Raw genomic sequence first — 47945 nt, 5'->3', positions numbered from 1 at the left:
ACTATTTATTAAATGCATATTCAGAAGAGCCGTTTTTTACCCAAAATTGCAATACTAAAAAATTCACGACCAGAGATTTGAAAACGCGTTTTTCGTCACGTATAAAGGGGTAAAAAAAGACCTAACTCTCGTTTGTTTAGAGAATTAGGTCGAAAAATAAGGTTTCTCTTGAAGAGACAATCTAGATAAAAAAAGGGGTGTCAGAAGCCCGTTTTAGTGGAAAATGAAGAAGAGAAGCTCGCGCATCAGGTCGTCTTGAGACGTGTTTGGGTTGTCTATACCCTTACTTTTGGCGTCTGTCTCTCTTATTTTAGCCAGAATCTGCAGAGCTTTCATCGCCGTGTAGTTTCGCATACCGGTCAAATAGTCCTTCACACCCCACACGGATTTGAGATCAAGGAACACAGCCAGCGCCTTCTCATTGGTACGATCAGGCGAATAGAACGCCAGCAAGAGGTTCTGGAAATACGAATAGAGAAGAGGCAAGCACGAGAACAATGAACCTGCTTTCGGATTCTTGTCAAAATATTTTACTATCTGATTAGCCTTATAAACGTCGCGTCCCACGATGGCATTCCTCAACTCAAACACGTTGAAGTCCTTGCTCACCCCTATCTGGCTTTCCACTATTTCCGGCGTAATCCTGCGGTTGTCATCCGGCAACGAAATCATCACCTTGTCCAACTCAGATATCAGCCTGGACAAATCCGAACCGATATGCTCCGCTATCATTGAGGCAGACTTCGGGTCGATGGCTGTATTGCGACTCTTAAGATAGCTTTCCACAAACGCTGGCAGCTCATAGTCTCTCTTTTTCTTGCTCTCAAACACCACTCCTATCGCCTCTGCCTTGCCCACCACCTTCTTGCGGCGGTCAATGTTGCCGTTCTTATAACATATCACAAGGATGGTTGAGGTCAGCGGACGCTCGAAATAGCGCTCCAAAGCATCCATCGAGCGCATATTCTGCGCTTCCTTCACAATAACCACACGATGTTGAGCCGGCAATACGGGATAACCCTTAGCCATGTTCACCACCTGTCGATCCGTGACATCAGAGCCGAAAACTACGTCCTGATTGAAGTCGCGGTCTTCGGGTTGTAGAACATTTTCGGCTATGAAGTCGGCTATCTGGTCAATATAGTACGCTTCCTCTCCCATAAGAATATACACAGGAGCATATCTTCCTGCCTTGAGGTCACGCATGACGGATTCGAACGTCATAGTTGATTTTTTTTCTGCCATAATCAAGTATACATATTATATAATGTGAAAATGCGCAAACGACAATGTCGAAACTCGCAATTATCACATATTTTCATTAATTTTGTATGCAAAAATAATAAAATGATTCGATTAAACCTACCGACTTTCGAAATAAAGTTGTCGGGCACCCAGGAACACCCACGGATATACGACATACTGCGACGACGCTACATAGCCCTTACACCAGAAGAATGGGTGCGCCAGCATTTCGTCCATTTCCTGACGGGTCACAAAGGCTACCCAACGGCTCTTATGGCTAACGAGATAAGCCTCAGCATAGGCAACAAGAAACTGAGGGCTGACAGCGTGCTGTACGACCGTCAGATGCAGCCTCGGATGATTATCGAATACAAAGCTCCACATATAGAGATAACGCAGAAGGTGTTCGACCAGATAGCTGCTTACAACCTCCTGCTGCACGTCGACTATCTTGTGGTGAGCAACGGACTGCAGCATTATTGCTGCCGCATGGATTATGAGAATCACAAGTATGAGTTTCTGAGGGAAATCCCTGACTACGACGAGATACCCCCTTGATAATAACAAATAATAACGACAAAATCTTAAAGCAAGTATGACAGAACAAGAAAAATTGCATGATTCTGCTGAATACAAGAAAATGCGCAGCCAACAGCTTTATTGCTTTGAAGCCCCTGAACTGATGGGAAGCATCATCCGTGCCAACCAAATATGCGCCAAACTGTCCACAATGACTTTCAACTCACCGGAATACAGAAAGATCATAGAGGAGCTGATTCCCGGATTGCCCAAGACTTCGGCAATAGTTCCTCCATTCCATTGCGACCACGGACACGGAGTTGTCATTGGCGAGCATACGTTCATCAATTATGACTGCATCATGCTCGACGGAGGAGAGATAAAGATTGGCGCTCATTGCAAGATAGGCCCGCGCTGCCAGTTCTTCACACCTCAGCACCCTATCGACTACGAAGAGCGCATGCAGCCCGTGGAGACCTGTTATCCTATTAAGATAGGCGACAACTGCTGGTTGGGCGGAGGCGTAACTGTCTGCCCCGGCGTCACCATAGGCGACAGATGCATAATAGCCGCGGGTAGCGTAGTCGTACGTGACATTCCGTCAGACTGCATGGCGGCAGGCAATCCGGCTGTGGTGAAGAAGATGCTTAAGTAGAGCCAACAGGATTATCAATACTAAACAATATCAGAAAGAAAAAAATCAGAAAGAAACATAAGATTATGGGAGTAGGAAAATGGATTGGCGGATTCTTCGGATTTATGTCTGGCGGACCGCTTGGAGCACTTGCCGGCTACGCTTTAGGCTGGCTTTTCGATAAAGGAGCAGAAGGTTTAAGTGGCGACTCCGCCTTTAATGCCGATGGCACTTACCGCAACAACTGGGACGAACATAACGGATATGGCAACAATCATCAGAATAACGGCTATTCCGCTCAACAGCAATACGAGGGACAGCGCAACTCGTTCCTCTTCTCTTTGCTTGTACTTGCCTCATACATCATCAAGGCAGACGGAAAGGTGATGCATTCCGAAATGGAGTTTGTACGCTCATTCCTCCGTCGCAACTTCGGCGAGGCTGCTGTCAGCCAAGGCGAGCAGATTCTTATGCGCCTGTTCGATCGCCAAAAGCAGATGGGCACTATGGCTTTCAAGAACACCATACGTGAGGCTTGCGCCGAAATAGCGCAGCACATGGAATATTCGCAACGACTGCAGCTCACCAATTTCCTTGTGATGATTGCCCAAGCCGACGGTAGTGTGCCTCAAAGCGAGATTGACGCCTTGCAGTTCGTAGCTGCCAGCCTTGGTATTTCACCAGAAGACCTCGCCTCTATGCTCAACCTCTCAACGGGCAGCACCAACATTGACGCCGCATATAAAGTGCTCGGCATAACTCCCGACGCCACGGACGACGAAGTAAAGGCTGCATATCGCAAAATGGCTCTCAAGCATCATCCTGACCGTGTGGCTACGCTCGGAGAGGACGTGCGCAAGGCTGCGGAAAAGAAATTCCAAGAGATAAGCGCTGCAAAGGAGACCATCTACAAGGCAAGAGGACTGTAAGCGAAAGAAAAGTTAAGAACTGAGAGTTTTATTTAGCAGATTTTCATATAACATTAATAAGATGAAGATTACCGTATTCTGCTCTGCAAATGAGCATATCGACCCCGAATATTTCCGCCTGACAGAAGAACTTGGCAAATGGATGGCTGAAAACCATCACGACCTTATATTCGGAGGAACCAACCAAGGACTGATGAACTGCGTGGCAAAGGCTGTGCATGAGGGTGGCGGACGCGTCATCGGCGTAGTGCCGTCGCTCGTCGAGAAAGGCGGACGCATGTCTGATTATCTCGACGTGCATATCCCCACAGACAACCTCTCCGACCGCAAGAACCTGCTGATCGACCAATGTGACGTAGTAGTGGCATTGCCTGGTGGCGTGGGTTCGCTGGACGAGATATTCTGCGTGGCAGCATCAAAGTGCATCGGTTACCACTCAAAGAAGGTTATTCTCTATAACATGAAGGGATTCTGGAACGCCCTCATTGCGCTCATGGACGATCTCGACAAAAAGGGAATGATTCGCGGCGACTGGCACAACATGATAGAAGTGGCTAACGATTTCGAAGAACTGAAAAACTTTTTGATATGAAACCATTAAGAAAATTGACTTCCCTCGTCCTCGCCATGTTGGCATTCACGGCCAACGCTCAGGAAGGCGCATGGAACGGCGAACTTGACGTTATGGGCACCAAGCTGCCATTAGTCTTTAATTTCACCACCAATGGATGCACCATGGACTCTCCGTCACAAAACGCAAAGGGCATTCCCGCTGAGAAGACCGTTACAGACGACGGTACGATAAAGGTAAAGGTCGGAATGATTGGGGCTACGTTCGAAGGAAAGATGGCAAACGGCGAGATAAAGGGAACCTTCACTCAGAACGGTTTTCCTCTACCGCTTACCTTAAAACCTGGTAAAATCACAGTAAAGCGTCCGCAGACTCCCGTACCACCATTCCCCTACAAGGAAGAAAGCGTAAGTTTCACCAACGCAGGCTATACATTCAACGGCACACTCACCTTACCAGAGAACTACACGAAGGAAACTCCCGTGGTGCTGATGGTAACAGGTAGCGGACAGCAGAACCGTGATGAGGAAATGTTCGAGCACAAGCCATTTGCCGTAATAGCCGACGCTTTGGCTCGTCAAGGCATCGCATCCTTGCGTTATGACGACCGCGGATGGGGCGATGCAAGAAGCGTCAAGTTCATGAATTTCACTGTAGAAGACTTCTGCGAAGATGCCGCTGCCGCCCTACCGTTGTTGCGCAAACGCTTCAGCAAGGTTGGCGTTCTCGGTCATAGCGAGGGTGGAACCATAGCCTTGATACTTGCTGCTGAAGGCAAAGCCGACTTCATCGTGTCGCTTGCAGGAATGGCTATATCCGGTAAGGAGACGCTCGTTATGCAGAACCGTCAAGCCATGTCTGCCATAGGTCTGCCAAAGGAAACGGTTGACACATACTGCAATAGCATCAGTAAAGCACTCGACGAGATTGCAAGTGGCAAGAAGGCAAGCGAAATAAACATCGATGGTATGCCCGAAGCTCTCAAACCTATCACCATAAAATCATTGCAACAAGCAGACACACCGTACATACGCCACTTCCTTAACATAGACGTAAGCGAACTGTTGTCTAAGATTAAATGTCCTGTACTGGCACTTAACGGCACAAAAGACACACAGGTGGACTGCACAGCCAACACCATACAACTCGAGAGGGGGCTTACAAATTGCAAGCACACCATAAAGAAGGTGGACGGTGTCAATCATCTCTTCCAGCATTGCACGACAGGCAATGTCGTTGAGTATCAGCAGATAGAGGAGACCATAGCCCCGGAGGTGCTTCAGACCATAACTGGATGGATAAACTCCGAACTATAAAAGAGCTTGAAAAATGAGAGTTATGAACGCCTTACATTATTTATTAAGGCCATCATAGCTCTCATTTTTCGTTTCTATTTATCAAACATCTGCTCACAGGGATATAATGCGAGTCCTTTATCTCGCCTATCACAATGATACTGTGCAGACTGCCTATACAGTCTATATTACCAAGCGTGTTAAGCATAAAGTCCTGATAGTCCTTCATGTCATGGGCATAAACCTTTATCAGGAAGTCGTAGTCGCCCGTGGTGTTATAGCACTCGGTTATTTGGTCAATGGTCTGCACAGTATCCATAAACTGCTGAATTAGTTCGTTCGTGTGCTGCTTCAGCCTGATGTTACACAACACTATCACGCTATGCCCCATCTTGTGATGATCCACCACAGCCGAATATCTTTTTATATAGCCCTCGCGCTCCAGACGTTTCTGACGCTCGAAGGTTGGCGACGGTGACAGATGCACACGTGCAGCAAGTTCCTTTACCGTCATGTGCGAGTTCTGCTGCAACAATTTCAGAATCTTGATGTCTATCTCGTCAAGCGTTTCTTGATTTGCCATTATGCTTGGTTGTTTATTGTTTAATTATTTACTAAGTTGTATCCGTTTTGCAGAATAATATTCCGCAAAAAGCTATATATACAATGCAAAGTTAGGAAATATTTCTGAATTACAAAGAATTTTTGGCTGTAATAGTTCTTCTTCATAACTTTGCGCTCAGAAATCAGAAACGAAACAAAAAGAACAAATAAATAACAAAAAGATTATGAGCAATTCAGTAAACAAGCATTTTGATGCTGTGGGCAGTTATCTGCGCCCGGCAGAGTTGAAGGAAGCAAGAGCCAAGTTCGCCAACAACGAAATCTCAGCAGAACAGCTCCGAGCAGTTGAAGACCGCCTTATAGAGGACGTTATAAAGAAGCAGAAGGCCCATGGCCTTCATTACATCACGGACGGAGAGTTTCGCCGTAGCTACTGGCACCTCGACTTTATGTGGGGATTCGGCGGTGTGGAACACATCGAGCTTGATCATGGCTATCAGTTTCATGGCGAGGAGACCACTAAAGGTTCGCTGAAGCTTACCGGTAAGATAACAGGATCCGGCCATCCGTTCATTAAGGATTTTCTGTTTGTGAAACAGTTTGAGGAGGAAGGTGTCGAGGCTAAGCTGACCATCCCAGCCCCAGCACAGTTCCTCGCCGAGCTTTTCCGTGGCGATAACTCGAAGAACACACGTGAGTTCTATCCCAATAACGAAGAACTAATCCATGACATCGCAGAAGCTTACCGCACTTTCTTCCGCGAGATTCACGCCGCCGGATGCAACACCGTACAGCTCGACGACTGCACATGGGGCATGATCGTTGACGACGACTTCTGGAAGTCGATGGCAGGCAAAGGCTTCACTCTTGAGCACGAGGCTCTGCAATATCTCACAGTAAACAACCTTGCCATTGAGGACAAGCCCGAAGGCCTCACCATTAACACTCATGTATGTCGCGGCAACTATCATTCCTGCTACGCCACAAAGGGAGCCTACGACCCTGTCGCACCTTACCTCTTCGCCAAGGAAAACGTCAACACCTACTACCTGGAATACGACGACGAGCGTTCCGGCTCTTTCGAACCGCTGAAATATGTATCAGACAATAAACGTGTAGTACTTGGACTCATCACCACAAAGTCGCCCATACTGGAAGACAAGTCCACCATTATAGCCCGCATACGCGAGGCAGAGAAGTACATTCCTCTGGAACGACTCAGCCTCAGCCCACAATGCGGATTCGCCTCATGCGAGATTGGCAACAAACTCACCGAAGAAGAACAATGGGCAAAGCTCAGTCTTGTAAGAGAAATCACAGAGGAAGTGTGGGGATAAGAAAAGTCCACGCAGTTTTCTCAGAACACTTCAGCCACGTAGTTGTGCTTTATCCCGTCCTTACCACGTTTAAGGAAGAGGATAAGGCGCACGTGGCTGTCTATCACTATTCCGTTTCTAACATCATCCGGCAATGCGGCGGTAGAGGCAAATCCGCCTTTTATGATATTTCCTTCAGGCGTGTATTTTATAGCCGACTCAAGAGAATAGCGTATGTATTTTTCCTTCGGATTAGCATATTCCACCTTTGCCTCGTACACACCGAAAGCATTACGCCCCTCGTATTTGTCCATCAACCCTAAGATGGCAGCCCACTTAAAATGGTCGCCGTTGGCTATTATCGGACAAAAGCGTACGTAGCTGCCTGCTGTTATGTTAAGAGCGGAGTGAACCGACTTAAGCGCAACGAAATGGCGCGACTGCGAATCATACACGTGAATGTGTCCGTGATTCTCATCCACAAAGTCCACATACCCCACTTCCACCGAAAACACCTCGTCCACACGCTTCTGCGACAGCACGATATCGGCAGCACGCTCATTGCCTTGCTTTGAAACTCTTCTCAACACATCAAACATACGTCCGCATATCTCCCACGGACGACACGGAAACTGATGGCTGTCAGCCAAGACCTCCGATCCGTTCCTTGCCACAAGCTTCACGTAACGACGCTTCCTGCCATTGGTCTCCTTCTCTATCACCTTGGCAGCGTACATACTCACAATGGCGTCACACGCTTCTTTGTTCTCCTCCGGATGATGCAGCATATGCGACTGAAGGGCACGCTCCACGCGTTCTTTTAGCGACAGGTATTGCCTACCGTCCTTCCCTGTCTGCCTCCGCAAATCCTGCGGACGCAAGAAGCGGTCATACCCCCACGCCTCAAGAAACTTCGGCAGCTTGAAGTCGCTGTAAGTCTCGCTTACATTTACCGCCATACCGAGCATACACGAGTCGATAAGCGACATGCGCTTCACATGCAGCTTCATGTATGCGGCAAGCAGAGTGCGAGCCATAACGGATCCCATAGTTTTATAGTTGTGCTGTAGGTAACGGAAAATCTTCCAGTTGGTTTCGTCGGGATGGGCAGCACCGGTGGAGATGCTCTCAAGAAGCTCGTCCCATGTTACGTTCTTTGAGGTATCAGGCGTAGTCATAATATAACGAAAGTAAAAGTTATTGGTTGTCAAGTTAGTAGTAAAGAAAAAAGAGAGTTGAAAGTCAGCTTTCAACCCTCTTACTTTCCAGCAACAAAACTCACACCATGAGTTTTGTCGTATGCTTTTTAGCTAAGCTTTGTTTCTGACTCTTCAGACTTCTTAGAAGCAGCAGTCTTGCGTGTTGTGGCACGCTTACGCTTCGGCTTGTCCTCAGTAGCCTCCGGAGTTTCAATCTTCACGTCAGCCAATTCAGGATCAATCATGATGCGACCGCAATACTCGCACACGATCACCTTCTTGTGCATCTTGATGTCAATCTGGCGCTGAGGCGGAATTTTGTTGAAGCAACCGCCGCAGGCATCACGCTGTACGTACACGATGCCGAGACCGTTACGGGCATTCTTGCGGATACGCATGAAGCTTGAGAGCAGACGCGGCTCGATGGTGGCCTCCAGCTCAGTGGCCTTAGCCTTCAGCTTCTCCTCCTCTTCACGAGTCTCCTGCATGATCTCGTCCAGCTCGTTCTTCTTCTCGCTGAGAGCGCTCTGACGGTCAGCGATAAGCTCCTGTGTGTGAGCCATTTCACGCTTCTTGTCCTCTACCTTAGCATTTGCCTCCTTGATTTTCTTGTTGCAAAGCTCAATCTCAAGGCTCTGGAACTCAATCTCCTTTGTAAGAGTGTCGTACTCGCGGTTGTTGCGCACCTCATCGAGCTGTCTCTTGTAGCGCTCCACGCTTTCCTGCGCATCCTGTATCTCGCCCTGCTTCTGTGCCACAGCCTGCTCAAACTCGTTGATATCGTTCTCGATATGCTCCACACGAGTCTTCAGTCCGGCAATCTCGTCCTCAAGGTCCTGCACCTCAAGAGGGAGTTCGCCACGCAGCGCACGCTTCTCGTCAATAGCAGAGAGAGTGGTCTGAAGCTGGTAAAGGTTCTTCAGCTTTTCCTCTACCAAATTTTCTGTTTCCTTTTTTGCCATAGTGATGTATGTTGTTATTCTTTTTATTATTTAAAAGTACATTATAGGATTGGTGCATGTCTCGGCTATGAAGCATCCCACACCAGGACATTCGCGCTCGATGATGTCGCGGAATATCTCGCTCGTATACTGCTCGCTCTGATAATGACCGATGACAGCTATCTGTATCTGCTGTTCACGTCCGAAAAACTCGTGATAATGCATCTCGCCTGTAAGGAACGCATCGGCGCCCGCAGCCACAGCCTCGTCCAGGAGGAACGAGCCCGAACCTCCGCACATTGCCACCGTACGTATAGGACGGCGCAAGAGCTGGTTAGCCTGCACACACTCCACGCCGAATGTCTTCTTGAGCATGATGATGAAGTCGTCAGCAGCCACAGGCTCCTCAAACTCTCCCATCACTCCCGAGCCACATTCCACGCCGTCCACCTGCTTGGGCGACATGAAGCGCACGTTACGCAGCCCCATCTTCTCCGCCATCTTATAGTTCACACCGCCACGGGCATTGTCCATATTGGTATGCATCGAAAGGATTACGATGTTGTTAAGAAGAGCCTTCATAACTGCCTGCTGCACATAGTCTTCACCAGTAAGACGCGCAAGCTTACGGAAAATCAACGGATGGTGCGATACGATAAGGTTGCATCCCTTCTTTATGGCCTCATCCACAATCTGACACGTAACGTCCAGACACAATAATGCCCCTGATACTTCCGCCTCTGTCAGTCCGACTTGCAGGCCAGCATTATCCCAGCTTTCCTGCAAGGGCAGAGGCGCGAAACGTTCAAGGGCTTCAATAACTTCCTTTATTTTCACGCTTTTCAGCCTTTAAGTATATAGATACTATATGTAATATGCTGCAAAGTTACTGCTTTTTATGCAGAAACGGAAGGATGCACACGCTTTATTAGAATATTTTAACGAGGATTTTGTAAGCAAAAACACATTCTTAATGTCTTATTGTCAAAAAACACGTCTTCATGTCCTCCATGCAAATATTGTACAAAGAGTAAAAAGCTGTTACAAAACAATAATTGATTCTAGAGTTCTGATTTGCCGTTTTTAGGGTGTTTTGCTGTGAAAACAGCACACACGCTTAACGATAGCGCCACTTTTACAGTCCAATAGTGCCACTATTAGATTGTAAAAGTGGCGCTATTGCATGATAAAAGTGGCACTATTGTAGTGTAAAAGTGGCGCTATTGCAGCAAAAAACGGCTCTATTGCGAGTCTGATTTCATAACATTTCTCCAGAAAACCGCATAACGCGCTGTGTATTAGCACGTTGTCCTCAAACGCTCAAAACTCAAGAATTTCGCACCAAAGATTTTGTTGTGCGCTCAGCTCATAGTATTGAGCATCAGGAATGCAAATATTGTCATCAGCTAAAACAAAAGGGAAATAGTTTTGCCGGCGGCAATGTAAGAAGAATAAGATGATGAGAGCACATTGCCGTTTATCGTAAACGTACCATATAAGCGATTATGCAAAGCGTTGTCAGCATCTCTGACATGCCCAACGCCAGCCAAATGCCGGTTTCGCCGAACACCATCGGAAGGAAGATGAAGCAGGGTACGAGGAAGAAGAGGCCGCGCAGCAGGGCGAACACCATAGCCGAACGCACGCGCTCTATGCTCTGGAAATAACCTATAAGCGTGAGGTTGACAATGAAAAACACAAACGCCAGAGCCATCAGCGGGAAACCTTTGACGGCAAGAGGGAAGGCTGCCTCACTACGGTCTATGAACAACTCTACAAGCTGTTCAGGAAGGAGCATGAACGCTGCACTCGCCGACGCTCCACATACGACAGCAGCCAGCAGAGCCACACGCAATGTGGAACTGACTCGACGACCGTCACCAGTACCATAATTGAAACTGATGATCGGTTGTGCAGACTGTGCCACCGCATTGCCTATCATATACACAAAGGGAGTGTAATAGCAGGCTATTCCGAATGCGCCGATGCCAGGATCGCCCAGATAAGAACCGAATATGTAGTTGCCGATGAGGGCAAGCACCGCCATCGTACATTCTCCCATAAGGGCAGACAGTCCGATGGTGCATTGATAGCCGATGTTTCGGACGGAATAGAGCAGGGAGCGACGGCTCCATTTCAGTCGGATGGGTCGCAGCTGACGTGCCGCGAAAAGCATATACCACATGGCTATGATGCCGCCAATGGTCATACTCAACGCCGAGGCAACGGCAGCTCCCCAAAGCCCCCACCCCATATATACTATCATAAACCAGTCGAGGAAGATATTGGCTACAGCCGACACCACGTTGCACCACATGGCAAGACGCGGGCTACCGTCAAGGCGGATGACAAACAACAGCAAAGCCGCCCACACGCCGAACAACTCGCCGGGCATAAAGCCAAGCATATACTCGCGCACCAAAGGCAGCAAAGCATCTGACGAACCGAGCATACGTCCTATTGCCGACGGGAACAGCATCACCGGAATTATCATCGCCAAGATCACGATTGTGGCGAATATCCAAGCCTGAGTGACATTGATGCGGGCTGCCTTGAGTTTGTGCTGCGCCATATGGATGGATGCCACTACGGAACAGCCGGCTCCCATCATCAGAGCCAGTCCTGTCACCACCATAAGAATGGGCACACAGATGTTTATGGCAGCAATGCCGTCCGCTCCCACAGCATGACCTACGAAGATGCCGTCAATGGCTGTCATCGCCGATATGCTGAGCATACCGAACAATGTAGGGAGAAAATAGCGTCCGAAAAGACGCGGGATGCTCAGCGTACTGAGATCAATGGAGTCCTTAGTTAGTTTCTCTGACATTTATTATGTTTGCAAATATATTATGCAAAGGTACCACAATAATAAGGAAACACCACAAAAAATGAGTAATAATGAGTACTTTTGCATCGTAAAATAGAAAAGACAATCAGATAATGAAACTCAAAACCATCAGTCAAAAGCTAAAAGGCAATCCCTCAATGACAGAGGGAACCGTCTATTCCATGCTCGTGATATGCGGCATCTCACACTTCCTTAACGACATGATACAGTCTATCATACCGTCAATATATCCCATTCTGAAGGCTAATTTCGACTTCTCTTTCGCACAGATCGGACTCATCACGCTCGTCTTTCAGATGACCTCATCCATCCTGCAACCGTTCACCGGACTGTATGCCGACCGCCATCCGCGCCCCTACGCCCTTTCCGTAGGCATGTGCTTCACGCTGACCGGCCTCCTGCTTCTTGCCTTCGCCAATAATTACCTTGCCATACTCATCGCTGTGAGCATCGTGGGCTTCGGTTCGTCCGTCTTCCACCCCACCGCCTCACGCGTAACCCAAATGGCGTCGGGCGGCAAGAAGAGTCTGGCGCAATCGATATTCCAGGTTGGAGGCAATGGCGGATCTGCACTCGGACCGCTGCTTGCTGCCATAATCATCCTCCCTTACGGACAGCACTCCATTTCGTGGTTTGCCTTAGCAGCTCTACTTGCAGCCCTGATAATGATAAGGCTCGGAGCATGGTATAAGGCAAGGCTGAAGTATATTGTGAAGCATCCGCAGAAAACGCCGGAGCTGAACAACAACATCTCAAAGCGAGCCAAATACGGAGCTTTGGCTATACTCATTCTCCTCGTGTTCTCTAAGTATTTCTACACTTCGTGCATCACGAGCTACTTCACGTTCTTCCTCATTGACAAGTTCGGCGTGTCGGTAAGGGCATCGCAGCTGTTCCTCTTCGTGTTCCTCGCAGCCTTTGCCATCGGAACCGTAGCAGGAGGCATGCTCGGCGACCGATTCGGACGTAAATACGTCATCTGGTTCTCCATCCTCGGAGCAGCCCCATTCGCTCTTGCCATGCCTTACGTGGGTCTGACATGGACTATAGTCTGCTGTTTCCTCTCAGGTCTGATTATCGCCTCAGCATTCTCGTCTATCGTGGTTTACGCCACCGACCTCATGCCTGACAAAGTGGGCATGATAGCCGGCGTATTTTTCGGACTGATGTTCGGACTGGGCGGACTGGGTTCGGCTTTCTTCGGATGGCTGGCTGATAAGACAAGCATAGAGTTCATATTCCAAGTAAGCGCTTTCCTGCCGCTGTTAGGAATCATAGCCGGACTGCTGCCTAATACGCAGAAGACAAAATAGCCATTTTATCACCCCAAATAAAAACAACAAACGGTCAGGCAAAAAGTAACATAACCTTTTCCTGACCGTTTTTTCATATCACTCTTTATTTATAATCCTATCGGCACAACAACCTTGAATGTAAAGTTGCGACCCATATTAAACACTCCCATTCTGCCCGTAGCCTTATTCACGTCAAGATATTTCAGTCGGCTTAGATGACTCTGATAAGCACGGTCGGTGATGTTCTCACACGAAACATACAGCGAAGCAATGCGCTTGCCGTGGCTTTTTATGTCGGTTCCTGCATACATATTTAATAATGTATATGATGGTGTGGCTGTCTCCGTACCGCCGGCTGCATAATAATGGTTCTGACGAAGATTGCAGTCAACGGCAAACTTCACGTACATATTGTCGAACGTGCGTCCGTCACAAACAATCTCGTAACGCACATCTCCTTGCCAACGAGGAGCAGGAGTGAACGGCAGATACTTTGCTTCGTGTGGCTGACCGAGTTGCACGGCATCCACATAAGCGAAACTATTGCCTATGTGCAAGCGCTCAAACGGATGGACATCCACATGCACTTCACCACCCATCAGACGGGCATCTCCCGAGGTGAATCGGTAGGTGTCGGAGCCGTCTGTAACGACCGGCGTGCCATCGGCATCGGTGAGACGCGTGCTGAAGATATAGTTGCTGATGCGATTGGCGAAGAGCGAAAGCTCGGCAGACACAATCTCCGAAGAATAGTCGAGTCCGAGATCGAGCTGCCAACTTTGTTCCGGCTTTAAAGCCGTATTGCCAATCTCATAACGCTGTGTTCCCTCATGCTCACCGTTAGAAGCAAGTTCACTGATGTTTGGCGCACGGAATCCGCACGACGCATTCAGCTTGATATTAAAGTTCGGCAGCAGTTCGTAAGCCATTCCTAAACTGCCCGAGAACCCGTCGAACCCACGGCTGAAAGCCTTGAAACGCTCCACGACGCCGCCATCCTCTTCATCTTCCAAGAGATTATCGCCATGCAGATGACGATGGTCATAACGCACACCACCACTAAGATTCAGCTTATCAACATTGCACGTGGCTGTGGCAAACAAGCCATAGTCGAAGAGGCTATAATCTGGGATGAGAAACTCTGTGCCCTTATTGACAGACCGTTGCCACATACCGTTCAGTCCAGCGGCAATTTTCCACGAACCCAACAATGGCGATGTGTAGTGCAAATCATAGTTGACAGTATGGAGCATTAGGTCGAGCCCGCATTCATCGCGCTTCTCCTCATATTCCTGTCTGCGGTTCTGCTGGTAAGCAGCAAGCAACTTTATGTTGCCTTCACCCACATACCACATATTGTCAAGGACAGCCTTGTAGTGATGGATCTGCTGGAACGGCAGAGAACGACCATAACTCTTAAGATTGAAGCCGTCAGGAATCTCAAGTCTGCCCGTCTCTTCATCACGTTCTCCCTCAATTATTCCTGGTGTAAGATGATAATAGTCGAGCGTAAGATGAGTGTGTCCGACACGATGATTCCAGCCAAGCATCTGCACGAACGACTGCTCACGGAAAGCAGAGCCATACACATAACCATCGTAACGGTTCTTATATGCATGCGCCATCTTGCCACTGTAGCGAGTATTCCACACAAAGCCACGCTTATTGCCAGCAAAATTAAGTGAATAGTCGAAGAGTCCGTTGTTGGTCTGATAACCGCTCATTATGTTGCCGCTCATCTCTCCCATTGGAAGTACCGGTGCGCTATTGAAAACTATCACACCTGCCAAAGCATCCGAGCCATACATCAGACTGGCAGGACCTTTAAGTATTTCGACAGAGTGAACCGACGCTGCGTCTATCTCAACTCCATGCTCATCGCCCCACTGCTGACCTTCCTGACGCACACCGTCGTTTACCACCACTACACGATTATATCCCATACCGCGTATAACGGGCTTTGAGATGCCGCTGCCTGTGGTTATCTGTGACACGCCCGGCTGATGACTGATGGCGTCTATGATATTTGTGGAAGGCTGTGCTTCAAGTTGGCGAGACGATACGATGCTTATAGGAGCTGCCGACGTTCCGAGTTTCTGATGTCCTGTAAGTCCTGTGACCACCACTTCGTTTAGCTTCACATTGGTTTCGGTCATTGGCTGATGGCGAGTGGTGTCTGCTTCTTCGGTTATAGCCATAACGGGGACTGTTGCCGACGAGCATACGCCCATCAGCAATAACGATTTATATATATTGTTCATTTATTTGTTTCCTTATTGTTGTTTGTCTCAAAAAAACACATGGGGTGACCATCAACAATAAGGCGGAGCTCTTGTGCTCCTTACGCCCACAATCAGCAGACATGGCTTTGGACATGACCGCTGCATGGTGAGCCTCCTCATCACAGCAAAGACAGCCAGCACAATCAAAGTAGGCACAAGATAAGACGTGCTATGAAGCTGACATAGCAGACAGTCGTGCGTAAATGAATGTGTGGAGGCAATGTGTCCACTATGATGAACATGATGCAGACAGTCCTGACAATAGGACGCAACGACATCGTCTTCCACCTCCTCATGATGGTGGAAGCTTATCGCCACCAACATTGGCAAATACACCAATATCAGCAGCCAAGCCAAACGTCTATGCCTTCTGTTAACTGTACGCATTCTGAAATCAATCTTGTCATCAGACTGCTAAACATAGCAGCCGATGATACAAATTATCAGTACAAAGGTATATTATTTATACTAAATATCAGATATTATTACTGTTAAATAATCAATAAAACTTAGATTAACTGACATTTTAACACAACAATATGACAAATTTGGCTAAAATGTCAGACTTGACAATATCCTTACCGGATGGCACATAAGTTGCGTTATGGCATGATGAAAGCCGGAAGCAATAAAGGCAGACGGCAAAACAATTAAACATTGGAGGTAATACATTATGTTAGTAGTTCGCAGAAATAACAGTTCAAATTGGTTGAACGATTGGTTAGACAACACATTGTTTAACACAGAGGCAACATCACAGGTAAGAACAACCGCTCCGGCTATCAACGTCAAGGAGACTTGTGAAGAATATATTATGGAAGTAGCTGTTCCTGGTCTGAAGAAGGAATGGGTAAGAATAAACCTTACCAATGAAGGTCTGCTCCACATGGCCATTGAGAACAAGATGGAGCACAAGGAGGAAGAAAAAGAATGTGGTTGCAGAAGAGATAGACACGAGAGCTATCTGCGTCATGAATTCTCATACGGCAACTATGAACAGAGCTACACTCTTCCTGACGACGTGGAGCGCGACCATATCTCAGCAAGCGTTGCCGATGGCATACTTACCATCGTAATTCCGAAGATAACGCCAGAGAAGGAAGCTAAGATTATGAAGAACATTGAAGTGAAATAAAGAATAACGATTTGCAGGATAACAAACGCAAAAAGGTTGGTTGCGATCATTGGGCTTACAACCAACCTTTTTTTGTTTAAGTTTTACTTAAAAAAATCAACATTTCTCTTTGTCATTCCAAACATTTGACATATCTTTGCGATATCAAAATGATATCACTAAACAATCACATGTATAACCATTAAAAAGTAAGATTATGGAGAACAAGGAGTTTCAGTTTAAAGGTATGACCATGAATGGTTTTGCCATGCTTTTCGTCAACATCATGTTGACAGTATTGAGTGCAGCGATTATTGTTACTGGCTTCATACAGAATCTGAATGACATATTGACAGGATTGATTGTAGGCTTCGGCTTTGCCGTATTCGCCGTAACACTCTTCATTTGGGCAGGCTTCGTGATGCTCGAACCGGGCGAGGCACGTGTGATGATGTTCTTCGGAAAATACAAAGGCACGTACACCAAGGTGGGCTACTCATGGGTGCACCCTTTCATCAACACCAAGAAGCTGTCTCTTCGTGCCCGCAACCTTGACGCAGAACCTATCAAGGTTAATGACAAGACGGGCAATCCGATTATGATAGGACTGGTGCTCGTGTGGAAGCTAAAGGATACATACAAGGCTATGTTTGAGATTGACTCGCAGACAATGGCACAGAGCGGAACAGCACAGCAGATCGGAACAAGCGTGTCGAACGTGATGCTCGCCTTCGAGAACTTTGTCAAGACACAGAGCGACGCAGCACTTCGTCAGGTGGCAGGACTCTATGCCTATGACAACAACGAGTCGGGCAAGGCGGAACTTACTCTGCGCGACAGTGCCGACGAGATAAACAAGCAGCTTGAAGAGAAACTTGACGAGCGTCTGAGCATGGCCGGCATAGAAGTGGTAGAGGCACGCATCAACTATCTTGCCTATGCACCGGAGATTGCCGCCGTGATGCTTCGCCGCCAACAGGCTGACGCCATTATCTCTGCACGCGAGAAGATTGTGGAGGGTGCCGTGTCGATGGTGAAAATGGCTCTTGACAAGCTAAGTAGCGAAGAAATCGTAGATCTTGACGACGACAAGAAGGCTGCCATGGTGAGCAACTTGCTCGTTGTGCTTTGCGGTGACGATTCGGCTCAGCCTGTTGTCAACGCCGGAACTCTAAACCATTAAACCGTATGACAAAAAAGGAAACTGGAACTAAGAGTTTCGTTCTGCGCGTGGATGCCGAGACGATGGACGCCATTGAAGCGTGGGCTGCTGACGAATTCCGCAGCATCAACGGACAACTGCAATGGATTATCGCCGAGGCTCTGCGCAAGAGCGGACGAATGCCCAAGAAACGACAAACGAAAAATCCTCCACAACTATGAATACAAACTTTAATCACTTCTGCGATTCGTCCAATGACGAGCAAGAATATCCAAAAATCCGGCTGCAACGCACATTGACCAATACTTTCTTTGAGATAATCATTGGTTTGCTATTACTCATTCTTTGGGGAGGAATAGTTTATAAGTTGGCTATATCGAATGGTGAACCAATCCCCACTCACATTGACTTCTCAGGCAAGGCTGACAGCTTTGAGAGTCCCTACTGGCTGTTACTCGTAGGTGGCTTCTGCACCGCTTTGGCAGTATTCTATATGTATGCCGCTTACCGTCCCAATTATCTGATTGAAATGAGCTTACGAATCACAAACATGCGACAGATAAAGATACTGGTTTACTGGGCATATATCTTCACAATAGAATTGATATCAATAGGCATCGCGCTGACATTTTTCTGTTTTGGAAGCCTTACATTATTCTTTAAGATAATAGCGTTTGTCATGATACTCACGTCCTTGGTAACAATCATAGCTGTAAGAATGGCCAAATAGCCCTATTGAAGAACTATTGAGCCGCTATGATGAAACATAAAGGAAGAACAAAGAAAAAGGTTGGTTGCGAGCAATAGGCTTACAACCAACCTTTTTTCGTATATATCACGTTTTATTTCTTTATCACAAATACGCGTGTCTCGTGCGGCATTACGCGTCCCTTCCACTTTGATGCGTTACGGGCTACGTCCTTATGCTGCCACACGTCGCGTACGGTGTATTTGCCAGCAAAACCGAGAGAAGCAAAGTCAGCAGTAAGAGTGAGCGGCTTTTCGGAAGTGTTGAGCAAAGCAACGGCGTGAGAGCCATCAGCAAGCGGACGAACGAAGATCTGATAGTTGTCGTTCATTACCTTGCGCTCGGCGGCCTTACCAAGCACATCCTGATTGATGGCGATAATCTCCGGATTGAGCAGTATGCGGCGATCGTCCTCAGACACCTTGCGCAAGTCATTGGTCATGGCGAGAGGAGAAGCCATCATACACCACATACTCATCTGTGTCTGATATTCGATCTGGGTGCAGCCCACTCCACCGAGATCGCTCGACGGACCGCCCGTACCGTTAAGTCCTACGACAAGCATGTCCATGTCGGGCCATTGTCCAGGACGCACATACTTGGCAAGCGGAGCTGTGACGTTGACAATATCAATGATGCCCATACCACCTTCCTTCACGACGTCTTTCCACATATCGCGGACGTCATAGGAGGTACGCCAGAGCTGACCGCCTACTTCCTCACACCATTCCTCGCATTGACGCTGTCCCCACTCGCAGATGCCGAGAACGATGTCGCGACCGGAATTCTGCAAGGCATTGGCCATAGTACGATAACGATGACGAGCTGTGGCGCTATCCTCAGGAGCGTTGCAGTAATCATACTTAAGATAATCAATGCCCCATGAAGCAAATGTTCGTGCGTCCTGCTCCTCAAAGCCAAGACTTGCGGTCCAACCGCCACACGTAAGCTGGGCTGCATCAGAATAGATGCCAAGCTTAAGCCCCTTAGAATGAACGTAGTCGGCAAGGGCCTTCATGCCATTAGGGAACTTCTCAGGATCAGGAATGATGTTATTCTGACGATCGCGACCTCCCTGCCAAAGGTCGTCAATAAAGATATATTCGTAGCCGGCATCACGGAAGCCACCTTCCACCATAGCGTCGGCAGTCTCACGAATAAGCTGTTCGTTGATGTTGCCTTGAAAGAGATTCCATGTCATCCAGCCCATTGGAGGCTTTGGAGTAAGTTGATTACGCGGAGTCTGTGCAGAGGCAAAAAGAGAAGACAGCAGTAACGCTGCCGATAAAAATAAAGACTTGTTCATAGATATATAATATTTGTTGTTTTAGTAGATAGCGGTTCTTAATGAATGCAAAGTTACTAATAAATATTCAGAAACATAAGCTTACGGACCATAATACGCTCGAAAAGCGTTATCTTTGCCATATCGGAAACATATATAAAAACATACAACAACATGCATAACATCACATTCTTTGAAGTTACAGAACCGAAGGAGGCATATCGTTCTGCCGTAAACAACTTGCTGACACAACTATCGCAGAATGCCAAACCAATGACCATTGACGAGATGACGTATCTGACAACTTGCAACGAAAGCCACCTGTTCTTTCTTTGCATTGACAATAAAATCATCGGAATGTCCACGCTTGCCGTCTATAGGTCGCCCATAGGCTGCAAGGTATGGATTGAAGATGTAGTGGTGGACAAAGATTATCGCGGCAAAGGACTCGGACGTACGCTTATAGAAAAGACAATAAAGGAGGCAAAGAGATTTGCCCCCTGCTCACTTCTGCTAACGTCACGCCCGTCACGCATCGAAGCAAATGCGCTCTACCAAAGCATTGGGTTCTGGAAAAGAGAAACCAATGTATATAAAATGGAGATAATCTGACGAGCTAAAGCGTATCACGGGTTAAGGATATCCAGTATTTCCGAGAAATGGGAAATACGCCAAAGACGCTCATGCTCAAACTCTTCAGTGGTTTCGTGCGCCCAGTTAGTGTGGAACGGTATATGGGCGGCATAAGCTCCGATGGCAAGTGCCGGAGCAATGTCGCTCTTGAAACTGTTGCCAACCATAAGAAGTTCGTCCGGATTAACGGCAAGCTGAGAACATAATGTATGGTAAGCTTCCGGTGTCTTGTCACTAACGATGCTGACAACATCGAAGAAGCGGAGCAGACCGGAACGGCGCAACTTATTCTCCTGGTCCATCAGCTCACCTTTTGTGAATACGGCAAGACGATAACGACGTGAGCCATCGGCATGCTTAAGGTCATGTAAACGGCTAAGAGTCGGCTCCACACCATCAAGCGGGCAAGCGTCAACATGAAGCAGACGCTTACCCAATTTCACTATTTCGCCAATAACACGGGCCTCTACCATACCTTCGCTAACCTTGACGGCATTCTCGACGAGCGAGATAATAAAAGCCTTGCAGCCATAGCCTAAATCTGTCATATTGGACATCTCCGTCTCAAAAAGGCTTGCGGTGATTTTTTCGCTATCACCGAACGGAGCCAGAAGCTGACAATACTCTCTCTCTACATCAAGGAAATGGTTCTGTAATGCCCACAGCGTATCGTCAGCATCGAAAGCAACGGCACGTATATTATTGGTTTTCATAGCACTAACACTGCCATTCATTACAGATTCCATTCTGATACGTCACACTTCGCCTCCACCTTCTTCTCTATGTCGTCAGAAAGTGATGGGAAGAAATCAATGCCTGTGATGCGCTCCACCTCGTCCACAGAATTGGCATAGTCGCCCTTCGGACGATTGCCGTCAGCATTCTTATAGATAAAGCCTATTGCCTTCGGAGAGGGATTCATACACAACACCACCTTGAAGAAAGCATCAGGAACACCCACCTTATTCTTGCCTATTGTCTTAGAGCTTTTCTTGTAGAATATGGGACCGCATACTATATATATGTCGCCATATTGCTTTGCCCACTTGCGGCATGCCTGCTCCATCTCGTTCCAGTCTCCACGATTGAGCGACGGAGCCTGTGGACACACATTGGTGAAGAGAAAAGAGTCGTCCATTGCTGCGCTGCTCCACTTATTATCACCAGCTGGACACATGTGTCCGCGGTCGTATCCAGAACGCACATAATCGAAATCCACCGCTCTTGGCTCCGGAACATCAAGATCTTCATGGAATTTAGATTCAGCTCGTTTTGTGTTGCCGGTAAGATGGGCTTCAGTAAGATGCCACGCCACCCAATTCGGGACACGACGGTCAGAGTTATACGAAACTGTATAACCAGTACGCTTAAGCACTATCTCAGGCGTTTTCTTCAAAGGAGCGGGCACTTCAATTCCTTCAATAGAAATCTTCGATGACGTTTGCTTATTAACAGTAGCTTCATTGGAGCTATTGCCATTATCCTTCTTTGCTATCTCGCTCTCATAAATCTTACGGCCTTCAGCCAAACCTGCCTTCAAGCCCTTCGCATCGCAGGCACACATTGACAGGCACAGGAATGCTGCCGCCAATACATTAAAAAACTTCTTATTCATCATTATCCTATTAATATATCATTTATTGTTCTGCTGATTCTTGATTGTCCGTGTGATTCACGTCTGGTTTTATGTTTTTTATACGACCATAAACGTCCAATACAAAACGACGTGCCGCTACGAGCGTCACCCAAGCAGCGATAACGCTTGCTGACATCATCGCTGCCACTAACACAGCCTGCATTGCAGCTGCCTGCAACACATCAAAACCGCACATCATCATTGCCAACATTACGAAAGGCACTATGCCTACTGCCATGCCAGCCATCCTTGATATCTCCTTGACAAGAACGGCATGCAGGGAGCGTCGTACAAGATAATACATGGCTTCGGAATGGGTGGCTCCATTGCCTATAAGATAATAGTAGAGATGGTTATGATGGCTTATACCTCCATAGAACAATCTCAAAGCCTTAACCTGCGCTTCTATTATGCCACCAGACATCATTGCGACTACTGGGACAATAAATCGCGAACTTAACTTTATCTCCGGAGCTATGCACAATACAGCCATCCCTCCTGTCACAAATACAACGGACGCAAGTATGCCGACGGCAACGGGGACAATATATTCACGCAGTCCGAGTCGGCTCTTCACCACTGCAGACATGGCTGAATAAGCCACCATGAGAAGCAAGAATACGATGTTAAGAAGCCAATTATCCCAAAGAACAAGATAATATGCCACAACTCCTAAGACACCAAGACGAAGCACCATGCGTGCTAACGCCATAAAGATGTGACGTATCTCTGATATACGGTATGCATACGCCACGTATATGGGCACTGCAAGAAACACAGCGCATAAAGCTAAGGAAAGATATAAAAGCATAAGCGAAATATTCTTATATGATAAAATGATTAAGATTCAGACTCTTGTTACATACAGACAGTAAAGCCTGGTCGGACGTCGCCACAACAAGCGTAACGTCCTTCATCCTTGGCGAACAAAGGTATGACATGACGGACATTATGCCGCGTTCGTCCTGCGAGGACGTAGGATTATCCAGAAGAAAGACCTTTCGTTCTGTCATCCCAGTCAACGCTATAGCGACACGCTGTGCTTCCGCGGCAGACAAGGCAGAAAACTTCCGGTCAATGACATCGTCCTTCAAAGACAACTGACGTAGTTCGTCCTTCAGAATAGACATTGAAATTTCCTTGTTCTTGTTGACGGATAGACAGATGTAATAATCCATAACATCGCGGACCAACTCATCACCAAAGTCTAAGCAACTTGGCAAGTAAGACATCTGCCTACGAAAATAGGCACCAAGATTTCCTTTTACAGCCTCACCATCCACGCTTATCCAGCCTTTTTCAACAGGCTGAACACCGGTCAAGGATTGCAACACCGCAGAGCGAGCCTGCTGGCTGCCTCCTGTTACGGCAAAAATGTCGCCTGGCAAGGCTGAGAAGGATATGTTGCCATATTGTTCTGATTCGCCCACTCGTAGATGGACGTCTTTCATTTCTATTATCATTGATGATTGGCTTTATCTTTTACTTGTTATATGTTAGACTTCAAATAGGAATGCAAATATAACAAAAAGTCCCGGAAGTAGAACACTTCCGGGACACAAATTATAGAATGTTGTTGTTTCTATACTAAAGATGGATTAGAAGAAGAGGTAGCGGTTGTCCACCACCTTAGCCTTGATGTAGAGCTCGTTCATGAAGTTGCCAGCCATCTGCATGTGCTGCTGACGAAGCTTCTGCATCTCTGCCTTCTCGTCATACTTGGCTGCACGCTGTGACTTGTTTACAACCTGGAAGACATATACACCTGCATTGCCCTTTACAGGAGCCTTGCAGAACTTGCCCTTTGCTGTTGCAGCAACCGCACCGCTAAGTGCAGGCTCGCTTGCTCCAGTAGCTGTAACGAAAACAGGAGCTGCGAAAGTAACCTGATTTACAGCAGTAACATTTGCGCCCTTAGCCTTTGCCTCGTTTACAGACTTAACGCCGTTAAGCTTTGCAAGAAGCATCTCAGCCTTCTTGTCCTTCAGAACCTCAGCCTTAACGAACTCCTTAACCTGTGCGTCCTCAAGAGAACGATAGCCAACACTGTTGATATTGTCAAGGATTACCACGAGGAGGTTGTCATTGTCTCCACACTCATAAAGCGGCGAAACATCACCCTTCTTAGCGTCGAAGAGCCAGCGCATTGCCTCACGAGTACTGTGGATACCGGCAAGATTGTGCTCTGCTGTGGTTATGTCCTTACGCTCCTGGATAGTGTAACCAGCCTTAGCTGCGTTCTTAACAATCTCGTCTGCTGTAAGGTTAGCGCTTACGAACGAGCTGAACTTGTTGTAAGCTGCGCTGTATGTGTCCTTTGAGAATGAGATGTTCTTCTTAACGACAGCAGCAACATACTTGTTGACCATTGCCTTGCGGTCTACCACCTGAATAATGAGGTTGCCCTGTGTGAGAGCGATGTTCTTAACCTCGCCTACAGACATTGTGTTGAGGCTTGTGATATAGTTGCGAGTATCCTTGTCGAGTGACGGAGCACCCTGATACTGCTTGGTTGTCAACCAATTCTTCTCGCCTGTCTGACCATACTTCTTAGCGATTGCCTCAAAGTCGGCACCAGCCTTAAGAGCTGTAGAGATAGAGTCAGCACGCTTTGCTGTCTCTGCTGCATTAGCTCCAGCCACCTGAATCTGACGGAACTGAACAGAGTCGGGCAACTGCTGCTTTGACACGAGCTTGATGATATTGAGCGAGTTGTCCTGCTTGCTCTCGAACACCTTACTTGTAGAACCAACGCCCATAGAGTCGAGACGCTGAGCGATATCGTAGGGGAAAGCATCCTTCAAGACGGGAACGCCAGTGTAAGCGACAAGCGAAGTGCTCTTACGAACTATGTCAGAGGGATCGGCTGCAGCAGCAAGTTCTGTATCATAAGCTGCAAATTCCTTCTGAAGAGCTGCACGGTCAGATGCTGAAGCCTTAACCTGAATGTCAACATACTTGATGTCGCGGCTCTCAACGTACTGCTTGAAGCGGGCTTTAATCTCATCATACTTAGCCTTAAGGTCGGCATCAGTAACTGTCACCTTGTTGTCCTCAATGCTTGAGTAAGACAGAGAAGCGAGCTGAATCTGGCTCTCCTCGTTCTGATCCTTAAATGCCTGCTTAGCCTCTACCTTATTAGAAAGGAAGCAATGAGCGAACAGACCCTGATACTTCTGAGCGAGCAACTGCTGACGAAGTGTCTTCTCGATGAAGTTCCAGTACTTGTAGATTGTATCATACTGCTTTGCAAGCTGGGGATTAGTGCTGCCCTGTGCCTTGTATTCAGCGAGGAACTTCTTCAGAGCGTTAACGTCAAAGCGACGTGTCTGCTGATTGAAGAACGGAGTCTGCATAAGCATCGGGTTGGTTCCCTGTGTCAGAACATCCTGCATCTCCTGGTCAGTAACAGTCAGACCAAGCTTCTCGGTCTCGTTAGCGATAAGCTTTGTCTGGACGTAGGTGTTCCACACCATATCCTTCACCTGATTGAGCTGATCTTCATTCAGATTGTCCTGACCTTGCTGCATCTTAATAACTTCAGTGTACTCGTCTACGAGTTTCTGGAACTCAGTGACGCTGATCTTGTCGCCCAACACCTCGCCTACCTGCTGATGCTTCTCAGCGCTCGACGACTCGCATGAGCGGAATGCCTCTTCGGCAATGAACGCAAACAGACCCAAGCTGATGATGCAAATCAGCAGGACTCCTTTGCTTCTGATTTTTCCTAATGCTGCCATTATTGTTTAATTGTTTTTATTTGTTATTTTTATTTTCTGTTAGATTTAGCTTTTTTAAGGCATTATGACGGTCGCCCACCGGCATAAAATATGTGGCACAAATCTCTCTATGCCACAAAATGCGTACAAAAATACTAATTTATTGCCAAACTTGGGCATGTTTGCCTGAAAAATTGCCTTTACGAGTTAACTTTTAGGTTCACAAGCTCTATTTTAGTCATTGTGCTCTTAATTATGCGAAACTCGTATTTTCCGATTGTCACCACCTCGTTGAGCTTCGGGAAGTTCTGATATTCATGAAGGATGAAACCTCCAACCGTCATATACTCATCGCTTTCAGGCATATCAAGATCGAACATTTCATTCACCTTGTCAATCTCGAGACGCGCAGAAAGGATATACTCGTTTGGCGCGGTCTGCTTCGCAACATACTTCGTACTGTCATGCTCGTCCTCGATATCACCGAATATCTCCTCCACGATATCTTCGAGAGAGACAATGCCACTTGTTCCGCCAAACTCATCCACGACAACACCGAGACTCTTCTTCTGCTGCAACAGTATATGCATAAGCTTCTGAGCCGCCATTGTCTCTGGTACGAAAGGCATCTTGCACACGCATTCACGCCAACGATTGCGATTGCGGAACATCTCCGAACTATGGATATAGCCCGTAATATGGTCGATATCATCGTCATAGACGATTATCTTTGAGTTGCCACTCTCGATAAATTTCTGCATAAGCTCCTCGGTGCTGCATTCGTTAATGTCTACAGCATTTATTTCTGTACGTGGGACCATACAGTCGCGAACCTTACAGTCTGAGAAATCGAGTGCATTCTGGAAGATCTTCACTTCCTCATTGATTAGGGTTTCCTTAGGTGCGTTGTCGATGCTCGACTGCACAAGATAGTCAAGATCAACCTTTGAGAAGCCTTCGTCATCACTTTCCGCTTCCATACGTATGCCCACCATACGGAGCAGACATTTAGAAATAAAAGTGGAGAAACGGCTTATCGGCCACAATATAACATAGAATATGTATGCAGGAAGAGAGAACACAGCCAATAGTCTGTTGGCATTGTTCTTAAAAAGAATCTTAGGAAGAAACTCACCCGTAAAAAGGATGATAAGCGTCGAGACAATAGTGTCTGCCGTCACGCGCATTCCGTCGTCAAGCGCACTGAATATTGTGCTGTCAAAAAGCTTGGCGATAAGAATACCATATACGACAAGCACAATGTTGTTGCCTACAAGCATTGTGCTGACGAAACCATTAGGGTGCTTGTAGAAGTTGGAAATGAGTTTTTTGGTAAGGTGATTGCCTTCACGGTCCATCTCTGCGAGCATGCGATTGCTTGACACAAACGCTATTTCCATGCCAGAGAAGAATGCCGACAATATCATTGTTACGGCAATACTGATTAAAAGAGGTATGTCTGTTTCCACTATTTATAAGAATAATCTATCTTTATTTGTGTTTTTATACTACCGTACGGCAGTACGTCTCTGCGGTGTTACCTGCGGTCTGATGGCTGCCTTTACAGTGTCTGGAGCTGATGTTATTGTGTCGCCCTTGCCTGCGATGTCCGTTTTCTCGAAAGAACCACGGCTATTCGATACGAAATAGCGTGTCATACGCTCATCGCTGCGAAAATACGTTCCCTCCAACGTACGGTCCGGTGTGACCAGACGTGAAGGAACGTTCGAATAGAGTTCATGCGATGCCTGATCCCAGAATAACTGTTGGCTCGTAAAACGCAAGCCATCCTTAGTCAATATAGAGACGCGGCTACGCAACTCCCAAAGTTTCTTTTGGTCGTAATAATATGCTGTATCGCACTGAATGTACGACTGGACATGGAATTTCTCATCAAACTGCTCGAAGAACAAACCTTTCTCAAAAATCCAACGTGACGGATTGCGGACTGTATTAACCTCCCAACGCTCTGTAACGATGCGATACTTGATGACGCCCGAATCGGATATGAGGGTGTTAACACCATAGCTGATCATCATCGACGCAGAGTCGCGGTCGTGCACAGCTGGCGCAGTATGCTCCTTCTGCCCCTCGCAAGACGCGAGAAGGAAGAAGCCCACCATTGTAAGGATTATGATTTTAATGTAATTCAATGTCTGATGATATTTGTTTTTTTATTCCATCTTCCACTTAGCGAACCAACGCTCGTTGAACGTCAGACCGATATTGATGCGGAACGAGTTCTCTGTAATGAAAGTCTTCGAGTCCTGACGAACCCACTGTGCAGAGATATTAAGAAGCGAGCGGTTGTTATATCCGTTCATGATAGGTATGCCGAAACCTGCGCTTACTCCATACTCTTTCGGACCATCCTGTCCTGAAATCTTAAGATAATTGGTGGCGTATGACGCTCCCAAGCGATAGTGAACACGCTTGAAGAAACTTCTGCTATTCTCCTGAGGACAGAACTCACCACCAACGGTAATCTTATGACGGTCTGAATACAAGTTCTTCGAAACCACATAATCTGTCTTACCATTGACTGTCAGATATTCCGGGCTTACCACCGACGACCACTTCTGCAAGACGTAATCGGCACCAATCTTCCAACGGTTTGAACGGTTCCACATAAGACCCACTCCGTAAGTTGTCGGAAGCTCCAGACCATCTTTAGCCACAAACAAGGCCGTATCAGCAACTCCTGTCTGCGCATTGGTAGAAATAACCTTACATTCCGGATCTGCGCCAAGCTTATGGCCGAGACCATAGGTAAGGCCGATGGTCAGATTGTCTTTCTTTGAAAGCTTGAGCGTATACTGCAGACCAAAATCAAGCTTATAGCTATTTACGTCAGCTGTATAGTACTTCGAAAGTGTATTTACGTAAGAATCGGAATATGAGTTGATGACCGAGCGCGTGTAATTGCCCCACAAGTAAGAGCCGTTCACACCGATAGCCAACCCCTTAAACGGCATCCAGCCAAATCCCAAATACACCTGATGAAGACCTCCCGTACCATAATAGACATTCTCGTAAGTCGTCGACGATCCGGTTTCACTATTGTTCAGCTTACCTGTATTTGAGTAGCTATAACCGATATTCGAGAACGGAAGCACACCAAAGCTGACGCCAAGATGCTTCGCAAGACGGAAACCTGCCGTCACATACTCGAAATTGGCGTTATTGGCATTCAGCTTCACTCCATTCTCCGAGAAATTCGTTATTTGCCCTGCAATACCAGCGTCAAAGATAAACGACAGCGAGTCGATGCTGGCATACGAAGCCGGGTTGGATGTGTTTATCTGGTTGTGCTCATGAAAGCCAATGCCAAGACCGTTCATTCCACGATTGAATCCCCCCGACTGCTCTCCGAGCACGCCAAGACCATACTGGCTATAAGGCGAGTTTGTGCCGCTCTGGGCCAACACAGCCATGGAAGTCACGGCCATACAAACAGTTATCAGTAATTTCTTCATTTCTCTTTCTTGATATTTATCTGCTTAAAAACGATCAGAACACGAAACAAGCAGAACACTCTCCTGCTTTATCTCTATACCTTATTATATATAAGGCACATGTTCTTTCTCGCATAATTAGGTGCAAATTTATCGAAAAAATTCGAGATAATAGCAGGATAAACAAGAAATAACGACTTTTAAATTTCGTCAAAAGTATAATATAACCGCGTTTACTTGCCAAAAACGCCGCTTTTACGTTTTTTAACAAGCCTTTTAAGCTCATATTAAGCATATTATTAATACCTTTGTAAGATGTAAAGACAAATAACAGACCAATATTTAATTGTGAAACAACTTAAAAGAACAATATTATGCCTGCTGACTGCCATCATGCTTATGTCGCAAACGGCTGCCGCTGATAACGGAAAGCAAGCCGACTCGATACGCATAAGCCTGCTCACATGCATGCCGAGACCATACGTCTACAGCCTATACGGACATACAGCCATCAGATACGAGAACCTGACGCAAGGCATAGACATCGCCATTAATTATGGTATATTCTCGTTCAGCAAGCCATACTTCGTGCTCAGGTTTGTCTTCGGACTGACCGACTATGAGATGGGCATCGAGTATTTCGAGGATTTCAAGGCCCAATACGAGCGTTCGGGATGCGGCGTCATACAGCAGACTCTCAACCTGACGGACAAGGAGAAGGCTGCCATAGCGAAGGCTATAGACAAGAATTACCTGCCGGAAAACCGCGTGTACAGGTATAATTACTTCTACGACAATTGCACAACTCGCGCAAGAGACATCATACTCGACAACATAAACGGAAAAGTGGTATTCGAAAACGAAGCCAACCCCTACCCTTCTTTCCGCGAACTCATCCATCAATATAACGAGCGTCACAGATGGGCACGCTTCGGCAATGACCTTCTGCTCGGAGTCAAGGCGGATCGTCCGACAACGTTCGGCGAACAACAGTTTCTGCCCAAAAACCTCTCAAAGGACATAAGCCATGCCGTAATATACGACAAGGACGGCTCAAAACGCAAGTTTGTCGAGAGCGAGACATGGGTATTGCCAGCCACAAGCGATTCTGGAAGCGACAGTTTCCCCGTCTCCCCAATCGTGTGCCTGGGAGTTTTGGCGGCATTAGTCGTTGCCATAACGACAATAGAGGCAATGCGAAAAGCAAATTATTGGCTTACAGACACGATAATGATGTTCTTAACAGGAGCATGCGGACTGATTCTGTTTGCCATGATTTTCTCGCAACACCCCACCGTAAGCCTAAATCTGCAGATTCTGCTGCTCAATCCGCTGAACCTCGTATTCCTGTGGAGCGCATCCAAGAAGATAAAGAAAGGACAGCCCTGCAGATGGCAAAAAGCATGGACCGTGCTCATAATCCTGTTCCTTTTAGGAGGAATAATACAGTCTTATGCAGAGGGAATCTACTTTGTGGCATTGTCTTTGCTATACAGAAACATAATGAAAATACGCCAGACGGCTAACACAACAAACAAGAGATGAACAAGTATATATCTACAATTATAATGCTCACCGTCCTGACCGGCTCACAGATGCAAGCACAAAGCTTGCAGCCTGCGCCACGTCTGGTCGTAAACATAGCTGTAGACCAGCTACGTACCGACTACATCGAGCACTTCGCACCGCTCTATTGCGAGGACGGATTCAAGAAGTTGCTGCAGAACGGACGCATATATGAGGCCGCCAGCTATCCATTCTCGCCCGTTGACAGAGCATCGGCTATTGCCTCTATTGCCACCGGCACAACCCCACATTATAATAATATAGTCGGAACCCAATGGCTCGACCGCAACACTTTGCGCCCTGTATTATGCACGGACGACGCAACATACGGCGTGTCACCTCAGAAAATCGCCACTTCCACAGTAAGCGACGAGCTTAAGATATCCACTAAAGGAGCAGCACTTGTCTATTCTGTAGCTTCCGATAAGGACGCTGCCGTCATCTCTGCAGGCCATGCCGCAGACGGCGCATTCTGGCTGAACGACAAGAACGGCCAGTGGACAACATCCACATACTACTCAAAAGGCGCACAGGCCCTTGTACGCACTTACAACAACAGCACAAACAAGCTCACTAACGGTAACAACGATGACGTAGCCGATATGTCCGTAGCCTGCATTGACAATATGGCTATGGGACGCGACAACATCACCGATATGCTCTCCGTGACCTTCTCAGCGAAGGGTACGGATGCCACTGTATGGCAGTCGGAGATGGAGATTATCTACGTTAAGCTCGACAAGACATTGGCTTCACTTATCAAGCGAATTGAAGATAAGGTAGGACGCGACAATGTCATGTTTGTGCTTACAAGCACTGGCTACACAAGCGAGCAACAGGTTGACTACCAGCGTTTCCGCATCCCTTCAGGCACATTCTATATCAATCGCACATCCAATCTTCTCAACATGTACCTTGGCGCCATTTACGGTCAGGGCAAGTATGTTGAGACAAGTTTTCACAACCAGATTTATCTGGACCGCAAGCTTATAGAACAGCGCCACATTAGCTTCAACGACATCATCGCCAGATCAAAAGAACTGCTCGTTCAGACAGCCGGCGTGAGAAGCGTATCAGCCAGTCCTTACAATCCGTCCGTCAGCGGCGACCTCGTAATCGAGACCGCTCCAGGATGGCAAATCATAAACGAAGACACCAACGAGAGCTATTTCTCAAGGGCAGCATTTATCCCGTTCCCCATCATTTTCTACGGAGCCGGGGTAAAGCCGGAACGTATAACCACACCTGCTACGGTAGACCGCATTGCGCCTACAGTTGCTAAGGCTATACGCATCAGGGCGCCGAACGCCTGTTCGGCGGCACCACTCCAATAAAATGACGTTTAAAAGACGCCATTTGGGTGCTGTATGGATTTTTTTTTGTAATTTTACACCCACTTATTAACCATCACACGAAATAAAAAAAAATAATATACAATGAATTTAAACAAATTTCTACAGTCATTGTTTGGCAACAAGTCATCAAAGGATATGAAGCTTATCCAGCCTCTTGTGGACAAAGTAAAGGCAGCATATCCCGAAATCAAGGCACTGAGCAATGACGAACTCCGCGCACGCACTAAAGAATTACAGAAGTATGTACAGGACTCAGCTAACGAGCAGAAGGCTAAGATTGCCGAGCTGAAGGCTAAGATTGAGGAGACTCCGATTGATGAGCGCGAGTCAATCTTCAATGCCATCGACAAGCTGGAGAAGGAAGTGCTCGACCTGTACGAGAAGGCTCTCGACGAAATCATGCCTGTGGCTTTCAGCATTGTAAAGGACACAGCCCGTCGTTTCGCTGAGAACGAGGAGACAGTGGTTACCGCCACCGATTTCGACCGTGAGCTCGCAGAGAATCCCAAGAACGACTTCATCACCATCGACGGCGACAAGGCCATTTACCACAACCACTGGACAGCAGGCGGCAACGACCTCAAGTGGGAAATGGTACACTATGATGTTCAGATCTTCGGTGGTATTGTTCTTCACCAGGGCAAGATTGCCGAGATGGCAACGGGTGAGGGTAAGACCCTCGTGGCAACACTCCCCGTATTCCTTAACGCCCTCACAGGCAACGGCGTACACGTCGTAACCGTGAACGACTACCTCGCAAAGCGTGACTCGGAGTGGATGGGACCGCTCTATATGTTCAATGGTCTCTCAGTAGACTGCATTGACAAGCACCGTCCTAACTCACCGGAGCGCCGCAAGGCATACATGGCTGACATCACATTCGGCACCAACAACGAGTTCGGCTTCGACTATCTGCGTGACAACATGGCATTGTCACCTGACGATCTCGTACAGCGCAAGCACAACTACGCCATCGTCGATGAGGTCGACTCAGTGCTTATTGACGACGCACGTACACCGCTTATCATCTCAGGTCCTATCGCTAAGGGCGACGACCAGATGTTCGAGGAATATCAGCCGCTCGTGGAGCGTCTCGTTGACGTTCAGCGCAAGCTCGCCACACAGTACCTCGCAGAGGCCAAGCAGCTCATTACCGAGGGTCAGAAGACTAACGACCAGAAGAAGCTGGAGGAAGGCTTCCTCGCTCTCTATCGTTCACACAAGGCCCTGCCTAAGAACAAGCCGCTCATCAAGTACCTCTCTGAGGAAGGTATCAAGGCTGGCATGCTCAAGACAGAGGAGTACTATATGGAGAACAACAACCGCCGCATGCCCGAGGCAGTTGAGCCGCTCTTCTTCGTTGTAGACGAGAAGCTTAACAGCTGCGACCTTACAGACAAGGGTACTGACTGGCTCGCCAATCAGGTGCAGGACAAGGAGCTCTTCGTATTGCCCGACATCACATCAGAACTGTCAGCATTGGAGAACGAGAAAGACCTTGACGAGCAGCAGCGTCTTGACAAGAAGGACGATCTCCTCAACCACTATGCCGTACAAAGCGAGCGCGTACATACCATCCAGCAGCTCCTCAAGGCTTACACAATGTTCAATAAGGACGACGAGTATGTCGTTATGGACGGCGAGGTGAAGATCGTTGACGAGCAGACAGGACGTATCATGGACGGCCGCCGTTGGAGCGACGGACTCCATCAGGCTGTAGAGGCTAAGGAGCACGTGAAGGTGGAGGCTGCCACACAGACATTCGCAACCATCACACTCCAGAACTACTTCCGTATGTACCACAAGCTTTCCGGTATGACCGGTACTGCATCTACCGAGGCTGGCGAGTTCTGGGATATCTACAAGCTCGACGTTGTGGAGATTCCTACCAACCGCCCCATCCTTCGTAAGGACCTCGACGACCGCGTTTACAAGACAGCACGCGAGAAGTATGCTGCCGTTATCGACGAAATCGTTGAGATGCGTAACAGCGGACGTCCGGTACTCGTAGGTACAACATCAGTTGAAATCTCTGAGCTTATCTCTAAGATGCTCAAGATGCGCAAGATACCTCATCAGGTGCTCAACGCCAAGCTTCACAAGAAGGAGGCTGACATCGTGGCAGAGGCAGGACGCAGCAATATGGGCTTCGTCGAAATCGTTGACGAAGACGGCAACAAGCATAAGGAAGAGCGTCTGCTCGGTGCTGTTACCATCGCCACCAACATGGCAGGTCGTGGTACCGACATCAAGCTTACCAAGGAGGTTAAGGCAGCCGGTGGTCTTGCCATCATCGGTACAGAACGTCACGAGAGCCGCCGTGTAGACCGTCAGCTCCGTGGTCGTGCTGGTCGTCAGGGCGACCCGGGAAGCTCAGTATTCTACGTATCGCTTGAGGACAAGCTCATGCGTCTGTTCGCATCAGAGAAGATTGCAAGCCTTATGGACAAACTCGGATTCCAGGAGGGCGACCGTATCGAGAACCCGATGATCTCACGCAGCATCGAGCGTGCTCAGAAGAAGGTGGAGGAGAACAACTTCGGTATCCGTAAGCACCTGCTCGAGTATGACGACGTGATGAACAAGCAGCGTACCGTTATCTATGAAAAGCGTCGTCACGCACTCATGGGTGAGCGTATCGGCATGGACATCACCAACATCATCTGGGACCGCGTCGTTAACATCATCGAGACCAACGACTACGAAGGCTGCCGCGAGCAGTTCCTCAAGGTGCTCGCTATGGAGTGCCCGTTCTCAGAGGAAGAGTCAGAGAACGTAAGACGTGAGGATCTGGAAGAGAGATCATTCCAGTCTGCAATGGCTACCTTCAAGCGCAAGACAGACCGCATCGAATCAGTTGCATGGCCTATCATCAAGCAGGTGGAGGAAAACCAGGGTGCCATCTACGAGCGCATCATGGTGCCAATCTCAGACGGCAAGCGTGTCTACAACATTCCTTGCAACCTTAAGGAGGCTTACCGCACAGAGGGTAAGGACGTCGTTAAGCAGTTTGAGCGTGTCATCATGCTCCACATCATTGACGACTGCTGGAAGGAGAACCTCCGTCAGCTCGACGAACTGCGTCACAGCGTGCAGAACGCTTCTTACGAGCAGAAGGATCCGTTGCTCATCTTCAAGCTCGAGAGTGCCAAGCTGTTCGACTCAATGGTGAACGACATGAACAACCGCATCACAAGCATCCTTACACGCGGTCAGATTCCCGTACCTGAGCAGGAGCAGCCTGCAGCAAACGCTGATGCAGAGCAGAAGTAAGACTTAAGAAACTCTGACGTCAAGTAATTGACAGCAGAAACATATACCGAAAAGGAGGAAAGCCGATAAAGCTTTCCTCCTTTTTTATTCCAACAGGCTTATAATTCGTGAGGTTTTACCACGGTTCGGGATAAGAAATAGTTCATAAAAAAGCTATACCTTACGTGCAATAACAGAGGTGAGACAATAGCATTTGTTAGTTAGTATATATACACTTCTCCCTGCTGTAGATTTACAGCAGGGAGTGATTTTATAAAAACATTTTGTAATTTTGCACTTGGACAAGGATGCTGCACGCCGTCTACGCTTCACTCCGCTATTGTCTTCAAGTAGGTTTCCTGCATTTTCTGCATCAGAATGTTTGATTTTGGGTAGCCTAAAATCTTCGTTGTCTTTTGCGTATTGCCTCAAGTCGCATCATGGGGTAAGGTGATTTTGTCCCTTGCGACTACACCATAAGGATTCTTTACGAAAACGAGTCGTTTTAGAGAGGTATCCGCAACCACAGATATCAAAAATATTACAGGTTGAGGATTTAAGGTTTATTAAAACACTCGCTAAAACATACTGATAAGTCGTGTAAATCTATCAATTATTGAGAATGACAAGAGATTGGCTGCACTTAGAGAGTATGCTCAAACGGCTTGAATTCTAAATCCGAAACTTGAGTTTTTTATACCTTAATACTACGCCACAAATGCAATCAATGGTAACATTGCCACCAATTGTCCCCAGTCTGGCATTGTCTTGGTAGGCTGTCCTTTCAGATACTCGTTGATTAGCACAACACGCAACATAGCTCTTGCGTCTGCATTCCTAAGAAGTTCATACAGCATTCCGTCTATCTCTGCATAAGCAAACGCTCTTCTCATTGCCGATACAGAATAAGCACCCGAAGGCAAATCCTTCTTCTCTTTCTTTGCTTTAACAAGTGGCAAATCTTCCGCCACTATTTTTTCCTGTACCTCATTATGCTCCACCAATCTCCAAAACGGTTCATACTGCATATGAAAGAAAGGCTTAGTTATGTCACATATAAATAATGAAGAGTCGCCAAGATAACGATGCCATATTTCATTAAATCTTTTCTCAAGAGTATCGCTAAGCACTATCCTTTGTGAACGTATTATATCATACTCCACAAGGTCAATAATAGCCAACAACAGCACGGCCTTATGCGGTGCCTTGTGTCCCTTCGATTTTGCAGTGTGGAGCGAAGAGAAAGCACCTATATAATGTGTAAGTTCAATCATAGCATTCTTTTTGTTAGAAGTAACTCAACAAAGATACTATATAAAACTGATAAAGCCATAACTTTGGATGGAGTAATTATTATATAGCTAATTATTACTATCAAGTATAAGACAGAAAACAGCAATAATAGCAATATATAATAATCCTCACATCCTGTATAATATCTATCTCTCTATCTACAATTCCTCCAATTGTTCATCATCCTCGTTCTTCTTATCATTCAGAAATGATAAGAATAATTGAAAAAAAACTGTTTCTTTGAAAAAATAATTAGGATCTTCCTCCATCTTTTCGTGAATATACGAGAAACCAAAATTTGCATATTGCTCCATCTTATCTATAAGTTGGTCAACAACTTTTCGAGCTGTAATTTCGCCTTTATCCAAAGCAATAAGGTCAATATCGGTTTTAGCCACAAGAGCAGCAAACAAAAACTGCCGTATTTCGCCATAAGATTTTCTTCCAAGACGATTTTCTTGATTACCCCAATATTGTATCGGCTGTCCGAATGACTTTAATTTTGCTTTATCTTCAATCAATGGTTTTGTTTGGTCAAAATACAAACCAATGAAAAAGGCAATTATAAAAAGCTCATAACCCGCACCAAATATCTTAGCACGAGCAGCTTGATATGATGTTGTGCCTCGTCCATAGTCGGTAAACACCTTTATGACAGACTCTTCGTAGCGTTTTTCCCACTGAGGATTACGCTTGCTCCATAAGTCGAATAATGATTCCATAGCTATTTTATTTTATCAACGATTGTCCTAATTGTTGCCATATTATGGCTATCAAAATTATCAGCCTTTCTGATACGATACACACCACATGTCAACTGGTCGATTTCGTTCAGACGAAGCTGACCCTTTGTTATGAAATCCTTTGTCACAATGATACATTGCTTATTGATTTTATCTATAACATTGTAGAAGCCCTCTTCCTTTGAATCGCCGAATGAAGATGTAGCAGCATCGAATATCAACGGATAATTCTCATCACGTTTCTGATCTGTAAAATCAGAAATAGCAAACAATACCGACATATACATGACTGTCTCTTGAGAGCCAGAAGGATTCTTTATCTCAGTTCCGTTAGAGCTATAAAGCCTAATCTCGGTAGACTCCTCAACAGTCTGACGCAAACGTATTTCTCCATGGAAGTCTTGCGCACTAAGTCTTTCCAAATACTCATTGGCACACTCCTCCAAAGCAGATAGGAATCGGCGCAGGTTTTCCTTCTTAGCCTTTCTAAAAGCCTTTGCTATCTCTTCAAACACACGATGAACGTCCCTATAGACTTTCACTTGACCATTTTGCGGATTCAAATCATTAAACTGTTTGCGCAAATCATCCTCTTCTGCCTTTAAGTCCTGAAGGTCGCGTTCCAACTCTACAAGACAAGTTTCTGCACGTCCTTTTTGCTCGAACATTCCCTTAATGTCAAGAAAACTCTTTTGCAGCAACTCCTCTGACACATTACCAGCCTGTATCAGTAAGCGAGCTTTTTCATCTTCAGTTTCTTGCTTCTTGTCTTCAACCTTCTTTAATTCTTCACGCAGACGGTCCTCAAGACTCAATCTATCAAATATATCTGTTGAAATATGCGCAATCTGAGCTTCCTTATTTCCACCAAGACGGATACTCATATTATGCAATTCTTCGATATATCCACTTGTGAACAATTGCTTACGCTCTACAGCCGCTTTTTCCTCTTCCATTTGCAATTTGGCGGCAATATGCTTCTTATACTCATTAAGCTTATTCATCATAAAATTGTAAGCATCAGACCCTTCTGGTGCAGGGCTGCCACAAACTTTGCACACATGGTCGTGAATCATTTCCTCCATTGTCTCTTGGTTGGGCAAATACCATGGCAATTCTGCTACGTTATCCGACAACATGCCACGAACCTCTTGCAAGGCTTCCTTCTTGCCTATTTCCTTGGCTTGTTCTTCAACGAAGGCTTTCTCCTGTTGTCTTTTTTCTCGACTAAAATCCGAGCATTTCTTCTTAAACTCTGTCAAAACAGAAGGGAAAGCGCATAATATCCATAATTGGTCCAACAATGCAGTATTCTTGTTTACCATACTTATGTTTGCCCTCAACTTAAGCGACTTCTCCTTCAGAGACTTCAACCGCTCACTTACTTCATTAAATCTTTCTGTTGTCTCCTGATTTTGTTCTAATTCTTCAAGTTTTGTTGAAAAAACCGACACAGAGAGTTTCTTGTCCGCTATCTCTTTTTTCTTGTTATATATATCTTCAGATACACGTTTCAACTGGCTTTCGAGTTTTCCTGCCTGAGTCGCTATTTTCTGGTCTGACTTACATTCTTTTTGATAAGCCTTATTAGATTTATCTTCCATTTCAGCAGAGATTTCAACCAATTTGTCAAACTCTCTCACATCAGAAAATTTATCAACAAGCTCCTTTAACGCTGCTGCATTTTGGAAAACATTAAGAGTAGACTCACCCTTGAACATGCTAAATCTTTGGATAAACGCATCAAAACATCTATCCATAAGAGTCTTTCCATTCACCACTTCACGCCCTGCGCCTGTATCCTCATAGCCTCGGAAAGTAATAGAAGAAGTCTTGAATAAAGTCTCCGACGTGCGCTCGAAAGTGAAGCGTTTTTCAACAATCTTTTCGCCATCATGGTCGAAAACCATCCTTACTGCGACTTCATCGCTTTCGCCAATTTCCAACTTCGACTTGCGCATTTCCGACGCATTGTCAATGCTATTATTTTCTGTAGCCGTGTTAAACAACCATTGCAAAGCCTCAAAGAAAGTTGTCTTGCCATCTCCATTGTCACCAATGACAAGAGTCAGTCCTTCAGAAAACTCAAATTTATTTTCCCCATAGTAACTTCGGAAGTTACGTATAGATATTTCCTTTATTATCATACGTTTCTCTTTAAATATTCTGTTACTTCTTTGTATATTTCTTTCTCTGTTGCTTGTTCTGCTGAACGTTTGATTATCTGAGCAACAGCGCTGACAACTACATTGTCAGAATCAATAGCTTGGTATATTGATGTGACTTCGGCTGGATTATAATCGCCAAATTTCATCAAGTCGGGGTCTGTAAGAACAGCCTCAAGCATCTTGTCGTTATTTGAAGTATATGCCATATTTTTTTATAAAATTGTTATGTTGTAATATGTAGTAATGTCATCAAGTTCGGTGTAAGTGAAGTCTGCATTCTCTGACAAAGAAGCAAAATCCCTCACACGTCGCATTTCCATTTCGAGCAGCTTGCGCTCCATGTTGTAACTCTCAGATGCAGAGTTAATCATAGGCGCAACAATCAGGTCGTGTATCACGGCATGATACTTATCCTTGTGCTTTCGCAAGATTCTGCCTCTACGTTGTATGAATTGTCGAGGATTGCCCGTACTTGCACAGAATATAGCCATCTCGCTACGTGGAACGTCCACGCCTTCATCAAGACATTTCATAGAAGTAAGAACTTCCAAATCGCCATTGGCGAAATCCTCAAGAATCTTATTCCTTTTTTTCGACGAGGAAGTGAATTCTCGTACTGTAGTTGTGCGACTTATGCCCTTCACTATTTCTGTATACCTATCTATAAGGTGCTGTGAAGTCTCATCCTCACCTACTACATCCTCCACATCGAAAACGTCTGACGTTTCATCTGGCTTGTTGCCTTCTGGCACATAAACCAAGGTGTATCTCAAATTCCCCTTTTCCTCATACCTTTGCTTCAAGATGTTGCGGAAAGTCTCTTCCTTGTTCTTAGCCTTATGTATTATACGCTTTCGCTTCAGCAACAAAGCCATGAGAATATCATCGCCTTGCGGAAAAGACGAACTATCGTAGTTGAAAAATTTAGCCAACTGCAATGATATCTTTATATACTCTGCCATCTCTTCATCATCCAAATATACCACATGAGGATAATAATAATAACGGCACAAGAAACCATTGTCAATGGCCTCACGCATGGAATATTCAAAGGTAAAGCCTCTCTCACTTCCAAAGAAATTAGCCAGTCTGTTGTTTGCCACATCGTCGTACTGGCGGTTGGGAGTTGCCGACAATCCTATGCGACGGAAATACTTTATGCCATCGAGCCTGTCAAGGATTCTGCCAGCACCCATATTATGAGCCTCATCAGCGATAAGAAGAGTTTTACTCATAGAAAAGCCATTCAAGGTATTGAATACATTGGCACGAGCAAATGAGGCATAGGTTGAAATGATGATAAAGGAGTCGTCGCCATCTGAATAATTGAAAGCCTCCTTCATGTGCAAAGCCTCAATCTCATCCTTCCATCTTCTGTTGCGAGAATATACTTTATAGATATTCTTGAAATTGAACTTACGGCATTCTTCAACCCATTGTTCAACCAATGTTTTAGTCGGCACAAGTATTATTGCCTTGTAATAGCCCTTGCGCTTGTAAATCTCCAACAGACAATTAAGCGATGTAATGGTCTTGCCCGTACCCGTAGCCATGGCAAACAGACCACGCTGCTTGTTGTTCTTCCAATTCTCAAAAGCCTGTTTCTGATAGTCGCGCGGACCTGACGGATAAGGAAAATGGGGACTGGATTCATTTTCTTCATCATGCACCACAACCTTTTCTTCATTTATCTTTCGAGCCTCCTTTTCAGCCTTGATTCTTTTCAACTTACGTTCCACGTCAAGCAGCTCGTCAATATCCTTATCTTTAAAAGACGAGGTTATTGCTGTTTCAAGTTTGTCTGCCGACAAATACTCAACACCATTCTTCTGACGGTTCATTATAGCATCGAACTCTTCACGTTGGTTTTGAATCCGCTTGCGTATCATCACGTCAAGCGAGTCGCTTCGGTCGATTTTTATCTCCTCAAGATTATTGAACAGTCCGCTTATTGTGAAATTGGCAGACCCTGTGAATGAAGTCACGCTGTCGCCATCACGAAATTGTCCCGACTTGGTATGGGCGATGCCTTTACGGTTGCGTGGACGTATGATACGTATATCAATACGCTTGTGGTGAATAAGGAAAGCTAAACAGTCGAAGAACTGCTGCTGGTATTCGTCAAAAGTCTGTCGCAAAGACTCGAAATCCGTCAGGTCGAAACAGTCAATAATCGTTCCGTTCACTCCATTGTTTATGGCTTTCTTGTCAGCTTCCGAAACTATCTGATTTATAACAAGGCGCATTCTTCCACCATTCGCAATGAAAGTAGCAAAGCCCTCAGCAAGCACACTTATTGCAGCAGAGCTGAAATAGCCCAACTGCAAATCAAACTCATCGCTGTTCCTCAACCCATCGTTGAAGAACTTCTCTGGCGAATTGTATTCCCCAGGGCGATATGTTCCGTCTTCTGCCCAATCAACCTCGTATAGCATAAACTTAAGAGTTTTCAGATGAAACAATTAGCGCACATTATCTCGTCGCCGAACAAGTCGACAAGTGTAGTGCCTTTTTGCTTTGTGCGGTTTTCCTCCTGTCGTTTTATGATGTCGAGCTTTATCTTTCTTATTCGCTCAGGCTTAATCAATTCGGCAAGACTCTCACCCTGATTCCATGTATAGCCGTCTTTCTCAAACTCCATTGCCTTCTTATAGAGGTCGGGATGCTGCTCATAAAGCCATATCCATTCTATCTTCTGCTGAAAGAAACAGAAGTAACAGCCCGAACGGCTTCTGCAATAAGTGCCCGTCTTGCCGTCCACCTCAAAAGGAATTTCCTCATAATAGGCTGGCACTCCTACTCCACTCTCGCGCAAGAGTCGGAAGATGTCGTCCTTAACAAGCACCTCGTCATTGTCAATCAAAGGAAAACTGTCGAGTTTGCCTATTGGATATTCCGTTGTCTTCAAGTATTCAAACACCACATGATTGAACAGCTTAACGTCAATATCGAGCAAGGCGTTCAACTTCTTGGAATAATAGAATTGCTTGGAAATCGGGCGTTTCAACACTTGCATTATGTCCTCACGCTGATAATCCTTGCACAGACTGTCGTACAAAGCAATAATCTGCTCCTGCTGGTCGTTGTGAAGCACTTTGTTTATAACATCAATACTCCATATATTGCGGCGGAAAGGGAAAACAGCCTGAATGTTAGGTTTGGAAGATATATAGCCGTCACGATCCTCGTCGCCACGTATTCCGACATACGACACTGCATAATCGTCGCCTACATAACGCTCAAATTCTGCAAGTTTCATTTTTTGAGTGCACCATCTTTGTTGCGGCGACGGAAGGAAGCCGCCTGCTGCTTTAAGAAAATGCTCAAAGGGAGTTGGCTCCGGGCTGCCCTCAGCAGCTCGAAGTCTTTTTATAGTTCCCAAATATGCTGATAATCTTTCTATCAGCAACTCTGTCTCTGCCAGCTCACATCCCGTGTCGGAGTTGTAGTATTCTATCTTCAGTTGAGGATATTTCTGTTTAAGGTAGATTGCAAGGGCTGCACTATCCTTTCCTCCAGAAATTCCAAGAATATGTCTTACTTTCATTTTGCCATCTTTTTGTTTAACACTCTCAACAATGTGCATATAGCCACATTATCATTGTCGGTATTTGCAAGAGCCTCATCCAACAGTTTCTCCAGCTCGTCAGCTTTACTTTCTTCCGTCTTAGGCAGTCGGAATGTCTGTGACGAGAGGTTCTTGCCCTTTGTTGCCACCATGTCAACCGAGAAGCATTCCTCGTTGGCGTTGGTAGCTACGCCCATGCGTGAGATGTCGGAATATTTCTCGCATTCACGAAAAAGCGTCACAAGGTTATGCACAAGCTTTTCTTCCTGATCATCGCGCAAACGTTCAAGTGGCTGCTCCAAAGCAGTATAGCATATTGACTGATACCACTCCTTGCGATTGTCAAACTCTGCCATGACGTGATTATAGAATTCCTTCAGTCGGCCGGTAAGCAAATGCTCGTTGACAGAGGCGAAACGTTGGCGTATTTCGACCACGTACTCAGAATAATCATATTCCTCGATACTGAGGGCATCCAAGACGCTGGATTCTATACGGTCAATTAGGTCGTTGTAGCATGAGCGCAATTCTCTTACTGCACGATTAACGACATAGCAGAACTCCTCCACCTTTTCCTTTTTCTGCAAAGCCATCTTGTCGAAGCCTAATGCTTCGGGCAGGTCCTCAAAGAAGGTTTTTTCGGGGTCCTTAGCCACGGCAAGCGTGTCACGGAAACGTGCGGTCTGCTCATGATTGAACTTTCGTGTGTGCTTGGCATAATCATTAAGCTGTCGGCTATAGAAAAAGAAGAACGGCTTTATGGTCTCCACAAAGTCATCGCTCTTCACCTCCCCAAGAGCATTTACATTCAAGAACTTGCGATACTTGTTAAATATATCCATGCGCACCCCCGTCACGTCAAGTGCCTTGACACTATAGTCGGATGAATGTTTCTGAAGCAACTCGAAGAACTCCATGTTCACGTTCGGAATATATGCTCCACCATTGCCATATAGCGAGTATTCCTGTTTCTTTATGTATAGATACGTTGGAATCCAGAAATCAAGAAAACCTTGTTTCAGCTTATATGGACGTGCAGACAGAAGCTTTACAAGTTCTGATATCTTGCGCGGCTTATTTGTTGTTGAAGCCAAGAAATCCTCACAGGCATCCCATAACGGCTTGATTCCTTCATTGGAGGGCTGACTCGCAAAAGCGCCATCCGCATGAAGTCCCGTATGTTTCAACAGTGAGTAATATATTGTCTTCTCTGGTGGGAACTTGTCTTTTGCAAATCCGAAGTCTACCTCATTTCCTTGGTTGAGCATCGCCGTGAGATATTTCACACGTGCACTTGATATCGAACCGCTCAACTTGTGGCGATTGAAAAGTTCGTTGTTCATTACAGATGTCTTATGATACACCGTATTGCAAACGAACGAAAGAAGTTCGTTGAACATACGGAAGGTCTTCACCTCCACCTCCTTGCCACCGAATATCCATGTCACATCATCGTTATATGAGAACAATGCCTCGTTGAGCGACTTGTCCAACAATATCTTTTCATATTCCAAGAGATTCTTCACCTCTGTTATTGCCACATGGTCAGACTTGTCAAGAAGCACCTTACTAAGAATATAGTTATACTTCTCTACCATGTGCAAATGGTCTACAAGCTCATCTATGTTATTAAAACATGCAAACACTATTGCATTTCCACACTCTGCACTCAATGCAAGCGTGTCGTTTACAATATCCTTCTTCGACGAGAATATCAGCTGTATGTAACCATCGGTATCTCCAGTAGGCACTTTGTCCTGACCCTCCTCCAATATCTCATATTCGAAATAGCGCGGAGTGCCCTTCTGGAAATAGCACATCTTGACTGGAGCTATCTTCTTGAAACAATAGTTGCGTATCTCGTCAACATAATTTACGGGACGGCTCACCACGAGTCCTGCCTTTCTTATTTCATTCTCTATGTTAATGTCTGTTCCGTCAAAAAGGATATACCGTAATTTGTAGCTTGCGAAGCGAATAATCTTGTACTGCTCAAGCAAGTTGAGTATGTGAAGAGCATCTTCCACTCCGAGTGCAATGCTTACATAGTTGGCAGTTTGCTCCCTCGTCATCTTGAACGAAGAATTGCCAAGCAAATTAAGCATTCCAATAGTCTTTACAATCTTTATTGACCCAAGCAGCTCGTTCTTTGTCTCCCATGCTTGTCCCTCAATACGTTCAAGAGCCACCTGCATAGAACTCCATTGCATCGAGTCGGCATTGGCATCCTTCAGATATGAGTAGAAATTCTGTAATATATAGTCGTAGCAATTGGCAATGCCATAGAAGCCTTCTTTGTATTCACTCAAAGAGCTGGCACCCTTTGCGTTAAGAAACGAGAACAGCGAACGCTCATTCTGCCCATAACGCTGTATAGCCTGTGTCATGGCGTAAGCCGAGAACGGCTCCAACGGATAAAGGGCATTAGCCGTGTCCGAATTGAAACCATCCGAAACGAACTTTGTTGCCTTGGCAAGCTGGCACAACTTTTCCATAGACTCGGCATTAACACCAACATCGTTTTTTGCATTCAGTTGGGTGGAAGCAAGGTAAAGCAATTGCTCAACTGGCTCTATAAACACAAGTTCCTTGAAGCGTCCCTTCACCTTAGTCCATTCCTCCTTCTGCAAAGTAGAGAGCTTTCGAGCGTAAGCACTGAAGTTCTGATGAAGAGTGGTTACAAGAAGAATTTGCCTTGTTGACACATTCACAAATTCAGCCAGCTTCTGCATGAAATACAACTCCTGCTCAGGATTGTTCTTCGCAGCATGTTCAAGCACCTTGCCAAACTCATCAATGAAAATAACGAGAAACTTACCTTGCTTCTTTGCTTGGTTATAGATTTCACGCAATCGATCAAGCACATTGTCAGCCGTTCCGTCGACCGACAATTTATCACGCATCAACGAGACTAAGTCTTTATAGTCGCCTACTATCTTCAGCACATCAAACTTTGCATTAGCCGACAAAGTCTGTGGATTCAGAAGGCTGTAGGAACCTTTACTCTGCAAGTCCTTCTCCAAAGCAAGCAGAAAGCTTGACTTACCAGTGCCATACGAACCGATAATAGTAAACGAATGTATGCCTGTGCGGTAGCCATCCACAAGTCCGGATGCAACATCACGTGCATTAGGGGTAACTATATATTGGAAGTTCTTGCTTAGGCCTTCCTCTATATTTGCCGACAAACTAAACTGCTGCATTTTTGTAGTATCTGTTAAGTAAATCAATAGGTTCAATGTTCTTGCCTTCCTTGAATAGAAGCTGGCGTATTCCTGCATTGTCGCTGTATTGCACATATTCAGAATACTCAACGCTTATCTGCTGCATCATCTCTATCACTTCAATATCGGTCATGCAAAATATTAGTCCGACATTCTGCAATATGTCATACGACACAGTACGGTCCTCGCCTTTCATCGTGAGGATGGCATAAAAGAAAATCTCCAATGGCACAGAACGTTTTCCGTCGATATTGAATGCAAAAGACTTGTCTGTTCTGTCGTGCCTTATAAGATTCAAGTCTATCAGAAGAGAAGAATAGTCCTCATACGACTTGGGACTTGAAGGCTGTGCATAATTCTGAGTAAGTACACCAAAGTCCTTGCCCACCGTATTAGCATTGAATTGTTTCTGCTTATTGTCTTCCGTCATAAGGCGTTTCACATAATTCTGTATTTGCTCTTTGTCAAACTGCTTGCGCTCCTTCTGATAACGAAGAAACAAAATATTATAGAGAGTGGCTTCTTGAGTTGCAACAAGAAGGAAATGGAGAAGCCATAACGTACCAAGACTTTCTATGTATCTGTCTTTCCCATTTTCTTTATCAAACAAATAATTGGCTATCGGCGTAGATTTGTCTTGTTCGGTCAATCCCAGAACCTTCAACCAATAGCGTATTGAAGCAACCATATTCTTGCCTACTCCCAACTCAACAACAGAGTTGGGGTCGTTGAAATTATTACCTTCAACAATATAGTCGTATCCCTTTATAGGCCACAACATTCTACATGGGAAGGATTCATGACCAGAGAAAACGTATTTTATGTACATAATAGATCCTAACGTTCTTCATTATATCTCCGACAGAACCCAAATATCAGAACAGTTTGACCTAAGTTATCTTTCATGGCTCTTAAAAACAGAATGCGTGGGTTCTTTCTCCTTCGCCCGTTCCGCAAACCGTAGGCCTTCGCATTGCCCAATCACAGAAACGAGCAACTGCAGAAAGCCCACGCATAATTTATACTATATAATCCCATACGTGGGAAGCCGTACACACACGTACCCGTTGCAAGAACGAGACGTATGTATACGACAAACCACGGCAGGGTATACAATATACCTACCGTGGGCATCTACGTTGCCATCTTATCTTCTGTGATTTGTAAAGGTGCGAAGTTTACGGTTTGAAAGACAAGCGTCAAGTAAACGCCCTATTTATAAAAGTCAGAACCCACCCGCTTATTCCCCCTTTCGGGTAGAGTGTTCAAAATTTAGATATAAATCTGACATAAAAAGTGCAAGAATTCAGCTCGTTAAGTTGCTGACATTTAACACTTTATATTGCGAAATAGTTCTTTGAAAAGTTGCATAACTCGTTGATT

General features: G+C 46.0%; 39 protein-coding genes. 15 read left to right on the top strand and 24 right to left on the bottom strand.

The genetic code is table 11. From position 1 onward, the window contains the following. Positions 1-213: 213 nt before the first annotated feature. The gene (gene holA, locus CHL74_RS08460; RefSeq protein WP_094880730.1) at positions 214-1245 is read right to left on the bottom strand and encodes a DNA polymerase III subunit delta; all 1032 of its coding nucleotides are present in this window, start codon (positions 1243-1245) and stop codon (positions 214-216) included. Positions 1246-1347: 102 nt separating this feature from the next. On the opposite strand from holA, the gene CHL74_RS08455 reads away from it, so the two are divergent. The 5 genes from CHL74_RS08455 (at position 1348) to CHL74_RS08435 (ending at position 5214) form a co-directional block, all read left to right on the top strand. Next, positions 1348-1803: a type I restriction enzyme HsdR N-terminal domain-containing protein gene (locus CHL74_RS08455; RefSeq protein ID WP_094880729.1), complete on the top strand. Its 456-nt coding sequence runs from the start codon at positions 1348-1350 to the stop codon at positions 1801-1803. Positions 1804-1840: 37 nt separating this feature from the next. Then, positions 1841-2419, top strand: a complete 579-nt coding sequence (locus CHL74_RS08450; protein WP_094880728.1) for a sugar O-acetyltransferase — start codon at positions 1841-1843, stop codon at positions 2417-2419. Between the two features lie 65 nt (positions 2420-2484). Continuing rightward, positions 2485-3327, top strand: a complete 843-nt coding sequence (locus tag CHL74_RS08445) for a DnaJ domain-containing protein (protein WP_094880727.1) — start codon at positions 2485-2487, stop codon at positions 3325-3327. A gap of 61 nt (positions 3328-3388) precedes the next feature. Continuing rightward, positions 3389-3919: a TIGR00730 family Rossman fold protein gene (locus CHL74_RS08440; protein WP_094880726.1), complete on the top strand. Its 531-nt coding sequence runs from the start codon at positions 3389-3391 to the stop codon at positions 3917-3919. Further along, on the top strand, positions 3916-5214 hold the full coding sequence (locus tag CHL74_RS08435) for an alpha/beta hydrolase (protein WP_094880725.1): 1299 nt from the start codon (positions 3916-3918) through the stop codon (positions 5212-5214). Before CHL74_RS08440 ends, CHL74_RS08435 begins: the two co-directional genes overlap by 4 nt. A gap of 61 nt (positions 5215-5275) precedes the next feature. On the opposite strand, the gene CHL74_RS08430 is transcribed toward CHL74_RS08435, so the two are convergent. Further along, positions 5276-5776, bottom strand: a complete 501-nt coding sequence (locus CHL74_RS08430; protein ID WP_094880724.1) for an Lrp/AsnC family transcriptional regulator — start codon at positions 5774-5776, stop codon at positions 5276-5278. Positions 5777-5981: 205 nt separating this feature from the next. On the opposite strand from CHL74_RS08430, the gene CHL74_RS08425 reads away from it, so the two are divergent. Then, positions 5982-7094 carry a 5-methyltetrahydropteroyltriglutamate--homocysteine S-methyltransferase gene (locus tag CHL74_RS08425; protein ID WP_094880723.1) on the top strand — a complete coding sequence of 371 codons (1113 nt, stop codon included), beginning with the start codon at positions 5982-5984 and terminating at the stop codon, positions 7092-7094. A gap of 20 nt (positions 7095-7114) precedes the next feature. Here the strand turns inward: CHL74_RS08425 and CHL74_RS08420 are convergent, their stop codons facing one another. The 4 genes from CHL74_RS08420 to CHL74_RS08405 all read right to left on the bottom strand — a co-directional run bounded on the left by CHL74_RS08420 (position 7115) and on the right by CHL74_RS08405 (position 12043). After that, positions 7115-8251, bottom strand: coding sequence for a hypothetical protein (locus tag CHL74_RS08420; protein WP_094880722.1), 1137 nt, complete (start codon positions 8249-8251; stop codon positions 7115-7117). A 128-nt stretch (positions 8252-8379) separates the two neighbouring features. Then, complete coding sequence (locus tag CHL74_RS08415) at positions 8380-9234, bottom strand: zinc ribbon domain-containing protein (protein WP_094880721.1); 855 nt, start codon at positions 9232-9234, stop codon at positions 8380-8382. Between the two features lie 30 nt (positions 9235-9264). Next, positions 9265-10059, bottom strand: coding sequence for a Nif3-like dinuclear metal center hexameric protein (locus tag CHL74_RS08410; protein ID WP_094880720.1), 795 nt, complete (start codon positions 10057-10059; stop codon positions 9265-9267). Positions 10060-10690: 631 nt separating this feature from the next. After that, complete coding sequence (locus tag CHL74_RS08405; RefSeq protein ID WP_094880719.1) at positions 10691-12043, bottom strand: MATE family efflux transporter; 1353 nt, start codon at positions 12041-12043, stop codon at positions 10691-10693. A gap of 113 nt (positions 12044-12156) precedes the next feature. On the opposite strand from CHL74_RS08405, the gene CHL74_RS08400 reads away from it, so the two are divergent. Next, entirely contained in the window at positions 12157-13377 is a 1221-nt protein-coding gene (locus CHL74_RS08400) for an MFS transporter (protein WP_094880718.1), read from the top strand. A gap of 89 nt (positions 13378-13466) precedes the next feature. Here the strand turns inward: CHL74_RS08400 and CHL74_RS08395 are convergent, their stop codons facing one another. Continuing rightward, positions 13467-15620 (bottom strand): TonB-dependent receptor, encoded by a 2154-nt coding sequence (locus CHL74_RS08395; protein ID WP_094880717.1) that lies wholly within the window; start codon positions 15618-15620, stop codon positions 13467-13469. 694 nt (positions 15621-16314) lie between these two features. On the opposite strand from CHL74_RS08395, the gene CHL74_RS08385 reads away from it, so the two are divergent. The 4 genes from CHL74_RS08385 to CHL74_RS08370 all read left to right on the top strand — a co-directional run bounded on the left by CHL74_RS08385 (position 16315) and on the right by CHL74_RS08370 (position 18647). Continuing rightward, complete coding sequence (locus tag CHL74_RS08385) at positions 16315-16776, top strand: Hsp20/alpha crystallin family protein (protein ID WP_094880715.1); 462 nt, start codon at positions 16315-16317, stop codon at positions 16774-16776. Between the two features lie 196 nt (positions 16777-16972). Beyond that, complete coding sequence (locus CHL74_RS08380; RefSeq protein WP_094880714.1) at positions 16973-17938, top strand: SPFH domain-containing protein; 966 nt, start codon at positions 16973-16975, stop codon at positions 17936-17938. Positions 17939-17943: 5 nt separating this feature from the next. Continuing rightward, positions 17944-18138 (top strand): Arc family DNA-binding protein, encoded by a 195-nt coding sequence (locus CHL74_RS08375; protein ID WP_094880713.1) that lies wholly within the window; start codon positions 17944-17946, stop codon positions 18136-18138. Then, the gene (locus tag CHL74_RS08370; protein ID WP_094880712.1) at positions 18135-18647 is read left to right on the top strand and encodes a hypothetical protein; all 513 of its coding nucleotides are present in this window, start codon (positions 18135-18137) and stop codon (positions 18645-18647) included. The genes CHL74_RS08375 and CHL74_RS08370 overlap by 4 nt, the downstream gene beginning before the upstream one ends. 112 nt (positions 18648-18759) lie before the next feature. Here CHL74_RS08370 and CHL74_RS08365 read toward each other — a convergent pair whose 3' ends face one another. Continuing rightward, positions 18760-19971, bottom strand: coding sequence for a glycoside hydrolase family 27 protein (locus CHL74_RS08365; protein ID WP_094880711.1), 1212 nt, complete (start codon positions 19969-19971; stop codon positions 18760-18762). A 153-nt stretch (positions 19972-20124) separates the two neighbouring features. Here CHL74_RS08365 and CHL74_RS08360 point away from each other — a divergent pair, with 153 nt between their 5' ends. Further along, complete coding sequence (locus CHL74_RS08360; RefSeq protein ID WP_094880710.1) at positions 20125-20562, top strand: GNAT family N-acetyltransferase; 438 nt, start codon at positions 20125-20127, stop codon at positions 20560-20562. A 14-nt stretch (positions 20563-20576) separates the two neighbouring features. Here the strand turns inward: CHL74_RS08360 and CHL74_RS08355 are convergent, their stop codons facing one another. The 8 genes from CHL74_RS08355 to CHL74_RS08320 all read right to left on the bottom strand — a co-directional run bounded on the left by CHL74_RS08355 (position 20577) and on the right by CHL74_RS08320 (position 29414). Then, positions 20577-21296 (bottom strand): HAD family hydrolase, encoded by a 720-nt coding sequence (locus CHL74_RS08355; RefSeq protein WP_094880732.1) that lies wholly within the window; start codon positions 21294-21296, stop codon positions 20577-20579. Positions 21297-21316: 20 nt separating this feature from the next. Further along, positions 21317-22198 carry a DNA/RNA non-specific endonuclease gene (locus CHL74_RS08350; RefSeq protein ID WP_441339046.1) on the bottom strand — a complete coding sequence of 294 codons (882 nt, stop codon included), beginning with the start codon at positions 22196-22198 and terminating at the stop codon, positions 21317-21319. 22 nt (positions 22199-22220) lie between these two features. After that, positions 22221-23030: an ABC transporter permease gene (locus CHL74_RS08345; protein WP_094880708.1), complete on the bottom strand. Its 810-nt coding sequence runs from the start codon at positions 23028-23030 to the stop codon at positions 22221-22223. Between the two features lie 13 nt (positions 23031-23043). Next, a complete protein-coding gene (locus CHL74_RS08340) occupies positions 23044-23670 on the bottom strand; it encodes an ATP-binding cassette domain-containing protein (protein WP_176452205.1) in 627 nt (208 codons plus the stop codon). A 147-nt stretch (positions 23671-23817) separates the two neighbouring features. Further along, complete coding sequence (locus CHL74_RS08335; RefSeq protein WP_094880706.1) at positions 23818-25959, bottom strand: peptidylprolyl isomerase; 2142 nt, start codon at positions 25957-25959, stop codon at positions 23818-23820. Between the two features lie 179 nt (positions 25960-26138). After that, the gene (locus tag CHL74_RS08330) at positions 26139-27365 is read right to left on the bottom strand and encodes a hemolysin family protein (RefSeq protein WP_094880705.1); all 1227 of its coding nucleotides are present in this window, start codon (positions 27363-27365) and stop codon (positions 26139-26141) included. A gap of 81 nt (positions 27366-27446) precedes the next feature. Then, entirely contained in the window at positions 27447-28061 is a 615-nt protein-coding gene (locus CHL74_RS08325; RefSeq protein WP_094880704.1) for an LPS export ABC transporter periplasmic protein LptC, read from the bottom strand. Between the two features lie 51 nt (positions 28062-28112). After that, the gene (locus CHL74_RS08320) at positions 28113-29414 is read right to left on the bottom strand and encodes a hypothetical protein (RefSeq protein WP_094880703.1); all 1302 of its coding nucleotides are present in this window, start codon (positions 29412-29414) and stop codon (positions 28113-28115) included. Between the two features lie 327 nt (positions 29415-29741). On the opposite strand from CHL74_RS08320, the gene CHL74_RS08315 reads away from it, so the two are divergent. From CHL74_RS08315 to secA, 3 genes are all read left to right on the top strand, one after another. Continuing rightward, a complete protein-coding gene (locus tag CHL74_RS08315; RefSeq protein WP_254923252.1) occupies positions 29742-30938 on the top strand; it encodes an Lnb N-terminal periplasmic domain-containing protein in 1197 nt (398 codons plus the stop codon). After that, positions 30935-32293: an alkaline phosphatase family protein gene (locus tag CHL74_RS08310; protein WP_094880701.1), complete on the top strand. Its 1359-nt coding sequence runs from the start codon at positions 30935-30937 to the stop codon at positions 32291-32293. The genes CHL74_RS08315 and CHL74_RS08310 overlap by 4 nt, the downstream gene beginning before the upstream one ends. Positions 32294-32395: 102 nt before the next feature. After that, positions 32396-35587 carry a preprotein translocase subunit SecA gene (gene secA / locus CHL74_RS08305; RefSeq protein WP_254923251.1) on the top strand — a complete coding sequence of 1064 codons (3192 nt, stop codon included), beginning with the start codon at positions 32396-32398 and terminating at the stop codon, positions 35585-35587. A gap of 686 nt (positions 35588-36273) precedes the next feature. Here secA and CHL74_RS08295 read toward each other — a convergent pair. The 8 genes from CHL74_RS08295 to CHL74_RS08260 all read right to left on the bottom strand — a co-directional run bounded on the left by CHL74_RS08295 (position 36274) and on the right by CHL74_RS08260 (position 47391). Further along, a complete protein-coding gene (locus CHL74_RS08295; RefSeq protein WP_094880699.1) occupies positions 36274-36840 on the bottom strand; it encodes a hypothetical protein in 567 nt (188 codons plus the stop codon). Between the two features lie 177 nt (positions 36841-37017). Beyond that, positions 37018-37581, bottom strand: coding sequence for a glycoside hydrolase family 15 (locus CHL74_RS08290; protein ID WP_094880698.1), 564 nt, complete (start codon positions 37579-37581; stop codon positions 37018-37020). A gap of 2 nt (positions 37582-37583) precedes the next feature. After that, positions 37584-39749 carry an AAA family ATPase gene (locus tag CHL74_RS08285; protein WP_094880697.1) on the bottom strand — a complete coding sequence of 722 codons (2166 nt, stop codon included), beginning with the start codon at positions 39747-39749 and terminating at the stop codon, positions 37584-37586. Next, on the bottom strand, positions 39746-39976 hold the full coding sequence (locus CHL74_RS08280) for a hypothetical protein (RefSeq protein WP_094880696.1): 231 nt from the start codon (positions 39974-39976) through the stop codon (positions 39746-39748). The genes CHL74_RS08285 and CHL74_RS08280 overlap by 4 nt, the downstream gene beginning before the upstream one ends. Positions 39977-39982: 6 nt before the next feature. Then, positions 39983-42205, bottom strand: a complete 2223-nt coding sequence (locus CHL74_RS08275; RefSeq protein WP_094880731.1) for a DEAD/DEAH box helicase family protein — start codon at positions 42203-42205, stop codon at positions 39983-39985. A 14-nt stretch (positions 42206-42219) separates the two neighbouring features. Next, a complete protein-coding gene (locus CHL74_RS08270) occupies positions 42220-43317 on the bottom strand; it encodes a phosphoadenosine phosphosulfate reductase (protein ID WP_094880695.1) in 1098 nt (365 codons plus the stop codon). Then, a complete protein-coding gene (locus tag CHL74_RS08265; protein ID WP_094880694.1) occupies positions 43314-46541 on the bottom strand; it encodes an ATP-binding protein in 3228 nt (1075 codons plus the stop codon). The genes CHL74_RS08270 and CHL74_RS08265 overlap by 4 nt, the downstream gene beginning before the upstream one ends. Continuing rightward, positions 46528-47391: a DUF4007 family protein gene (locus CHL74_RS08260; protein ID WP_094880693.1), complete on the bottom strand. Its 864-nt coding sequence runs from the start codon at positions 47389-47391 to the stop codon at positions 46528-46530. The genes CHL74_RS08265 and CHL74_RS08260 overlap by 14 nt, the downstream gene beginning before the upstream one ends. Between the last annotated feature and the right edge of the window lie 554 nt (positions 47392-47945).

This window comes from Prevotella sp. 885 (genome assembly GCF_002265625.1).
In the GTDB taxonomy this organism is placed as follows: domain Bacteria; phylum Bacteroidota; class Bacteroidia; order Bacteroidales; family Bacteroidaceae; genus Prevotella.
Note: the sequence above shows the minus strand (reverse complement) of the source record. Positions and strands in the feature narration are given on the sequence as shown.

Excerpts from the sequence above, each read along its gene's own strand:
- holA (WP_094880730.1), bottom strand. The coding sequence starts at position 1,245 with ATGGCAGAAAAAAAATCAACTATGACGTTCGAATCCGTCATGCGTGAC.
- CHL74_RS08455 (WP_094880729.1), top strand. The coding sequence starts at position 1,348 with ATGATTCGATTAAACCTACCGACTTTCGAAATAAAGTTGTCGGGCACC.
- CHL74_RS08450 (WP_094880728.1), top strand. The coding sequence starts at position 1,841 with ATGACAGAACAAGAAAAATTGCATGATTCTGCTGAATACAAGAAAATG.
- CHL74_RS08445 (WP_094880727.1), top strand. The coding sequence starts at position 2,485 with ATGGGAGTAGGAAAATGGATTGGCGGATTCTTCGGATTTATGTCTGGC.
- CHL74_RS08440 (WP_094880726.1), top strand. The coding sequence starts at position 3,389 with ATGAAGATTACCGTATTCTGCTCTGCAAATGAGCATATCGACCCCGAA.
- CHL74_RS08435 (WP_094880725.1), top strand. The coding sequence starts at position 3,916 with ATGAAACCATTAAGAAAATTGACTTCCCTCGTCCTCGCCATGTTGGCA.
- CHL74_RS08430 (WP_094880724.1), bottom strand. The coding sequence starts at position 5,776 with ATGGCAAATCAAGAAACGCTTGACGAGATAGACATCAAGATTCTGAAA.
- CHL74_RS08425 (WP_094880723.1), top strand. The coding sequence starts at position 5,982 with ATGAGCAATTCAGTAAACAAGCATTTTGATGCTGTGGGCAGTTATCTG.
- CHL74_RS08420 (WP_094880722.1), bottom strand. The coding sequence starts at position 8,251 with ATGACTACGCCTGATACCTCAAAGAACGTAACATGGGACGAGCTTCTT.
- CHL74_RS08415 (WP_094880721.1), bottom strand. The coding sequence starts at position 9,234 with ATGGCAAAAAAGGAAACAGAAAATTTGGTAGAGGAAAAGCTGAAGAAC.
- CHL74_RS08405 (WP_094880719.1), bottom strand. The coding sequence starts at position 12,043 with ATGTCAGAGAAACTAACTAAGGACTCCATTGATCTCAGTACGCTGAGC.
- CHL74_RS08400 (WP_094880718.1), top strand. The coding sequence starts at position 12,157 with ATGAAACTCAAAACCATCAGTCAAAAGCTAAAAGGCAATCCCTCAATG.
- CHL74_RS08395 (WP_094880717.1), bottom strand. The coding sequence starts at position 15,620 with ATGAACAATATATATAAATCGTTATTGCTGATGGGCGTATGCTCGTCG.
- CHL74_RS08385 (WP_094880715.1), top strand. The coding sequence starts at position 16,315 with ATGTTAGTAGTTCGCAGAAATAACAGTTCAAATTGGTTGAACGATTGG.
- CHL74_RS08380 (WP_094880714.1), top strand. The coding sequence starts at position 16,973 with ATGGAGAACAAGGAGTTTCAGTTTAAAGGTATGACCATGAATGGTTTT.
- CHL74_RS08375 (WP_094880713.1), top strand. The coding sequence starts at position 17,944 with ATGACAAAAAAGGAAACTGGAACTAAGAGTTTCGTTCTGCGCGTGGAT.
- CHL74_RS08370 (WP_094880712.1), top strand. The coding sequence starts at position 18,135 with ATGAATACAAACTTTAATCACTTCTGCGATTCGTCCAATGACGAGCAA.
- CHL74_RS08365 (WP_094880711.1), bottom strand. The coding sequence starts at position 19,971 with ATGAACAAGTCTTTATTTTTATCGGCAGCGTTACTGCTGTCTTCTCTT.
- CHL74_RS08360 (WP_094880710.1), top strand. The coding sequence starts at position 20,125 with ATGCATAACATCACATTCTTTGAAGTTACAGAACCGAAGGAGGCATAT.
- CHL74_RS08355 (WP_094880732.1), bottom strand. The coding sequence starts at position 21,296 with ATGAAAACCAATAATATACGTGCCGTTGCTTTCGATGCTGACGATACG.
- CHL74_RS08350 (WP_441339046.1), bottom strand. The coding sequence starts at position 22,198 with ATGAATAAGAAGTTTTTTAATGTATTGGCGGCAGCATTCCTGTGCCTG.
- CHL74_RS08345 (WP_094880708.1), bottom strand. The coding sequence starts at position 23,030 with ATGCTTTTATATCTTTCCTTAGCTTTATGCGCTGTGTTTCTTGCAGTG.
- CHL74_RS08340 (WP_176452205.1), bottom strand. The coding sequence starts at position 23,670 with ATGAAAGACGTCCATCTACGAGTGGGCGAATCAGAACAATATGGCAAC.
- CHL74_RS08335 (WP_094880706.1), bottom strand. The coding sequence starts at position 25,959 with ATGGCAGCATTAGGAAAAATCAGAAGCAAAGGAGTCCTGCTGATTTGC.
- CHL74_RS08330 (WP_094880705.1), bottom strand. The coding sequence starts at position 27,365 with ATGATATTGTCGGCATTCTTCTCTGGCATGGAAATAGCGTTTGTGTCA.
- CHL74_RS08325 (WP_094880704.1), bottom strand. The coding sequence starts at position 28,061 with ATGGTGGGCTTCTTCCTTCTCGCGTCTTGCGAGGGGCAGAAGGAGCAT.
- CHL74_RS08320 (WP_094880703.1), bottom strand. The coding sequence starts at position 29,414 with ATGAAGAAATTACTGATAACTGTTTGTATGGCCGTGACTTCCATGGCT.
- CHL74_RS08310 (WP_094880701.1), top strand. The coding sequence starts at position 30,935 with ATGAACAAGTATATATCTACAATTATAATGCTCACCGTCCTGACCGGC.
- secA (WP_254923251.1), top strand. The coding sequence starts at position 32,396 with ATGAATTTAAACAAATTTCTACAGTCATTGTTTGGCAACAAGTCATCA.
- CHL74_RS08295 (WP_094880699.1), bottom strand. The coding sequence starts at position 36,840 with ATGATTGAACTTACACATTATATAGGTGCTTTCTCTTCGCTCCACACT.
- CHL74_RS08290 (WP_094880698.1), bottom strand. The coding sequence starts at position 37,581 with ATGGAATCATTATTCGACTTATGGAGCAAGCGTAATCCTCAGTGGGAA.
- CHL74_RS08285 (WP_094880697.1), bottom strand. The coding sequence starts at position 39,749 with ATGATAATAAAGGAAATATCTATACGTAACTTCCGAAGTTACTATGGG.
- CHL74_RS08280 (WP_094880696.1), bottom strand. The coding sequence starts at position 39,976 with ATGGCATATACTTCAAATAACGACAAGATGCTTGAGGCTGTTCTTACA.
- CHL74_RS08275 (WP_094880731.1), bottom strand. The coding sequence starts at position 42,205 with ATGCTATACGAGGTTGATTGGGCAGAAGACGGAACATATCGCCCTGGG.
- CHL74_RS08270 (WP_094880695.1), bottom strand. The coding sequence starts at position 43,317 with ATGAAAGTAAGACATATTCTTGGAATTTCTGGAGGAAAGGATAGTGCA.
- CHL74_RS08265 (WP_094880694.1), bottom strand. The coding sequence starts at position 46,541 with ATGCAGCAGTTTAGTTTGTCGGCAAATATAGAGGAAGGCCTAAGCAAG.
- CHL74_RS08260 (WP_094880693.1), bottom strand. The coding sequence starts at position 47,391 with ATGTACATAAAATACGTTTTCTCTGGTCATGAATCCTTCCCATGTAGA.